Below are 40,595 nucleotides of genomic sequence, written 5' to 3' on the forward strand. Positions count from 1 at the left end.
GCCCTGAAAACTGCTGACGGGCATAGGACGGCGCAGTATCAGCACTATGGCGACCAGCGCGAGCAACACACTGAATCCAAGTAGAATAGGCCAGTTAAAGCTGTAAGCTAACCCAAGGAGCAGCAGAGCCCCGCCCGGCAGTAAAAACAAGGGGGACTTTTGCCCCTGCAGGCGGCGCCAGGCACTCAAACTGGCAACTAAGGCTGCACCCAAGGCGAGGAAGATAATGAACCCATGGCCTGCGAGCAAAAGATCAAACAGAGACACCAATAACACACTCACAATAGTGATCAGTGCAAATCGTACATTGCTGTCTACGCCCTGACGGCAAAAAAAGGTGTTTAACTGCATAACGCCATATCCCATAAAATCATTCGATAACCTTGGCTCAAGCGGCCACTTTCAATACAAACAGCATAGTCATTGAGCGGCTAAAGCGACAAATCTTAAATCGGCCAAGCATAATGCCCTTAACTGAGCCTGAGCTTAACGCCTGTGTGATCCGCCCCACATCTTCAGCAGAGGCTCGGCCGCATTATGAAAGCACTAGCCTAACTTTACCGCAAGGTTGTATAATGCGCGGCTACCTTAAACGAATCAGCCTTTGGATAGCAAACAAATGACCGCCCGCGGAAACCTCTTTATCATTTCAGCGCCTAGTGGTGCCGGTAAGTCCTCTCTGCTCTCTGCTATATTGCAGGATAATCCCGCCGATATGAAGGTGTCAGTCTCCCACACCACACGCCAACCTAGGGTTGGAGAGGTAAACGGCGAGCATTATCATTTTGTTTCTGTTAATGAATTTAAAACGCTGATCGACAAGAATGCCTTTTTCGAATGGGCCGAAGTCTTTGGCAACTATTATGGCACCTCCCGCGAAGCCATTCAGGTGATGCTGGATAAAGGCATAGATGTGTTTCTCGATATCGACTGGCAGGGCGCTCAGCAAGTCAAAGAGATGATGCCAGAAGCGATTGGCATCTTTATTCTGCCCCCCTCGAAAGCCGAACTCGAACGCCGCCTCACTGGCCGTGGTCAGGACAGCGCAGAGGTGATCGCCGGACGCATGGCACAGGCCACTTCGGAGATCTCCCACTACGATGAATATGACTTCATCATAGTCAATGACGACTTTAAACAGGCGCAAACCGACATAAAAGCAATTATTCGCAGCCAACGCCTCTCTCGTACTGGTCAAATTCATGCTCTAAATGATATGCTTAATGATCTGTTGGCAGATTAACTGTCATCATGTACAATTTTGCGTCATTTTTTCACCCATAATCACTGGAGTTTCAATACATGGCTCGCGTTACTGTAGAAGACGCCGTAAACCAAATCGGCAACCGTTTTGATATGATCCTGGTTGCAGCGCGTCGTGCTCGCCAAATCGCTGTGCAGGGCAAAGACCCTATGGTTGAAGAAGAGAACGACAAACCAACGGTTATCGCGCTACGCGAAATCGAACAAGGTTTAGTCACAGCCGACACGCTTGATGCCGATGAGCGTCAGACTGTCCGCGAACGTGAAGCAGCCGAAATCGCTGCCGTTGCCGCCATCGCAGAAGGCCGCAACGTTTTATAGGAGTGTCGCCACTTGTATCTGTTTGAAGGTCTCAATGAGTCTGTGTCGAACTATTTAGAACCGACACAAATTGCATTACTCAAGAGGGCTTATCAGGTCGCGCGTGATGCCCATGAAGGCCAGATGCGCACCAGTGGCGAACCTTATATTACCCATCCGGTTGCGGTTGCCCGCATCCTCGCCGATATGCGTCTCGACCATGAGACGCTGATGGCAGCCCTGCTCCACGACACCATCGAAGATACCCCTGTCACCAAAGAGGAACTAACCGAGCTATTTGGTAAGTCGGTGGCCGAGTTGGTGGAAGGCGTCTCTAAGCTGGACAAACTTAAATTCCGCGACAAGAAAGAAGCCCAGGCAGAAAACTTCCGCAAGATGATGATGGCCATGACCCAGGACATTCGGGTTATCCTTATCAAACTCGCCGACCGCACCCATAACATGCGCACCCTAGGCGCACTGCGACCGGACAAGCGCCGTCGTATCGCCGGTGAAACCTTAGAGATTTACGCACCAATAGCCAACCGTCTGGGTATCCACAACATCAAGACGGAGCTGGAAGACTTAGGTTTTCAGGCCTACTACCCCATGCGTTATCGCGTGCTCAAAGAGGTAGTGAAAGCCGCTCGTGGTAATCGTAAAGAGCTGATTCAAAGCATAGAGGCGGCAATTAAGACCCGCCTTGAAGACACCAGCATCAAAGGCGCAGTCAAAGGCCGCGAGAAGAACCTCTATTCCATCTACAACAAGATGCGCAACAAGGAGCTGCAGTTCCAAGAGGTGATGGATATCTACGCCTTTAGGATAATCGTGGACTCCATCGACACCTGTTACCGTGTGATGGGCGCCATGCACGGCCTCTATAAGCCTCGACCCGGGCGCTTTAAAGATTATATTGCCATCCCCAAGGCCAACGGTTATCAGTCTCTGCATACCTCCTTGTTTGGCCCTCACGGCGTGCCGGTAGAGATACAGATCCGTACCGAAGATATGGATCAGATGGCCGATAAAGGGGTCGCGGCTCACTGGCTCTACAAGAACGGCGATCAGCAGCAGGGCACCACCACTCAGGTTCGCGCCCGCAAATGGATGCAGAGCCTGCTGGAACTACAACAGAGTGCCAGCACCTCCTTTGAATTTGTGGAAAACGTCAAAACAGAACTCTTCCCCGAAGAGATCTACGTCTTTACGCCGGAAGGACGCATTCTGGAACTTCCTGTGGGCGCCACCGCGGTGGATTTTGCCTACGAAGTGCATACCGATGTGGGTAACACCTGTGTCGGCGCCAGGGTCAACCGTCAGGCTTATCCCTTAAGTCAGCCGCTTATCTCAGGGCAGACTATCGAAATTATTACCGCCAAAGGTGCACGTCCCAATGCCGCCTGGCTTAACTTTGTAGTCACAGGTAAGGCCCGCGCAAAAATTCGTCAAGTGCTCAAGAGCCTCAAGGCGGACGATGCGGTGATCTTAGGCCAGCGCCTGCTCAATCATGCCCTTGGCAATGTCAAGCTGAGCGATATCGCCCCCGAGCAGATCGCCAAGATAGTCAAAGAGACCAAACATAAGACCCTCGACAGCCTGCTGGCCGATATCGGTCTAGGCAACGCCATGAGCATAGTGATCGCCCAGCGCCTCAAGGGTGACAGGGTCGAGCCCCATGAGCACAAAGACGCCAATATGATGCCGATCCGCGGCGCCGAAGGCATGTTGGTCTCCTTCGCCAACTGTTGCCGCCCCATTCCCGGCGATGCGGTGATCGCCCACGTCAGCCCAGGTAAAGGTTTAGTAGTCCATATGGAAAGCTGCGCCAATATTCGCGGCTATCAGGGCGAACCTGATAAATATATTCCGGTGCACTGGGACAATGCCGAAGGTGTGGAGTTCCAGGCCAATCTGCGCATCGAACTGGTCAACCATCAGGGTGCCTTAGCGAAAATTACCTCGATTGTTGCCGGTGAAGGATCTAATATCCACAACCTGAGTACAGAGGAGCGCGATGGTCGCGTCTTCCTGATCAACTTACGGATCTCGGTCAAAGACAGGATCCATTTAGCCAATGTGATGCGCCGTATCCGGGTACTGCCCGAGGTGCTGCGCACATCGCGTAATCGTTAACCCTAAAAGCAAAACAATAATCACAACAAAAAAAGAGAGATGGTTATGGCAGAAAAAATTATTATCGCAACCGACAAGGCACCACAAGCGATTGGAACTTATTCCCAGGCGGTAAAAGTGAATGGCACTGTGTACCTTTCAGGGCAGATCCCGCTCAATCCTGAAACCATGCAGCTGGTCAGCGATGAGTTTGAGGCCCAGGTAGTGCAAGTGTTTGATAACTTAACAGCCGTATGTGAAGCCGCTGGCGGTTCGCTCAAAGATATCGTTAAACTCAATATCTTTTTGACTGACCTAAGTCACTTCGCCACGGTCAACGAGATCATGGGCCGGTATTTTACTCAGCCTTACCCTGCTCGTGCCGCCATCGGCGTTAAGCAGTTGCCAAAAGACTCGCAGGTTGAGATGGACGGCGTGATGGAGCTGTAAATCAGCCAATCAATTTAGGGCGCTCAGGCGCCCTTTGTTTTTTTAACTTTCTGATTTTTAGAGCCGAATAACTGATATCCCATGAGCCCAGAACGTTTCGAACGCATCAATGAGATGCTGGATAACCGCCAAACTGACCTAACAGTTTGTCTGGATCAGGTGCACAAGACCAATAATATTGCTGCCGTGATCCGTACCGCCGATGCAGTCGGTATTCATCAAATTCATGCCGTCTGGCCCGATATCGAGATGCGGGTCTCAGGCAATACCGCCTCTGGTAGCCAGCAGTGGGTTAAAACCATCAAGCACTACCATATGGATGAGGCCAAGGCGCAGTTTAAGGCGCAGAAGATGCAAATCCTGGCGACGAACTTCTCTGAAACTGCAGTGGATTTTCGCGAGATAGACTACACCAAACCCACTGTGGTTATCATGGGCAATGAGCGTGATGGCGTCAGCGAAGAGGGGCTGGCGATTGCCGATCAGCAGATCATCATCCCTATGATAGGCATGGTGCAGTCGCTCAATGTGTCGGTTGCGACAGCACTCATCATGTATGAAGCCCAGCGTCAGCGCGCCCAGGCAGGCATGTATGGCAAACGCACCCTGGATGAGGCCTACTGTCAGACCATGCTGTTTGAGCAGGGCCATCCCATCTACGCCAAAGCCTGCCGCCGTAAGAAGATCCCCTATCCGCGCATAGATCAGCAAGGGCAAATCGTGGCCGATGCCGACTGGTGGCAGCGAATGCGCGCTCCGGACCCCGAGGCGGAGATCTAATACCAAGGTGAGTGCAAAAGCGAATAGAAAAACGAATGTAAAACTCAGTACCAAACCTGTACTGGACTGACCTCTAGACCGCACCCTGTCTGGGTGTACGCCAATTTCAAATTCTTTGATATCCCACTGATTCTCAGTGCAAAGAAATTGTCATCCGCTAATATATTAGCCATACTCAATGACGCGCATAATGATCGTTTGCGGTTCATTAATTGGGGGATTTCTGAGCCTGAACGCAGCATAAAACCTTAAGCTGCGATTAAGAAATTTCGATTAACTTAACAAGACGATGCGGCTCAATAAACATTAAAATAAAGTGGAATAACCATGGACTCATCATTCAAATCTCCCGTCGACATGCTCAAACAGTGGGTCGAACAATATGGGGACAACATCTACCTGAGACAGCCGATTAACGGCCAATATGTTGACTTTAGCTGGCGTGAAGTACAGCAAAAGATGCAACAGATTGCCGGTGCGCTGCGCCACCTGGGGCTGGAGCCTGGCGACAAGGTCGCGATATTGTCGAAGAACTGCGCCGAGTGGTTCATTACCGATCTGGCATTAATGCATGGCGGTTATATCAGCGTCCCCATCTATCCTACGGCTAATGCCGATACCATTCGCTATGTGCTGGAGCACAGCGAAGCCAAGGCGATATTTATCGGTAAGCTGGATTACTGGGCCGATCAGGAAGCCGGTGTTGGCGGCGATCTGCTGCGTATGGCCATGCCTTACGACACTATGCCGGCGCAATATCAGTGGCAGACGCTGCTGAAAATGGGTCAGCCCTTAGTGGATACGCCTGCCATTACCGAAGATCAGATAATGACACTGATCTACACCTCAGGCTCCACAGGTAAACCCAAGGGCGCAATTCAGACCTTCGCCAGCTATGCCTGGACCTGTAAGGCCGTGGTACGCGACCTGAAGACGGGTATAGATGATCGCCTGCTCTCCTATCTGCCGCTAGCCCATATTACAGAGCGCGTTGCTATCGAAGGCTCCTCTTTCTATTCCGGCAGCTGCGTTGCCTTTGTCGAGAGCCTCGACAGCTTCGTGGCCGATGTGCAAAGAGCACGGCCGACTGTGTTCTTCTCGGTTCCCCGTCTGTGGAGCCTGTTCCAGAAAAACATTATCGACAAGATAGGTTATGCCAAGCTTAACCTGCTGCTTAAGCTGCCTATCATCAGCAGCATAGTGAAGAAGAAGATCCATCAGGGATTAGGTTTAAATCACTGTAATCTGCTTGGCTCAGGCTCTGCGCCGATCCCGCCATCGCTTATCGCCTGGTATCACAAGATTGGCCTGAATATCTGTGAAGCCTGGGGCATGACGGAAAACAGCGCCTACTCCATCATTAACCACCCCTTCGACGCCCGTAAAATCGGCACGGTAGGGCGACCAATAGAAGGCTGCAGCATTAAACAGGCAGAGAGCGGCGAGCTACTGGTGAAGAGTCCGGGTCTGATGACAGGCTATTACAAACAGCCAGAAGCCACGGCCAGCAGTTTCGATGAAGAGGGCTATTTCCGCACCGGCGATCTCTGTTCAATCGACATAGACGGCTGCGTTACCATTACAGGCCGCGTGAAAGACAACTTCAAGACGGCCAAAGGCAAGTATGTGGCGCCAGTGCCGATTGAACGTAAACTAGCACAAGACCCCCATGTGGAGCTGATCTGTATCATAGGCTCAGGCCTGCCCCATCCAGTGGCACTGGTACAGCTTTCAGAAGGCGCTAAAATGCAGCCCAGAGAAGAGGTGCGCAGCTCACTCAAGGCGACACTGGACAGTGTCAATCCCCATCTGGAATCCCACGAAACTGTGGATGCCATAGTGGTGATGACTGATCCCTGGGATGTGGATAACGACGTGCTCACCCCGACGCTCAAGATCAAGCGTCACGTGCTCGAGAGCTGCTTCAGCGATAAGGTCGATGGCCTGCGCGGCGGTAAAATTTGCTGGGAAGATGAGATTTAATCTCTCCCGCTACTGAGACAAAAGCACGCTTAGCGTGCTTTTTTATTTTGAACTCTGATAGTATATGTATATATTTACAGTAATCACTCTGATTCTGGCCCAATAACCCAACGAATCCAATAAGTAACCCAACAAAAGGTACAGCGTGGATAGACTCGATCTGATGGCGGTAACCGACCTGAAAGGCGTGGCGGCGAAGATGGCGCAGCGACTGGATAAGCTCGGCATCAAAACCGTACAGGATCTATTATTTCACCTACCGCTGCGCTACGAAGACCGCACCCAGATCTACCCCATAGATGCCCTCTATCCCGGCAGCTACGGCACCATAGAGGCGACCATTCAGTCATCGCAAATCATCCCCGGGCGCAAGCGCATGCTCACCTGCACAGTCACAGATGAGACTGGCATAATGACACTGCGATTCTTTAACTTCTCCATGGCACAGCGCAACGGTTTTGTTCAGGGCGCGAAAGTGCGCGCCTATGGTGAGATACGCCGCGGCAAACACCATAAAGAGATCATTCATCCCGACTATAAGGTAATGCAAGGGGACAGCCAGATAAGTCTGAGCAACACCTTGACCCCCATCTATCCCACCACCGAGGGATTAAAACAGGCCAGCTGGATTAAACTGACGGATCAAGCCTTAGCCCTGCTCAGTGATAATGAGCTGCCCGAGCTGCTGCCCGGCAATCTGCAGCCCAATCGCATCTCTCTGGTCGATGCCTTAAGACTGCTGCACCGCCCACCCGCCGATGTGGCACTGTTTGAACTGGAACAGGGCACCCATCCGGCTCAGCAGAGGTTAATTCAGGAAGAACTGCTGGCCCATAACCTGAGCATGTTAAAGCTCAGACAGCGCAGCAATCAGGACGCTGCCGTCGCCATGGCCGGCACGGGACAACTGGTAACTCCTTTCTTGGCATCACTGCCCTTTCAGCCGACTAGTGCCCAACAACGTGTGGTGGCAGAGATAGGCAGCGATCTGCAGCAGTCTCATCCCATGATGCGCCTGGTACAGGGCGATGTGGGCTCAGGCAAGACCCTGGTCGCCGCGCTGGCGGCACTGCAGGCGATAGAAAACGGTTATCAGGTGGCCCTGATGGCGCCCACCGAGCTGCTGGCCGAACAGCACGCGGCCAACTTCGGCGCCTGGTTTGAACCCCTTGGACTCACGGTCGGCTGGCTGGCGGGCAAACTAAAGGGCAAAGCCCGCAGCTTGTCCCTTGAACAGATAAAAAGCGGTGAGGCCCATATCATTATCGGCACCCACGCTATCTTCCAGCAACAGGTCGAGTTTCACAAACTGGCACTGATCATCATAGATGAGCAGCACAGATTCGGTGTGCACCAAAGGCTAGGACTGAGAGAAAAAGGGATCAGCCAAGGCTTTCACCCCCATCAACTGATCATGACGGCCACACCTATCCCCAGAACCCTGGCCATGACAGCCTATGCGGATCTCGATACTTCCATCATAGATGAGCTACCGCCGGGCAGAACGCCTGTCACCACTGTCGCCCTGCCGGATCTACGCCGCAGCGACGTGATAGACAGAGTGCGACAGGCCGCACTCAACGACGGTCGTCAGGCCTACTGGGTCTGCACCCTGATCGAAGAATCCGAGGTATTGGAGTGTCAGGCCGCCGAAGATACCGCTGAAGAACTCAAACAACAGCTACCGGAACTGGCCATAGGCCTAGTCCATGGCCGGATGAAACCGGCCGAGAAACAGCAGGTGATGGCCGATTTTAAGGCGGGCAAACTGCACCTGCTGGTGGCGACCACTGTGATAGAAGTCGGCGTCGATGTGCCCAATGCCAGCTTGATGATCATCGAAAACCCCGAGCGTTTGGGTCTGGCTCAACTGCACCAGCTCAGAGGACGAGTCGGTCGTGGCGCCGTGGCCAGTCATTGCGTGCTCATGTATAAGGCGCCTCTGTCCCACACGGCCACCAAGCGCCTCGGGGTGCTGCGCGACAGCAACGATGGCTTCGTGATCGCCCAGAAAGATCTGGAGATCCGCGGGCCAGGAGAAGTGTTAGGCACTAAACAGACAGGATTGGTGGAGATGAAAATTGCCGATCTCATCCGCGATCAGGCGCTTATCCCCCATACCCAAAATCTGGCGCAGCACGTAATGCAGCAGGTGCCAAACAATGTGGATAACATCATACTGCGCTGGCTCGGCGAGCGGCAGCAATACGTCCAGGCCTGATCGAGCACAAATTGCTTATACTGAAAGCGTTATTGTGCCAGCTCTTGTGTTAGCTCTTGTATAAGCTACTAGGTTAATTATTTTTTATTTAGCCTCAGAGACCTAGACAAAATCCGGCAATTTTGCACAATGGAGCAAGCACAATACACAATGCGGCCTAAGCAAGACTAGCGACCTCAAGGAACTCTCATGCAAGTCAATCAAGAAGATAGAATTGCCCCCCAGGAAAAACGCGGTGGCGCAAGCGGACTTACCATTGCCATTGTGGTCATCCTACTCATGGTGGCGGGCGGCATCTATTATTTCCTCAATAGCAAGGATGAGGCACCGCAGACTGAACTGCAAACACCTGTCACCCTGCCGACAGAGATCCCCGAAGAACCCCTAGTCACAGATGCCCAGGTGCCTGAGCCAGAAGTGGCGCTGGTAGCCGAGCCTGAGCTCATCACGCCGACTGTTGAGCCGCAAGTGGAAGCCACTCCCCTGCCCGCCTTGGCAGAGAGTGATAGTTATGTCACCGAGCAAGCGCTCGAGGTTGCCGACGGCATGAAGATCGACCCGATCCTGGTGGAGAAAGATATAGTACGCCATTTCGTGGTATTCGTGGACAATCTGGCACAAGGCGAGTTAGCCCGAAAAGTGAGCCCGCTAAAAGCCCCCAATGGCAGCTTTAGTGTGTCGGATGTGACAGACAAAACCTATCTTAATCCAGACAGTTACCACAGATATGATCTCTACGCTGACTTTGCTGCCGGCCTCAATGACCAGGAGTTAATGGCGACATACAAAAAACTCTCTCCCCTGTTGAACGAGGCCTTCGAGGAACTGGGGTATAACAATCAGAACTTCGATGATCGCATGCTTAAAGCGATCGATGTCATGCTGGCCGCGCCCATTATCGAACATCCCATCGAGGTCACCAGCGTGAGCGTGAATTACCAGTTTGTCGATCCTGAGCTGGAAGCCCTGCCAAACGCTCAGAAACTCATGATCCGTATGGGGCCACAAAACAGTAAGAAAGTGAAAGCTGCGCTACGCAAGCTAAAACTGCAACTGCAGAAGTAATTTGATTACCTGAAGGAAAGCCCACCTTAAACCGTGGGCTTTTTAGTTTTCTTTGCTGCTTTTTACAACAAGGGTGCAACATAAAACCATTCGTTAATTCTCCTTTTCAGTGTAGAATAAATGAATCACATGCCATTGATGTGGTTACTGATCATGATACGGAAAATCACGGCTTCGCGCTGTACATAGAGGCAAAGTATGCAGTTAACCTTCAGCATCCACTCAGCGGGTGCCTGGTCTCCAAACTATCAAGAGTTAACAGATTGGCAAGCTTGGCCAGATAAGACAGAGACAGAGGATCTCAAGCTCGCCGTGCCTAAGTTACCACAGGTTCCGACCATGCAGCGCAGGCGCTACAGCAAACTCACTAAGATGCTATTGGATGTTGCCTTTCAGTGCGAGGCACCAGCTAACTGTCGTACTATTTTTGCCTCCCGCCATGGCGAGCTCAACCGCACAGTGGATCTCTTGCAGGAGATTATTCAGAATCAGCCTATCTCGCCTATCGGTTTTAGTCAGTCGGTGCATAATACCGCCAGCGGGATTTTCAGTATTCTCACGGATAACCGCGCACCTTCCACCTCAATAGCCGCGGCGCAAATCACTTTGGAGCAGGCATTAATCGAAGCCTATGGTCAATTGTGTGAAGACAACTCATCCCTGCTGCTAGTCTATGGCGATGAGCCTGTAGCCGACATCTATAAAGCGTATACCCATGAGCCAGAGCTGCCCATCGCACTGGCTTTGCAGCTCAGTCTCGATAACCCAGAAGCCGCTGGAGCTATGGGTCTTACAATCGACACCCAGCCAGAGGCGAGCGAGCAAGAAAATACGCCGCAGATAGGTTATGGCGAACTCTTACATGCTATCGCCAGCAAACAGCTCCTGCATGGCCGATTAAATCAATTTATCTGGCAAATAACCCCATGACCAGGACGGCTCAATATTCATCTGAGGGCGCAGCCCATCTGACGGGGGTCGCCTATATTCCTCGCTGGCTGGGTGGGGTGAGCTGTTATATCACCTTCGGCCTAGGTGGCCTGCTCAGCTCATTGACGATTCTTCCCCTGCTGAGGATCTGGCCCGGCAGTGAGCAGGCTCGTATTGCCAGGGTGCAAAGAGCTGTGCATATTATGTTTAAAGGCTTTGTCGCCATGTTGACTTGGGCCGGCGTTCTTAAGGTAACAACCGAGCATATTGAACGACTGGAACAGGCCAAGGGTAAGGTGATTATCGCTAACCATCCAACCCTGGTGGATGTGGTGGTGTTGATCAGCCTGATGCCCAACGTCAGTTGCATAGTCAAGCAGGGATTATGGCGTAATCCCTTCCTGCGGGGCGTGGTCTCCTGCGCTGGCTATATCCCCAATCGCGGCGCAGATCTGCTGCTCAAGGATTGCCAGGAGGTGTTAGCCCAGGGAACCAATATGATTATTTTTCCCGAAGGCACACGCACCCATATCGACGCTGTGATTAATGATTTCGCCAGGGGCGCAGCCAATATTGCCCTGCGCACCCATACCGACCTTATCCCTGTGGTGCTGCGCACCAATGCGGTGGGGCTCACCAAGCAACAACCTTGGTATGAGATCCCCCGCAAGACAATCGGCATGAATGTGGAAGTAGGCGAAACCATACCGCATATCCGCTATTATGAAGAGATAGGCACAGAAGCCAAGATGGCGCGTCAACTGACACGAGATCTTGAACATTTTTATAAACAACAACTTGATAGCCACTATGACTCTAGAAAATGAAATTAAACAACTCATCATTGATTGCTTAGATCTTGAAGATGTCAGCATCGAAGATATTGAAACCGATGCACCTCTGTTTGGTGATGGCCTGGGATTAGACTCTATCGACGCCCTCGAACTAGGCTTAGCCATCAAGAAGCAATTTGATGTAAAAATTGAAGCCAACTCTGAAGCAACCAAGGCACACTTCTACAGTGTTGCCAGTTTGGCTCGCTTTATCGAATCTCAGCGTGTGTAGGAGGCCAGATGCAAAATCGTGAACAGATCCTAGCCATGCTCACTAAGATCTTAGTGGATGAATTCGAAATCGATGCTGACGATATCACGATGGAGGCCTCCCTCTATCAAGATTTAGATCTCGACAGCATAGATGCGGTGGACTTAGTGATTAAACTGCAGCAACTGACAGGTAAGAAGATCCAGCCCGAAGAGTTTAAGGCGGTCAGAACGGTCGAAGATGTGGTGCTGGCTATCGAAGGACTAGTTAAGCAGTAATGCACAAACTGCTGCAACTGGTCACAGGCTTACTGCTACTGGGGTATCCGGTGGCCGTTTATTTTGGCCTCCACTATTTGCCACCCGGGATGATTGCGCTGCTGTTGTGTGCTGTGTTACTGCTGCGACTGGTGCTGCTTAAGCGGCAGCTAAAACCCATGCTGATCCCTGTGATTGTCGGCATAGGTTTGACCGCAGGCAGCTTTATTGCCAAGCGTAACGACTGGTTGCTCTACTATCCAGTGGTGATCAATCTGACCCTGCTCGCTCTGTTTGGCTATTCCCTCAAACACCAGCCCAGCATGATAGAACGCCTGGCGAGATTGAAAGAGCCAGATCTGCCCGATGAAGCTATTCCCTATTTAAACAGGGTAACCTTGATCTGGTGTGGGCTGTTTATCGTCAACGGGCTAGCGGCCTTTTACACGGCCCGCTTTGCCAATTTGGAGATCTGGACCCTCTATAACGGTTTTATCGCCTATCTGCTGATCGGTGCCCTGCTCGGCGGAGAATGGCTATATCGAACATTGTGGTTAAAAAAATCATGACTAAGTTACTTAAAACCTGGTTGTCTCGCGGCCCATCGAGCCAGCAACTGATCAGTTTCAATCACCATGATATTGTCAACGGCAGCGCCTTTACGGCGCAGGTCGCCGCCCTGTATAACGCCCTGCATGCCCTGCCAGCGAAACGCTGGCTACTGGCCTGTAACAGCAGCGATCTGTTCGCCGTTGGCCTGTGCGCCGGCCTGTTAGCGGGCAAAGAGCTTATTCTCCCCAGTAATACCCAATCGGGTACCTTAAGCGAATTAACCCATGAGTTTGATGGCATCTTATCGGACACCTGCCTGTGTGAAGGCAAAGCCTTTCTGCCACTGAAAAAAGAGCTGCAACAAGCCGAAGTAAGCTGGCCTCAGAGTGACAATCTGGGACAGTTGATCCTGTTTACCTCTGGCAGCAGCGGTCAGCCCAAGGCGATAACCAAGACGCTGGATCAGCTCGATGCCGAGGTCAGTGTGCTGGAGCAGACCTTTGCCGCCCACCTGCCCCATTGCAGCGTCATCGCCACGGTTTCCCATCAGCATATCTATGGTCTGCTGTTCAAGGTGCTCTGGCCCTTGGCCGCCAGTCGCCCGTTTCTGAGCGATCTGGTGGAATACCCGGAAACCTTGACCTATTACACTAGCCTGTTTCCTAATCTGTGCCTGATCAGCAGCCCGGCGCAATTATCGCGCCTGCCGGAAGCCCTGGAGTATCAGCCACAGCTGAGATCGCCCAGCCTGGTATTCAGCTCGGGCGGGCCATTAAGCCATAAGGCGGCGACCGATATCGCCCGCTGCTATGGCATGCCGCCCATTGAGGTGTTCGGCAGCACAGAAACCGGCGGCATCGCCTATCGGCGCCAGTACAGTGAAAACGAGCCCTGGCGCGCCTTTGCTTCCCATCAGATAAAGCAAGATGAAACCGATGGCGCCCTGCTGCTCAAATCCCCTTATCTGGCGGACGATAACTGGCTGAAGTGCGATGACAAGATAGCCCAGCTCAATGGACAGGAGTTTCGTCTGCTGGGCAGGCTAGATCGCATAGTCAAAATTGAAGAGAAACGCATCTGTCTGGTGCAGATGGAAAACCTGCTGCAGAGTCACCCTCTGGTCTCTAAAGCTGCTCTGCTCGTGCTTGAGCAGCCAAGAGTGATGCTGGGCGCCGCTATCCTTCTGTCCGTACTGGGTAGGAAGATGCTCGCCGATGAGGGCAAACTGGCAGTAAATAACCAGCTAAAAAGTCATCTGTTGACTCAGTTCGAGCGGGTGACCCTGCCCCGCCGCTGGCGATATCCGGATCAGTTACCCACCAATAGTCAGGGAAAACTGGTCGCCCAGGATCTGCTGGAGTTATTTCATGATTAAGTCGAACCTACCGCTCATTATCAATAAGACACAACTGGAAGATGGCGTCGAGTGGCAACTAGCCATCGCCGTCGATCTGCCTTACTTTGAGGGCCATTTCCCCGAGCAGGCTGTGCTGCCAGGTGTGACACAACTGGACTGGGCAACCCAACTCGGCGCACAAGAGTTCGGTTATCTGCCGGAAGTGGAGACCCTGGAAGTGCTCAAGTTCCAGCAGCTGATGCTGCCCGGCACTCAGGTCTGTCTGAAAATAAGCCACAATGCCAGTAAACATAAGCTGACCTTCGCCTATTATGATAAGGAAAAGCGCTTCGGCTCGGGGCGAATTCAGCTCAAGGGCGACAAACGAGACGCTACAGGTCAGCGCGAGAGCACAGCACAGAGTGAAAGTAAGCAGCAAGATGGAGCGGTAAGCTAATGCGTCTGGCGTTAGTCATCCCCAATTACAACCATAGACAGGCGATCAAGCAGACCCTGGAGAGCCTGGCGCACCTGAATCTGCCCTGTTACCTGATCAACGATGGCAGCGACGAGCCGACTCGCAACCTGTTGCAGCAGCTCGCCCACGCGTACCCTTGGGTTACCCTGCTGCATCACCCCTACAATCGCGGTAAAGGCGCCGCGGTCACCACTGGGCTGCGCGCCGCTTACGCCGATGGCTTTACCCATGCGCTGCAAATAGACGCCGATGGCCAGCACGATATCCATGATATTCCGTCCATGATCACCGCCGCCCAGCATCATCCCAAGGCGCTGATCTCCGGCCTGCCCCAGTATGATGAGTCTATCCCCAAGGGACGACTCTATGGCCGCTACCTTACCCATTTCTGGGTATGGGTGGAGACCTTAAGCTTAGATATTCAGGACTCGATGTGCGGCTTTCGCATCTATCCTTTGGCCGCGACCGAAACCCTGTTTCTCCAGCACACCTTAGGCGAGCGCATGGATTTCGATATCGAAATCATGGTCAAGCTCTACTGGCAAGGGGTCGATGTCCTGCACCTGCCCACTAAGGTGATCTACCCAGAAGATGGCAGCAGCCATTTTCAGGGCGTGAAAGACAATGTCCGTATCTCCCTCATGCATACCAAGCTGTTTTTTGGCATGCTGACGCGCCTGCCAACTCTGTTGCAGCGCCGCGCCAAATCATCGGACAATCAGCACTGGTCAAACATAGGCGAGCGCGGCAGCTATTGGGGCATCAAATTACTGGCAAGCAGCTACAAGCTGGGCGGACACTGGCTTTGCCGCGCAATCATGTATCCGGTGATCGCTTACTTCTTCTTAAGCGGCAAGGCCGCCCGTCAGGCCTCGCTAAACTTTTTAACTCAAGTAAAGCATGTGGCGCCCAATCATCCGCAGCTGCCGGGCGAAGTCAGCTGGCACCACAGCCTGAAACACTTTCTCGCCTTCGGTAATGCGGCGCTGGATCGTATCGATGCCTGGTGCGACCGAATCAAGCTCAGCGAGGTAGATTTTCCCGACCGCGAGCTGCTGGCCTCACGCCTGGCGCGCGGTGAAGGTGCGGTATTGCTGGTTTCTCACCTGGGCAACCTGGAGCTGTGCCGCGCGATTTCAATCCACCAGCGCAAGGTGAAAGTCAATGTGATGGTGTTGACTCAGAATGCGGAGAATTTCAACCGGGTGCTGAAACAGCTCAATCCCGACAGCGATCTCAACCTTATCCAGGTGACTGAACTTGGGCCCAGCACCTCCATGCTGCTGCATGAGAAAATTGCCCAGGGCGAGTTAGTGGTGATTGCCGGCGATCGCACCTCCTCCAACAGCGAAGGACGGGTGATCTACGCGCCCTTTATGGGTAAACCTGCGCCCTTCCCCCAGGGACCCTTTATTCTCGCGGGCCTGCTGGATTGCCCCGTCTACCTGATGTTTTGTCTCAGGGAGCAGGGACATTACCGGGTGCATCTGGAACACTTTGCCGAAACGCTCAAAGGCCCGCGCACCGGACGCACAGAGCGATTAACAGCAGCCGTGGCCCGTTACAGTGGCAGACTCGAACATTACGCCAAGCGGGAACCACTGCAATGGTTTAACTTTTTTGATTTTTGGCGCAAGGATGATGAACTGCAGCGTGAACATGCAGATCGTACTCGCGCCCATTCGACACAGGACAAGTAAGCAGATGAATCAAGCAAGCTCAAAGGCGAGCGTTATTCAGTTTGGTCAGGGCGCACTCACCATAGAAGAAGTGGTCGCCGTTGCCAAAGGGGCTCAGGTACAGCTAAATAGGCAGCCAGAGTATCAGGAATATATCCAGAAAGGTGCCCGCTTTATCGACAGCCTGCTCGCTGAAGAGGGAGTCGTGTATGGCGTGACCACAGGTTATGGCGACTCCTGCACTGTGACAGTGGGATTAGATCTGGTGCATGAACTGCCACTGCACTTGTCACGTTTTCACGGCTGCGGCCTGGGACAGATCTTGTCTGTCGAGCAATCCCGCGCCGTGATGGCCTGCCGCCTGAACTCACTGGCCGTGGGTAAATCCGGCGTGAGCTACCAGCTGTTAGAGCGCATCGAAACACTATTAAACCTCAATATTGTCCCTGTGATCCCCGAAGAGGGCTCTGTGGGCGCCAGCGGCGATTTAACGCCCCTCTCCTACCTTGCCGCTGTCTTAGTGGGTGAACGCGAGGTGATCTATCAGGGCGAGCGCCAGGAGACAGCCAAGGTGTTTAACAAGCTGAATATCACGCCGTTGAAACTCAGACCCAAAGAGGGACTAGCGCTGATGAACGGCACCGCCGTAATGACAGCTATCGCCTGTATGGCTTTTGCTCGCGGTGAATATCTTGCGCGTCTGGCCAGCCGCATCACGGCCATGGCCTCCTTGACGCTTAAGGGTAACTCCAACCATTTCGACGATATCCTGTTTGACGCCAAGCCCCATCCTGGACAGAACCAAATCGCCGCCTGGATCCGCGACGACCTCAATCACCACCATCATCCGCGCAATTCAGATCGCCTGCAGGACAGATACTCCATCCGCTGCGCGCCCCATATTATCGGCGTGCTGCAAGATGCCCTGCCCTTTATGCGCCAGTTTATCGAGACTGAACTTAACAGCGCCAACGACAATCCCATAGTCGATGGCGAGGGGGAACATATACTCCACGGCGGTCACTTCTATGGTGGCCATATCGCCTTCGTGATGGATTCGATGAAAAACACCATAGCCAATATTGCCGATCTCATCGACCGTCAGATGGCACTAGTGATGGACCCTAAGTTTAACAATGGCCTGCCGGCCAACCTGTCGGCCTCCACCGGTGCCCGCAGTGCGATCAACCACGGTTTTAAGGCGGTGCAGATAGGTGTCTCGGCCTGGACCGCAGAGGCGCTCAAACAGACAATGCCCGCCAGCGTCTTCTCCCGCTCGACCGAGTGTCATAATCAAGATAAGGTCAGCATGGGCACCATAGCCGCCCGCGACTGTATGCGGGTACTGCAGCTAACTGAGCAGGTTGCCGCCGCCGCGCTGCTGGCCATGACCCAAGGGATCAAGCTTCGCATCGACCGAGATGAACTGAAAGCCGCCTCTCTGACCCCCTCTGTGGCCAAGACGTTGGAGCAGGTCAGCCAAGATTTTGAGCCGCTGATCGAGGACAGACCTCTTGAGGGCGTGCTGCGTCAGACGATCGAGAAGATCCAGCAGGGCTACTGGGAAGTGTGTCACTAGGAAAGCCGATGAAGTCACTATTAACCACAGAAGTGGAGATGACCATCCCCTTCTTCGATACCGACATGATGGGGATCACCTGGCATGGCAACTATCTGCGCTACTTCGAGGTGGCCCGCTGTCAACTGCTGGACGAGATAGACTATGGCTACCGCCAGATGCAGGACTCAGGCTACGCCTGGCCCATAGTGGATGTGCAGGTCAAATATGCCCAGTCCAGCACCTTCGAGCAGAAAATTAAGGTGATTGCCTCTCTGGTCGAGTGGGAAAATCGCATCAAGATTGCCTATGAGGTGCGCGACCTTGAAAGTAATCGCCGACTGACAAAAGGTTACACCATACAGGCGGCCGTCAGTATGGCGGATAAGGAGCTGTGTCTTATCACCCCGGATTGTTTTCGCGACAAGATCGCCCACCTAATAGATATTCATGGGGAAGCGTAAGATGGTTAGTCTGGAGCTGCGTCGGTTGATGCAACCAGGTTTGGGCGAGAAAATCGCCACTCTCGTCTGGTCATCGATATTCATGGAGAAGCATAAGATGCTCAGATGCCTGTCTATCGTGCTTTTCAGCCTGTTACTTGGAATAGGTCAGGCACAGGCTAACGCGGCAGATGACCTCTCTGCGACTGACGAGATTGCCGCCCTACTGGCCGCCCCTGCCGATGATGCCAAACTCAGTGAACTGAGCCAGTCGCTCGATATGGGTGAGCAAGCCCAGGGCAAGTTTACCCAGACCCGCCATCTGCAAGTGCTGAAAAAACCATTGCTGAGCCAGGGGGCATTTTTCTTTCACCAGCAACTGGGCCTGGCATGGATACAGACGGCGCCATTTTCCAGCAGCCTGATTTTAACCCAAGACACCTTGATTCAGATCGACAGCGAGGGGCAGAAGCAGATCACTCACGCCGATGAGAACCAGCAGGCTCAGGGATTAGCTCAGATGATCCCAACTCTGATGCAAGCGCTGCTGCAGGGAGAGATCGTCCCGCTGAAACAACAATTTAGCCTGCACCTATTGCAGGATAAGACCCGCTGGCAGCTGGGACTCGTCCCCTTAGATCCCCTGATCGCCAAGGCGATGAAAGCCATCGTATTGAATGTCGAGCCAGAAGCTAAACAAGAAGCTAACTCAGAAGCTAAGTCAGAAGCTAAGTCAGAAGCTAAGTCAGAAGCTAAGTCAGAAGCGCATCCTGCAACGCCAGGCTACAGGCTCGACTCACTCACCCTACTTAATCATAACGGCGATTTTAGTCAGATCCGCTTCAGCGAACTCAGTAACGCTCGGCTTTCCGAGACGCAGCTCAGTTATTTCGAGACGCCAGCCAGCACAGAAGCGACGGAGCAAACGCCTAAGCCATGATCGCCGCTCTCAGCCAAGGATTGGATCGCATCAGCAGCAGGGTCAAGTTTACCTTGTGGATACTGCTGCTGTTTTTCATGGCTACGCTCGGTGGTATTCAGCTCTATCAGGGCGCTAAAATCCAGAGCGACATCCTGGCCATGCTGCCCAAAATCGATGAGACGCCCCTGACTCAGAAGGCGCTTAACCGAGTCGAACAAGAACTAGCCGATCGCCTCTATATCGCATTGGTTACGCCAAGTAAAACCGAGTCGATCCGCGCCGCTAAAAGGCTGATGGCCGAACTTGCGCCTCATAAGAATACCTTTAGCCAGATTAGCAGCGCGGGCAGCGAGGATGCTCAGGCGCTAAATCAGTTCTACTTTGGCCACAGGTTTAAACTCCTGACTGAGACCCAGGCTAAGCTTCTGGCGGAGGGGAAACTTCAGGCACTCACCAACAAGGCGCTCGCGCAGATCTATAACCCCTTCGGTTACGCTAATAGCGGCCTGCTCAGTCAAGACCCCTTGCTGCTCTATCCCGATAATCTCGCCGCACTCGCGCCAGGTAAACAGCTGAGCAGCGAGCAGGGGATACTGCTCTCTAAGATGCCAGGTTCTGATCAAGCCGAGCCCCATGTTGCCGCGATTGTTATGCTAAAAGGGGTCGGCAGCGTCTTTAGCCCCAGCGTTCAGGCGTGGCAAAACCAGGTTCTAGACAGGGCGCTAGAGACAACCCGGACGGTACTCGAACAAGCAGATCCAAGTGCCGAGCTTAAGGTGCTTAAGGCGGGCGCGCTTTTTCATGCCAGCGCCGCGACGATTCAGGCCAAGCGGGAAGTCTCCACTTTAGGAGCCGCCTCTCTGATTGGCGTCATACTGCTGGTCTGGCTGGCATTTCGCTCCGTTCTGCCCTTAGGGATAGCCAGCTTGACCATAGCCACCAGCCTGCTGTTTGCCCTAAGTGCGACTTTCACTCTGTTTGGCGAGCTGCACCTGTTGACCCTAGTCTTTGGCACCAGCCTTATCGGCATCGCCATCGATTACAGCTTTCACTTCTATTGTGAGCGTCTCTGCCATAGTGATAGTGATAACCAAGAGAATGCCAGCCAAACCATAGTGCGTATCTTCCCCGCCGCATCACTGGCGCTACTCACCACAGTGCTGGCCTACATAGGCATAGGCTTAACGCCCTTTCCCGGCATGCAGCAGGTGGCCATCTTCTGCGCCGCGGGGCTCATAGGTGCCTATCTCACCCTGCTGCTGGCCTACCCCAAGCTTGCCAATGGCGCGTTAAAACCCAGACCTCAGCCTCTGGCCTTAGCTAAGAATTATCTGAGCCGCCTAGCCTCACTAAAAGGGGCGAGCCGCCACACCCTGCTGATAGCCGTTGGCATAGCCCTGCTTATCGGTATAACGGGGCTAAGCCAGCTCAGGGTCAACGATGATATTCGCGCACTGCAAAAAAGTCCTGAGGCTGTGATGCAGCAGGAGCAACAAGTCAGACAGCTACTGAGCGGCGGCACAGATAATCAGTTTCTGCTGGTAAGCGCCGATGACCCACAGCAGTTGCTGCAACGTTTAGAAGCCCTGAGCGAACCGCTGGAGAAACTACAGCAACAAGGGGCGATCCAAAACAGCATCAATCTGGCGAGTTATCTTCCAAGCCTCAGTAAGCAGCAGACAAACTACCGGCTACAGGGGGAGATCTACCATAATCTCCCGCACGTTCTGGCAAACCTTGGACTGGACTCAGCACTGGCATCGCCACTGGCGCAGGCATACCAGGCGAATGCTGCCAGCTATATCGAGCCTAGCGCTTTTTTCGCTTCCAAGGCGGGAGAGCAATTCGCGCCGCTCTGGCTCGCGCCCGATGCCCAAAGCGCCAACTATGGTTCCATAGTGCTACTGGGCGGCATTCAGGATCTGACCAATCTGCAAGAAACTATTGCCCCCTTTACCCAAGTACAGTTGGTGGACAAGGTGGCCGATATCTCCAGTGTGATGGCAAAATACCGCCAGCTAACCTTAGGTCTGCTGGCACTGGCACTGCTTCTCGCCGCTATCATCTTCTCGCTACGCTTTGGCCTTAAACTGGCGTTGCTGGTCACTGGCGTGCCCGCTGTGGCCGCGCTCTTCACACTGGCTCTGCTGGGATTATTCGATTCCCCCCTGACCCTGTTTCATGCCCTGGCGCTGATCCTGGTGTTCGGCATAGGGGTGGATTACAGCCTGTTCTTCGCCGAGAGTCACCAGGGGCAAGGGGTGATGATGGCGGTATTTATGTCAGCCTGCTCGACCCTGATGGCCTTTGGTTTACTGGCATTCAGCCAGACACCGGCCATCCACTATTTCGGTTTAACCCTGCTGCTTGGCATCGCATTGACCTTCCTGCTTTCGCCACTGATAAACACCTATACAAGGAATACTAAGTGACTCATTCAAACCTAGCTGGCTCCTGCCGTTATGATGTTGTGATTATCGGCGCAGGCCCCTCTGGCAGTATCGCCGCCAGTTTGCTGCACCAACAGGGCAAACGGGTACTGGTGCTGGAGAAACAGCATTTCCCGCGCTTCTCCATAGGCGAGAGCCTGCTGCCCTGCTGTATGCAGGTGATCCAAGAAGCCAATATGCTTGAGGCAGTCAATGCAGCCGGATTTCAGTTTAAAAATGGCGCCGCCTTCAATGCCAATGGCCGCGCCACCCTGTTTGACTTTACCGATAAATTTACCCCAGGCCCAGGCACCACGTTTCAGGTGCAGCGGGGCGAGTTCGATAAGCTACTGGCCGATACCGCAGCTGAGCAAGGGGTCGAGATCCGCTATGGCCAAACGGTCACAGCTGTGGATTTGAGCGGCGCCCCCAGACTAACAGTGGTCGATGACACTCAGACGGAGTTTGAGGTAGAGTGCGAATTTATCCTGGATGCCAGCGGCTTTGGCCGGGTATTGCCCCGCCTACTCGATCTGGAAAAACCCTCTAACCTCCCCAGTCGTAGCGCCATTTTTACCCATATTCGGGACAATATCGATCAGGTGGAGATGGAAGATTACCTGTTCGATCGTGATAAGATCCTCATCAGTGTCCATCCAGTCAACCGGGATATCTGGTACTGGCTCATCCCCTTCAGTGATGGTCGCTGCTCCCTGGGCGTGGTGGGTGAACCGCACCTGCTGGGTGATGAGGGGGAGCCCCTTGAAGAGACACTGATGCGGCTGGTGAACGAGGAGCCGAGGCTGAATCGCCTCCTGTCGAAATCGACAATTATCCGCGATTGCGGCCGACTCAATGGTTATTCGGCCAATGTCTCCACCTTAGGCTGCGATAAATTTGCCCTGCTGGGTAATGCCGGGGAGTTTCTCGATCCTGTATTCTCATCCGGGGTCACCATAGCCATGCAATCGGCCTCCATGGCTGTTAAGACCTTAGTGCGCCAGTTCGATGGTGAGACAGTCGACTGGCAGCAGGATTATGCTACCCCCCTGATGCGCGGCGTCGACACCTTCAGAACCTATGTCCAGGCCTGGTATGATGGCCATTTTCAGGATGTAATTTTTTATCAAAATCCCAATCCTAAGATTAAACAGATGATCTGCTCGATTCTGGCCGGTTACGCCTGGGATGAAAACAACCCCTTCGTTACCGAGTCTGAGCGGCGCCTGAATATGGTTGTCGAATTATGCCGATGAAATGGAGCTCCCTGTTACCGCTCGGCCTGACGCTCTGTTTGATGTTAGGCCTGATACTCACAATAGGCGGCTGCGCCCAGCGTCTGGACCGGGATACCTGCATGAATCTCACCAGCGATGTGAGCTACTGTCTGGCGCCACTGCAAAATGATCTCAGTCTGAGTCAGACCCAGAAGGTGAACCTTGAGGTCGATGGCAGCAAGCATCAGCTACTCAGCCAGCTTGAACTGACACCAGAGCAGCTGACTCTGGTGGGACTCGCCCCCTTAGGCCAAGCGCTGTTTACCCTGACTTTCGATGGAAAGCGGTTAGAGAGCCAGCAGAGTGCCCTGCTGGGTGAGGCTTTTAAGGGAGAATACTTGCTCGCGCTGCTGCAATTAATATACTGGCCTATAGAAGAGGCCAATCTTCAGCTGCGTGGCGCCGTGCTACGCACCATAGCCTGTGAGGCGACCCATTGCAGGGGCTTATATAGCGATAATACTCAGACTCAGGTGCTTGAGATCCGCTATAGTCAAACTTCCCCCTGGCAAGCCCAGGTGATATTGACGTTCGAGCAGGCAAAATTAACCCTTAAGATAACGCCACTGGCATAAAACCAATAACGATAAGCCAAAAAGAAACAGCCTATGAGCCCTATGAGCAAAATAAGCACAATAGCCATCACACAATTAGGTTTGTGTACCCCCCTTGGCCAAGACAAGCAGCAGGTGTTGACCCGTCTGCTAAATGGCGACACAAGCGGGATGCAATGGCGCGGCGATCTGATCCCCGACACTCAGGTGCTGGTCGGTATGGTCGATGGCCCTCTGCCCGAGATCCCCGCTCACCTGACCCGTTTTGTGTGCCGCAATAATCAGCTGATCCTCAGTGCGGCCATGCAGATTGAAGAACAAGTGCTTGAGGCCAAACAGACCTATGGCAGGGATCGCATCGGTGTTGTCCTTGGCACCAGCACCTCAGGCATAGCCAAAGGCGAGCAGGCGCTGGCCTATCGCGCCCAGCATGGCTCACTCCCTCAGGATTACCTCTATTCCAAACAGGAACCGGGCAACAGCAGCGAGTTTTTGCAGCACTATTTCGACCTCAATGGCCCCTGCTATACCGTCTCTACCGCCTGCTCCTCCAGCGCCAAAGTGTTCGCCAGCGCCAAACGCCTGCTCAATGCAGGGCTTTGCGATCTGGTGATAGTCGGCGGCGCCGACAGCCTGTGTAAGCTGACCCTCAACGGTTTTCATTCTTTGGAGTCTGTCTCTAAGGGCCATTGTCAGCCCTTCAGCAGTAACCGTGACGGCATCAATATTGGCGAAGGTGCGGCCCTGTTTACTCTGGTGCGAGGCGAAGGGGACATTCAACTCGCCGGTGTGGGCGAGTCCAGTGACGCCCATCATATCTCTGCGCCCCATCCGGAAGGTAAAGGTGCCATCGCCGCCATAGAGATGGCGCTCAGAGATGCCGACATAGCGCCGGAGCAGATCGATTACATCAACCTCCATGGTACGGCGACGGTAAAAAACGATGCCATGGAGAGCCGCGCCTTAGTGCAGGTCTTCGGCCAAAAGCTGCCCAAGGTCAGCTCCACTAAACCCATGACAGGCCACGCCCTAGGCGCCGCCGGTGCCATCGAAGCCGCCTTCTGTTATCTCCTGCTGTCTGAGCATAATCTCGCCCAGCGCCTGCCACCCCAGGTGAACGATGGACAGTGGGACGAGTCCAACCCTATGCTACCCTTTGTTGCCGACGCACCCGGCATTAACGTATCGGCCACGGATGAACCGCTCACCAACGAGAGTGGGCGCAGCTTAAAGTATGTGATGAGTAACTCCTTCGCCTTTGGCGGCAGTAACGCCAGCCTGATCTTTTATCGAAATGAGAGCCAAGCATGAGTCAGACAAGCCCCCATTACCCTTTAATGGATCTCGATGTGGCCGACTATATTCCCCATCGTAAACCCATGATACTGATAGATCTGTTGCTTGAGCATCAGGAAGATACCCTGCTGACCCAAACCTGTATCAGCGAAAACAGCGCCTATTTCGACACTAAACTCGCTGGCGTGCCTAACTATGTGGGCATAGAGTATATGGCGCAGAGTATTGCGGCGCTTGCCGGGATCGAGGCCAAGGCTGCCCTGCAACCTATCCGCATCGGTTTCCTGCTGGGCACACGTAAGCTCAAGTTCGATATCGATACCTTTATTCAGGGCGAAACCTACCAGACCAGGGTCAGCCGTCTGTATCAGGAAGATAATGGTCTGGCGGTGTTCGATTGCCAGATACTTCATCAAGGCAAAATCGTCGCCCAGGCCAACATCAATGTATTCCAACCTCAGGATACCCAGGCTTATATCTCTGAGAGCATTCAAGGACGTGAGGAAGCCCAACTATGAACAACAAACGCGTACTCGTTACCGGCTCCAGCCGCGGCATAGGCAAGGCCATCGCGCTGAAACTGGCTCAGAGCGGTTATGATATTGCCCTGCATTTTCACAGCAATGCCGCTGCGGCGCAGGCGACTCAGGCCGAGCTTAGCGATTTAGGCGTCAAGGTCACTTGTCTTCAGTTTGATGTGGCCGACCGCCAAGGGGTCAGAGCCGCAATCGAAACCGATATCGCCGAGCATGGCGCCTACTACGGGGTTATCTTAAACGCCGGTATCAACCGCGACACCGCCTTCCCCGCCATGACGGATGAGGAGTGGGACAGCGTGGTGCACACCAATCTGGATGGTTTCTATAACGTAGTACAGCCTTGTGTCATGCCTATGATCCAAGCTCGTCAAGGCGGCAGGATCATCACAATGGCGTCTGTGTCTGGCATAGCGGGTAACCGGGGGCAGGTGAACTACAGTGCCTCCAAGGCCGGTCTTATCGGCGCCACTAAGGCACTGAGTCTGGAGCTGGCCAAGCGCAAGATCACGGTTAACTGTATCGCCCCCGGCCTGATTGAAACCGATATGGTGGCGGATATTCCCAAGGAGATGGTGAATGACCTAGTGCCTATGCGCCGCATGGGCAAACCCAATGAAATCGCGGGGCTGGCCAACTTCCTCCTGTCCGAAGATGGCGCCTATATCACCCGGCAAGTTATCTCAGTAAATGGTGGAATGATCTAATGGCAAATTCAATCAGGCGCGTCGTGGTCACAGGCATAGGCGGTGTCACCGCGCTGGGTCATGACTGGCCCAGTATCGCCGCCAGCATCAAGGCACAGAAAAACTGCGTCACCACTATGCCTGAGTGGGACAAATATGAGGGACTCAATACCCGCCTGGCGGCCCCTGTTACCGACTTTGAAAAACCCCCTCACTATTCGCGTAAGCGAATTCGCTCCATGGGACGCGTTTCCCTGATGGCGGCCTGGGCCAGCGAAAAGGCGCTTATCGACGCGGCGCTCTTTGACTCACCTGTGGTCACCTCGGGCGCCATGGGGATCGCCTATGGCTCCTCCACCGGTAGTACTGATCCGCTTATCGCCTTTGGTGACATGCTCAAAAATGGGGATATGTCCGGGGTTACCGCCACCAGCTATATCCGCATGATGGGCCATACTACAGCGGTTAATGTGGGGGTATTCTTCGGCCTCAAGGGCCGGATCCACACCACCAGCAGCGCCTGCACTTCTGGCAGCCAAGGAATTGGATACGCCTATGAAGCGATCAAATATGGTCAGCAAGATCTCATGCTGGCGGGCGGCGGCGAGGAGCTCTGCCCCACAGAAGCCGTGGTCTTCGATACCCTGTTTGCCACCAGCACCAAAAACACCATACCATCACAGACCCCACGCCCATTCGATCGCGATCGTGATGGTCTGGTCATAGGCGAAGGTGCCTGTACCTTAGTACTAGAGGAGCTGGAACACGCCAAGGCCCGTGGCGCCAAAATTTATGCCGAACTGGTGGGCTATGGCACCAATTCAGATGGTCTACATGTCACTCAGCCCAACGCCGACACCATGGAAGTGGCTATTCGTCTTGCACTCAAGGATGCTAAGCTTGAGCCCACTGCCATAGGCTATGTTAACGCCCACGGCACAGCCACCGACAGAGGCGATATCGCCGAGACCCAGGCCACCGAGGCGGTATTTGGGCAAGATATGCCAATCTCATCGCTAAAAAGCTACACAGGGCATACCCTAGGTGCCTGCGGTGCCTTAGAGGCTTGGCTAACCATAGAGATGATGAATGAAGGCTGGTTCGCGCCGACCCTTAACCTTAACAATATCGATCCCGCCTGCGGCAAGCTCGATTACATCAAAGGTGAGATCCGCGAGCTACACACAGATTATGTGATGAGTAACAACTTCGCCTTTGGCGGCATCAATACCTCGCTCATTTTCAAACGCTGGCAGGAATAACCGCCAGACGATTAGGCCACAAGTTCTAGTTCAACCACTAATAACGGCTCGGCTTTCACTGAGCCGTTATTAGCCGGTAAAAAAGCCGGTACGCTGGCATATACCTTGCAAAATCCTTTATGCCTATCCCCTGCAAAAGATGGAGTTGCTATGCAGTTTGTTCTCGGTCTTATCACCCATGCCAATGTCGTGCAGTTACTGCAGCAACACTGTGATGACATGTACGCACACTCACCCGCCGATAGCGTTCACACCCTTGATTTACAATCACTTTCACAGCCAGAAATTCGCTTTTGGACCCTATGGGATGGCGATCATCTGGCGGCTTGTGGCGCCATTAAACGCCTGGATAAATATCACGGTGAACTCAAGTCTATGCGCACCACTCATGCCTATCGACAACGAGGTCTGGGCAGCCTGATGTTGCACCATTTGATTGCAGATGCCGCACAACTTGGGATCACCAGACTTAGCCTGGAAACAGGGTCGGTGACATTTTTTACTCCGGCCAGAGCCCTATACCGAAAATTTGGCTTCGAGCACTGTCAGCCTTTTAGCCACTACCGGGACGCCCCCTACAGCGTCTATATGAGCCGCGCCATTTAACAGCTCAATGGTTTCAATAAAAAAGCGTCTGGGGCAATGCCGCAGACGCCTTCTAGTGGAGAATGATGAAGGGATGATGAGAAAATGATGGCTGCAGTTAAGCAGCTCTTTTTTAAGCGACTCTTTACTTAAGCAACTCTTTTATGCTGCTTATGCCACTATTTGTTCAAGCGACCAGTGCATCTATGCTCTGTATCGCCTGATTGATCCCTTGCTCGTTGGCTTCTGGGCCCATGTTCAAGGCTTCACCGTAGATGGTATCTACCTGATCGATACCGATAAAGCCCAGTACCGTCTTCAGGTATGGCACCACATGGTCGGTTGTGCCATCTTTATGCACGCCGCCACGGGTGGTCACCAGAATCGCACGTTTACCTTTGATCAAACCCTCTGGGCCTGTTTCTGTGTAATTGAAGGTCACACCAGCGCGGGCGATAAGATCGATCCAGTTCTTCAATTGAGTCGGGATACTGAAGTTATACATAGGCGCCGCGATCACTAGAGTGTCGTGGGACTTTAACTCCTCCACTAACTCGTTAGAAAGCACCAAGGCTTGCTGCTGCTTAGGTGACAACTCATCACCACCACGCAGTGCCAGCGCAATCTCACCATCGAGTACTGGCAAGGGATTAGCCACTAGGTCACGCTCGGTAACCTGTGCGCCTTGCGCCTGCCAGGCCTGTTCTAAATGGGCGATCAATTTAGCCGATTGTGAATAATCACCTAAAATGCTCGATTTCAACACTAATACTTTAGCCATAATTCACTCCAAAAGATGTATCGACTTAATCAACAATGGGGCAATTATATATATCTAATAAATGCAGTTAAATCGCATTAAATGCGACAAACTATTCTAAAAAATAGAAACAAAATCGAGAGAAATGGCTGCAAATCGCCACGAATAGCCCCAGCAGCCCAGCCTGCCCGTTCGCTAAAGCCTGTGACACAAATTAGGGATTGCTACTTATTTTCTGGTATTCTATAGGACTATTAACAATGACTCTTATGCATACAAAAAATAATGTCCAAACCAGACTCTTTTTGGCTTAAATCCTTACGTTGGATTCAAAATAAGTTGGTCCACACTATTGTGGTGCCACAGCATCCCTTTGAGGATCTTAACTTAGACCCAAGCCGTCCCTTGATCTATGTGATGAAAACCAAATCCATCAGCGACATCGCGGCGCTGAGCGAGATCACCGACAGACTCAACTTACCCAGCCCCTATGAACCGCTCAAAGTCGGAAGCATAGACTGCCCGCGTATCGTCTGTCTGCAAGGCTCAAAACCCCTGTTTGGCCAGCGTAACGACAGCGAATATTATCTCAACGACTTTACTCATCTGCTTAAGTTGCACCAGCAACAGCAAGATCTGGATATGCAACTGGTGCCTGTCAGCCTTTACTGGGGGCGCACACCGGGCAAAGAAGATGACACAATGAAAGCGGCGGTATTGGAGCGAGAAAGCCCAAGCTGGCTGCGTAAATGTTTGATGATCTTATTCCTGGGTCGTCATAATTTCGTGCAGTTTTCCAATGCCATGTCGCTGCGCTACATGTCAGATAACCACGGCAGTGACAAACGCATCGCGCAGAAATTAGCGCGCGTGGCCAGAGTCCACTTCCGCCGTCAGCGTAAGGTGATGACGGGTCCCGTCTTGCCTAACAGGCAAAATCTTTTCCATGCCCTGCTCAAATCTGAGTCGATGCAAAAAGCGATTCAGGAGGAAGCACAAAGCAAGAAGATTTCAGAGGCCAAGGCCCGCGAAACCGCCATGGAATATCTCGATGAGATCGCCGCCGATTACTCAGATAGTCTGGTTCGCATCGCCGAACGTTTTCTCACTTGGCTTTGGAACAAGCTCTACAAAGGGATCAATATCAAAGGTGCTGAGCAGATACGTCAGCTGCACCACGACGGCCATGAAATCGTCTATGTGCCTTGTCATCGCAGTCACATGGATTACCTCTTGCTCTCCTATATTCTCTACTATCAAGGCATGGTGCCGCCCCATATTGCAGCAGGCATCAACCTCAACTTCTGGCCGGCGGGGCCCATGTTCCGTCGTGGCGGCGCCTTCTTTATTCGCCGCAGTTTCCGCGGCAATAAGCTCTACACGGCCGTGTTTCGTGAATACTTGGATCAGCTGTTTACCAAAGGTTATTCGGTGGAATACTTCACCGAAGGTGGTCGTTCCCGTACCGGGCGTCTTTTGGCTCCGAAAACCGGCATGATAGCCATGACACTTAACAGCGTGCTGCGCGGTGTCGAGCGCCCGGTCACCTTAGTCCCTGTGTATCTGGGCTATGACCATGTGATGGAAGTGGCCACCTACCATAAAGAGCTGAGCGGTAAGAAAAAACAGAAAGAGTCTGTCTGGCAAGTGTTTGGTGCCATACGCAAGCTGGGGAACTTCGGCCAGGGCTATGTTAACTTTGGTGAGCCTATTACCCTGCATAATTACCTGAGCGAACAAGTGCCCGACTGGCGCGAAGAGATAGCTCAAGATCCCGAGCAGAAACCCAGCTGGCTTACGCCTGTGGTCAACACCCTGGCCAATCGGGTGATGACACGTATCAACGATGCCGCAGCGGTCAGCTCGGTCACTCTGACCAGCTTAGTGCTGCTGGCCTCGGAGCAGAATGCGCTGGAACGCTCTCAGCTGGAGAAACAACTGGATTTCTATCTCTCGCTACTCAAAGAGCTGCCCTATACCCAATTTGCCTCTGTGGTCGAGGGCGATGGTGCCAAGCTGGTGAGTCAGGGTCTAGAACTGAAGAAACTCAGGCTCGATAGCGATCCCCTAGGCGATATTATCTCCATCGATGAGAGCATCGCGGTGGCGATGACCTATTATCGCAATAATATCATTCATTTAATGGTGATCCCTTCTCTGGTGGCCAGCTGCCTGACTCAGCTTGAGCATTGCAACCGCAAAGAGATCATCAGCACGGTGGAAGACTTTTATCCTCTGCTCAAAGCCGAACTCTTTATGAGCATTCAAGATCTGCCCGGCTATGTCTCTAACTTGCTCGATCTCTTTATTAAGCAGTCGCTTATCACTGAGTCGAACGGTCTGAGCGTCAAGCCAGACAGCCTCAATCAACTACTGTTGCTGGCCGGGACGATAAGCGAAACCATGCATCGTTATGCCATTATTTTCAATATTATGGCCAGCAGACCCAATATTGAGCGCGCCAGCCTAGAGAGCGACAGTCATCAGTTGGCACAACGTCTGGGCGCACTGCATGGCATTACCGCGCCTGAGTTCTACGATAAGAAACTCTATGGCACCTTAAGCGTTAAGCTCAAGGAATTAGGTTATCTGTCTGACAACGTCAAGCTTGATGAAATTGAGCGTATTCGCGATCGCGCCAATCAACTGCTGCGTTCCTCGGTGAAGCAAACCATAGTCGATAGCGTAAATACGGAATCTCATACCTAATGGCCAATCATATGAATGCCGCCAAACAGTCGATTTCCGATAAATCCCTGTTTGGTGGCGCGATGATCATCGCCGGTACTGCCGTGGGTGCGGGGATGTTTTCCCTGCCCGTGGTCGGTGCCGGTATGTGGTTCAGCTATTCGCTGCTGATGATGCTTGGGGTCTGGTTCTGTATGTTGGTCTCAGGCTTACTTCTGCTGGAAACCAACCTGCACTTCGAACCTGGTGCCAGCTTCGATACCTTAACTCGGGCGACACTGGGCAACTTCTGGCGCATAGTCAATGGCCTCTCCATCGCGTTCGTGCTCTATATTCTGGCCTACGCCTATATCAGTGGCGGCGGCTCGATAGTCAATCACAGTCTGCAGGGATTAGGGATCAGCCTGCCCCAAAGTGTCGCGGGACTGGTGTTCGCATTAGGCCTTGCCACCATAGTCTTTATCAGCACCAAGGCGGTCGATCGCATCACCAGTATCATGCTTGGCGGTATGATCATCACCTTCTTTCTGGCGATCGGCAACCTACTGATCGAAGTGGAGCCGGTCAAGCTCTTCAGCCCGGACGGTGAAGCCAGCTATCTGCCCTATCTGCTGGCGGCTATTCCTTTCGGGCTGGTGAGTTTTGGCTATCACGGCAATGTGCCCAGCCTAGTAAAATATTATGGTAAAGATGCCAGCACGATCGCTAAGGCCATCACCTTAGGCACACTGATCGCCTTTATCATCTATCTCTGTTGGTTGGTGGCCACCATGGGCAATATCGCCCGCAGCGAGTTTGTGGATATTATCGCCAAGGGCGGTAACATGGGGGTGCTGGTTGCGGCACTGTCGGATGTGATGGCCAGCGACTGGCTGACCACTATGTTGACCCTGTTTGCCAATCTGGCCGTGGCCTCCTCCTTTTTGGGCGTGACCTTAGGCTTATTCGACTATCTGGCCGATCTATTCGATTTTGATGAGTCTACCTCAGGACGATTGAAGACCGCCGCAGTGACCTTCTTCCCCCCGACTCTGCTGGGATTACTCTTCCCAAATGGCTTTTTAATTGCCATCGGCTTTGCTGCCTTGGCGGCTACCATCTGGGCGGCCATAGTACCGGCCTTGATGGCCTATAAGGCGAGACAACTCTTCCCGGACAGCCAGGGCTTTAAAGTGCCCGGCGGCACGCTGGTCATCGCGATAGTCATCATCTATGGCATCATCACAGCCGCCTGTCATCTGCTGACCATGGCAGATCTGCTACCTACCTACGGTGCTTGAGGCTGACACTGCCGCTATTAAGTCATCAAAGGTGCCCTGCGGCACCTTTTTTACACCGCTTTTCTCAGACAAAATCACGCCTAGATAGACAGAAACTACAAAAGCCGCTTAACTAATTAAATCGAATCGGATAACACCAAGGATCGAATCATGAAAGTTTCGCATTATCAGGAAGGTATGCCCTGCTGGATAGAACTGGCCAGTCGCGAAGCGGCCTCAGGAAAACATTTTTACAGCGCCCTGTTTGACTGGCAACTCAAAGAGATGCCCACTCCCGACGGCACCTATACCATGTTCGCCATAGGCGATGATGATGTCGCCGCCGTCTATCAACTGCCTCAATCCATGATAGATGCTCAGGTGCCGACCCATTGGGGCGTCTACTTTGCAGTTAACGATCTCGAGGCCACCCTGGCCTTAGTGAAACAACATGGCGGCAAAGTGATGCTCGGCCCCCACGATGTCGGCGAGGCAGGTCGCATGGCGCAGTGCCAGGATCCCGAAGGCAGTGTGTTCTCCCTTTGGCAGGCCAAGCAGCATATTGGTGCCATGCGCCAAAACGAGCCCAATACCTTCTGCTGGGTCGAACTGGCCTGTCGTAAACCAGACCTAGCCAAAGCCTTTTACGCCAAAGTATTGGGGTGGTTTACCCATATCTCTGTCATGGAAAATTTCGATTACTGTGAATGGCTAGTCGGGGACACCGCCATCGGCGGCATGATGGAGATGACGCCCGAGTGGGGCGATATGCCATCCCACTGGATGCCCTATGTGATGGTAGAACATTGCGACGCCATAGTCGCCAAGGCCACTGAGATAGGCGGTAAAGTGTGCGTGCCTCCAACGGATATTCCCAATGTGGGTCGCTTCGCTGTGCTCAACGATCCTCAGGAGGGCTTCTTCTCTGTGATCACCTTACTGCCACAGCCATCGTCAGATTAGGCCAAGGGCTTTCCCTTAAAGTAAAAATTACCCAATAAAAAACGCGTTAAGATAAGCCTTAACGCGTTTTAAACTGGGGCTCTGCCTTACTTCTCGGCCGAATGCTTATCTAACTTGCGACGATAAATCAGCAAATAGAGCGCAGGCAACACAAACAGCGACAGTAGAGGCGCTGTGATCATGCCGCCCACCATAGGTGCGGCGATTTTTTGCATCACATCGTTACCCGAACCTGCGCCCCACATGATGGGCAGCAGGCCGAAGAAGATGGTCGCCACTGTCATCGCCTTGGGGCGAATGCGCATGACGGCACCTTCGATCAGCGCGGCCTTGAGATCTTCTGTCGTATGGTATTCCCCCTGCTCACGCCTGTGCTTAATGGCGTTATTGAGATACACCAGCATCACCACCCCAAATTCGGCGGCAACACCGGCCAGCGCAATCATACCCACGGCCACGGCAACCGACATATTGTAGTCAAGCAGATACAAAAGCCAGGTACTGCCCACCAGGGCGAAAGGCAGACTCAGCATGATAATACTCGCCTGCAGGGTGGAACCAAAAGTCATCATTAAGAGGATGAAGATCACCCCCAGGGCCATAGGGATCACCTTCTTGAGCTTGGCGTCCACACGCTGCATATACTCATACTGACCGGCAAAGGTGTAGCTATAGCGGGGGGGCACGGTCAACTGTTCGTCCAGCGCCGCTTTAGCCTGCTCGATATACTCGCCGATCGAGATGGCATCGATATCCACAAACACCCAGGAGATCAAACGGCCGTTCTCACTCTTGAGCATAGGCGCGCCATCGGTGATCTCGATATCGGCCAGATTACGCAGCGGTAGATAATGCCCAGATTTAGTGATCACAGGCAACTCACGCAGCTTCTCGATATTGTCACGCAGCGCCCTGGGGTAACGCAGGTTAATGGGGTAACGCTCGGCGCCCTGCACCGACTCACCTATCTGCATCCCCCCAATGGCAAAGCGCACCACATCCTGAATATCGGTCAGCGACATACCATAGCGGGACGCCACATCCAGCTTAGGCGTGATATCTATATATCGACCGCCGCCCACACGCTCGGCATAGGCCGATTTGGTGTGAGCCAGCTGGCTGAGGATAGCCTCGATATCGGCGCCGACTTTTTGTAACTCATTGACATCCGCCCCGGTGATCTTAATGCCCACTGGCGTCTTGATCCCGGTTGAGAGCATATCGATACGCGTCTTAATGGGCTGCACCCAGGCATTGGTCAGGCCCGGTACTTTCACCGTCTGCTGCAGTTGCTTGATGATACCCTGCAAGGTCACCCCTTCACGCCACTCCTCACGGGGCTTGAGCATGATAGTGGTTTCCAGCATGGTCAGCGGCGCAGGATCCGTGGCGGTTTCGGCGCGGCCCACCTTACCAAACACCCGCTTCACTTCGGGCACTGTCTTGATCAACCTGTCGGTCTGCTGCAACACCTCGGCCGCCTTACTGGCACTGATCCCGGGTAAGGCTGTGGGCATATAGAGCAGATCCCCCTCCTCCAATTCAGGCATAAATTCGCTGCCTAAATGAGACACCGGATACCAGGCGCTGATCAAGGCTGCCAAAGCCAGTACCAGAGTGATACGCGGGAAACGCAGCACGACATTGAGTGCCGGCTTGTAGAGGGCGATTAACACGCGGCTGATAGGATTACTGGTCTCTTTAGGGATCTTACCGCGAATAAAGAAGCCCATCAGAATAGGCACTAAGGTGATCGACAACACGGCGGCGGCCGCCATGGCGAAAGTCTTAGTGTAAGCCAGGGGACTAAACAGACGTCCCTCCTGCGCCTCAAGAGAGAACACAGGCACAAAGCTCAGGGTGATGATCAGCAGTGAGAAGAAGAGCGCGGGGCCAACCTCAACCGAGGCCTGCGCCACTATCTTCCAGTGCTCTATATTGTCAGGCCCACGTTGATGCTGATCCTTAAAATGCTCAAGATGCTTGTGCATATTCTCAATCATCACTATGGCACCATCCACGACAGCACCGATGGCAATCGCAATCCCACCTAAGCTCATGATGTTGGCATTGACGCCCATCTTATTCATCACGATAAAGGCGATGAGAATCGATAGAGGCAAGGTGATCACCGCCACTAACGTTGAGCGGGCATGCAGCAAGAACAGCAGACAGACGATAGTCACCACCACCATCTCTTCGATCACCTTATGGAACAGGTTATCTACCGAGTTCTCGATCAGATGCGAGCGATCATAGGTGGGGACTATCTCAACGCCTTGGGGCAGACCCGCCTTTAACTGGGAGAGTTTTGCCTTAACCGCTTCAATGGTCGCCAAGGCATTTTCACCGTAACGCATCACGATAATGCCGCCGACCACTTCGCCTTCGCCATCCAGTTCGGCTATACCACGACGTGAAGCCGGCCCCTTACGTACAGTTGCCACATCCTTGAGTAACAGCGGCGTTCCCGCCGGGCTGGTGATCCCCAATGGAATCTCACGAAAATCGTCTAAGGTTTGTCGATAGCCTTTGGCGCGCACCATATATTCGGCTTCGGCCATCTCGATCACTGAGCCGCCCGCCTCGCTATTGGAGCGGGTAATAGCATTCCTAATGCTGGCCAGGTCCAGCTTATAGAGCGCGAGCTTATCGGGCTCGACCACCACCTGATAGGTCTGCTCCATGCCGCCCACGGTCGCCACTTCCGACACCCCGGCCACACTTTGCAGCTCGAGTTTCAGATACCAGTCCTGCAGACTCTTCAGCTGCGACAGATCCAGACTGCCAGAGCGATCCACCAGGGCATATTCAAAGATCCACCCAACCCCAGAAGCATCTGGCCCCAGAGAAGGCTGGATCCCTTGAGGTAGGCGGCTACTGACCTGACTTAAATATTCCAGTACCCGCGAGCGGGCCCAATAGATATCGGTACCATCTTCGAAGATGACATACACATAGGAGTCACCAAAGAAGGAGTAACCGCGCACGGTTTTGGCTCCGGGCACAGCCAGCATGGCGGTGGAGAGCGGATAGGTTACCTGCTCCTCCACCAGCTTGGGCGCCTGCCCGGCGTAAGGTGTCTTGATGATCACCTGCACATCGGACAGATCCGGCAGGGCATCGAGGGGGGTATTTCTCAGTTCCTGCACACCCCATACGGTGATCATCAGACTGACAATCAGCACCATAAATCGCTGTCGAATGGCGCCTTCAATTATATTCTTTAACATGCTGGCTCCTAGTGCTGATGGCCACTGCTAAGACGCATCAGACTGCCTTTCAGACTCGCCTCTGAATCCAATAGGAACTGACCTGAAATCACCACTCGCTCGCCTTCCTCGATACCGCTGAGGATCTCCGCCTTACCCTGGGACAGCATGCCCACAGTCACCTCGCGGGCGACAAAGCTGTTGTCATCCTGCTTGACTATCACCCGGTTCGCCTGACCGGTCTGGATCAAGGCCTCCTGCGGCACCACTAAGGCATCCTTATTAGGACCGCCTAAGATCTCCACCTTAGCTAAGGTATTAGGGCGCAGAGTGATATTGGGATTTTGCAGCACAATACGTACTCTTAGGCTGCGGGTCACAGGATCCAGCTCGGGATAGATGTAATCGACTTTGCCCTCAATCCCCTCCAATCCCATGGCGGGCACAGAAACCTTGGTCTGCTGACCTATCTCCATCCAGCTCTGTTCATTTTCAAACACATCGGCGATCACCCAGACCTTTGAGAGATCCACCATAGACATCACTTCTGTCGAGGGCTGAATATACATACCATCTCTAACCGAGAGCTGTTTCACTATGCCGTCAGATTGCGCATAGAAAGGCACCCGATACTGGGTCTTCCCCCCTTTTGCCAGTTGCTCTATTTGGCTGCGGTTCATGCCTAACAACTCGAGACGCAGACCCGCTCGGCGCACTAAATCTTGATAATCTTTGCTGCCAGAGCTGCGCATGCTGCTAATGGCCAGCAGGTAATCGTCCTGGGCATTGATCAGATCGGGGGAATAGATCTCATACAGGAGCTGTCCCTTAGTGATCTTGTCACCCACGGATTTCACTTTCAGCTTTTCGAGCCAGCCGTTAACCCTAGCGTGAACATGAGTGATCTGACTCTCGTCATAACCCACCTGGCCCACAGAACTAACGAATCTTTGCAAAGTCTCTTTCTCGACCTTAGCGACTTTCAGTGCCAGCGCCTGCTGCATGCTGCCTGAAACATCGATCTGTACCTCATGCTGACTGCCGCCCACTTCCACCTTCTCTAGATTCATGCCGCAGATAGGGCAAGTGCCGGGCACATCACTGATAATATGTGCATGCATAGGACAGACATATTTGATCGAAGGCTCTGAATTTAATGGCGCAGGCTTGGCCTGACTGAGGATATCCTCCTTGGCAGTCATACCGCGGTGATCCGCACTGCTATGCTCCATAGCTGAATGATCCATGGCTGAATGATCCATTGGTCCATTCTTATCCGCGCCACCCAGTTCCTCTTCCTCCTCCACTTCCACTAGAAACATGTTGCACTTAGGGCAGCGACTACCCGCTTCGTGGCTAGTCTCTTCAGGATGCATGGGGCAGGCATAGGTTTTCTGGGCGCTCATCTCATGCTGATGCGCGTCTGTCTCTTGCTGCTCCACTTCCACTAGAAACATGTTGCACTTAGGGCAGCGACTGCCAGCTTCGTGGCTGGTCTCTTCTGGGTGCATGGGGCAGGCATAGGTTTTCTGCTGAGCATGCTGATGCTGCTCGTGATTGACTTCGTTCGCCATGGCATTGAGTTGACCATGGGCGAGATGGGGCGCGCTAACCAGGAAAAAACTTAATAAATAAGCCAAGTTACCACGACCATTTTTCATATTAAAACGATTCATAATGCCTCACTTCCACTCATCAATTAGTGTTGATGATGCTGAGCCTTGTGCTCGGCACTCTTAGCACTTTTCACTGGTTCTAGGTTCATACCGCACTTAGGGCAAGTATCCCCTTTCTTACCTGTCACCTCAGGATGCATTGGACAGTGGTATTCACCTTTGGCCTGCATCTCATGTTTGTGGGGACAGTTGTCACAATTTTTGGCGCCATGATGCTCAGCTGAAGCTTTAACCATCTCTAAGTTCATACCACACTTAGGGCAAGTATCCCCTTTCTCACCAGTCACTTCTGGGTGCATGGGACAGTGATAGGTTTGCGCGCTGTGGTCACCATGAGCGTGCGCTTCTGCATACACCATAGGTGCCGTTGTCATAACTAGGAACGCTGTTAACACTAGGCTGATAAGGGTTTTCATTGATTAACTCCATCAAAATGATGCTATTGAGCATTGGCCTAGAATAAGCACAAACTAAACAATAGACACCGGATTCATCTAGGTTATATCGCACTGAGGATACCGCGGGTTTAGCTCGCCTTATTCTGCAGAATACTTGACCGCCAACATGGCAGAAAAGTTACCTGAACAGAGATCCTGTAACGAATAACCTAATAATTTAAAATAATAAATTAAATTTAAACGATTAATAAAAAACAGAAAATAGATCTGTATTAGGCAATCGGCGGGCGCAGGACTGAGCCCAAAATGATGGAGTGAAAATGAGGCATTTGAATGGTCTGAATTGACTCTGAACCGCGAAAGCCTGACCAAGACTTCACGGTAAATAGCGTGCCTGTCACCGAAATCATTAAGCAGTGACTACAATCTCCCTTGCAGTATCCATTGCCATCGCAGCAATGTTGATCCGCGGGAAGCATCTTCTGATCATCATCGCAGCAGTGAGATTGTGTCTCTACCATGACTTGATGACAGTCGGCGCTATCGGCCATCTGCATTACCGGCATTTCATTCGCTTGCGCATAAGACACCATGGCAAAACCATTAGTCAGCACTAACTGGCTCAGCATAGCGAGCAAGCTAAATATGACTAATGTACGGTGACGCAGCGTATTACGCATGATATTTCCTGATAATGAGATGGCTACAAGTCTATCATCAAAAAGTGAAATAACACTGATAAAGTTCACATTTCATCGAACAATTTCAGCTAGATCGAGTTGGGAAGCGACTCGTATTCCACTTTCATTCAGAATCTTACTCTCTTCAGTTATCTACTGAGCCTGCCAAAGCTGAGTCATCAGCTGTTGGTGATCGAGCAAAGCAACCTGCTTCACTTGCCCCTGCTGGGAGACCAGTTGCAACTTGGGCTGCTTGATAAAGGCTTGCGCCTCTTTGCTGGCTATCTTAGGCAGTTGCAGGCGATATTGCCCCTCTTGAGCCACATTGAGGGTTAAGAAGAGGGACGCAGATCTTATCCAGGCACCCGAATCATCGGCGTTGTCGGCAAACATATCCCGATACACCAGCTCAAGCAGTTGTTTACCCTGCTCAAGATTCACCACCTGTGCCTGAGCACTCATGCTTGTCGCGCCGGATTGCACCTCTAACTGAGATGGCACCACTAAAGTAGTCGCATTAGCTGTACCGGCAACAAGGCTAGCACCTAAGACAATAAGGGCAGCAAAAGTCGTAAATGATTTCATAATAATTCTCCAAATAGCTGATATGTGTCCTCTGCTCTGCCGTGTGAATACGGCTCAAAAAATGGAGCAGGCGGAATTACGCGTTAATAAAATAAGCGATGGATCTGCAAAGAAACCCAGTTCAGCTAATCGGAGGGGGAGATAAAGAGTTGGGCTCGGCGGTCTTAATCGACCAGGGGATAAAAGTTAAGGCTTCAGAAGATTGCAGTCTAACAGTCCCCAGGTGAGCAAGCACCATTGGGGCTAAAACTGTAGTGGCATAGTGAATTTGGCCACCTGAATAGACGAAGTGATAGACTCACTTCCGGAAAAAAGGTGGTAGAAATGAAGAACACAAGACCGACATTCAGTGCAGAGTTCAAATTAGAAGCTG

37 protein-coding genes and 1 pseudogene (1 of these 38 only partly in view) are annotated in these 40,595 nt (G+C 52.7%); 30 read left to right on the plus strand and 8 right to left on the minus strand.

The genetic code is table 11. The annotated features are described in order from the left end of the window. On the minus strand, positions 1–351 hold the beginning of the coding sequence (locus LZP69_RS14345) for a hypothetical protein (RefSeq protein WP_234201402.1). 915 nt of this gene lie to the left of the window's left edge; 351 of the gene's 1,266 nt are visible here — the first part of the coding sequence; it begins with the start codon at positions 349–351; the stop codon falls past the left edge of the window. 268 nt (positions 352–619) lie between these two features. On the opposite strand from LZP69_RS14345, the gene gmk reads away from it, so the two are divergent. The 27 genes from gmk (at position 620) to LZP69_RS14480 (ending at position 28,022) form a co-directional block, all read left to right on the plus strand. Next, the gene (gene gmk / locus LZP69_RS14350) at positions 620–1,243 is read left to right on the plus strand and encodes a guanylate kinase (protein ID WP_234201441.1); all 624 of its coding nucleotides are present in this window, start codon (positions 620–622) and stop codon (positions 1,241–1,243) included. Between the two features lie 59 nt (positions 1,244–1,302). Then, a complete protein-coding gene (gene rpoZ / locus LZP69_RS14355) occupies positions 1,303–1,584 on the plus strand; it encodes a DNA-directed RNA polymerase subunit omega (RefSeq protein WP_234201403.1) in 282 nt (93 codons plus the stop codon). Between the two features lie 12 nt (positions 1,585–1,596). Next, entirely contained in the window at positions 1,597–3,699 is a 2,103-nt protein-coding gene (gene spoT / locus LZP69_RS14360; protein ID WP_234201404.1) for a bifunctional GTP diphosphokinase/guanosine-3',5'-bis pyrophosphate 3'-pyrophosphohydrolase, read from the plus strand. 45 nt (positions 3,700–3,744) lie between these two features. After that, on the plus strand, positions 3,745–4,128 hold the full coding sequence (locus tag LZP69_RS14365) for a RidA family protein (RefSeq protein WP_234201405.1): 384 nt from the start codon (positions 3,745–3,747) through the stop codon (positions 4,126–4,128). Positions 4,129–4,209: 81 nt separating this feature from the next. Beyond that, a complete protein-coding gene (trmH, locus tag LZP69_RS14370) occupies positions 4,210–4,908 on the plus strand; it encodes a tRNA (guanosine(18)-2'-O)-methyltransferase TrmH (RefSeq protein WP_234201406.1) in 699 nt (232 codons plus the stop codon). A gap of 327 nt (positions 4,909–5,235) precedes the next feature. Continuing rightward, positions 5,236–6,891 carry an AMP-binding protein gene (locus tag LZP69_RS14375; RefSeq protein ID WP_234201407.1) on the plus strand — a complete coding sequence of 552 codons (1,656 nt, stop codon included), beginning with the start codon at positions 5,236–5,238 and terminating at the stop codon, positions 6,889–6,891. Between the two features lie 145 nt (positions 6,892–7,036). Next, positions 7,037–9,112: an ATP-dependent DNA helicase RecG gene (gene recG, locus LZP69_RS14380; RefSeq protein WP_234201408.1), complete on the plus strand. Its 2,076-nt coding sequence runs from the start codon at positions 7,037–7,039 to the stop codon at positions 9,110–9,112. Positions 9,113–9,301: 189 nt separating this feature from the next. Then, the gene (locus LZP69_RS14385) at positions 9,302–10,177 is read left to right on the plus strand and encodes a DUF3014 domain-containing protein (protein ID WP_234201409.1); all 876 of its coding nucleotides are present in this window, start codon (positions 9,302–9,304) and stop codon (positions 10,175–10,177) included. A gap of 198 nt (positions 10,178–10,375) precedes the next feature. Continuing rightward, positions 10,376–11,107 (plus strand): beta-ketoacyl synthase chain length factor, encoded by a 732-nt coding sequence (locus tag LZP69_RS14390; RefSeq protein ID WP_234201410.1) that lies wholly within the window; start codon positions 10,376–10,378, stop codon positions 11,105–11,107. Beyond that, positions 11,104–11,934, plus strand: coding sequence for a lysophospholipid acyltransferase family protein (locus tag LZP69_RS14395; protein ID WP_234201411.1), 831 nt, complete (start codon positions 11,104–11,106; stop codon positions 11,932–11,934). Before LZP69_RS14390 ends, LZP69_RS14395 begins: the two co-directional genes overlap by 4 nt. Further along, positions 11,918–12,172: a phosphopantetheine-binding protein gene (locus LZP69_RS14400; protein WP_234201412.1), complete on the plus strand. Its 255-nt coding sequence runs from the start codon at positions 11,918–11,920 to the stop codon at positions 12,170–12,172. The genes LZP69_RS14395 and LZP69_RS14400 overlap by 17 nt, the downstream gene beginning before the upstream one ends. 8 nt (positions 12,173–12,180) lie before the next feature. Continuing rightward, positions 12,181–12,429 (plus strand): acyl carrier protein, encoded by a 249-nt coding sequence (locus LZP69_RS14405; protein ID WP_234201413.1) that lies wholly within the window; start codon positions 12,181–12,183, stop codon positions 12,427–12,429. Continuing rightward, positions 12,429–12,977 (plus strand): hypothetical protein, encoded by a 549-nt coding sequence (locus LZP69_RS14410; RefSeq protein ID WP_234201414.1) that lies wholly within the window; start codon positions 12,429–12,431, stop codon positions 12,975–12,977. The genes LZP69_RS14405 and LZP69_RS14410 overlap by 1 nt, the downstream gene beginning before the upstream one ends. After that, positions 12,974–14,335 (plus strand): AMP-binding protein, encoded by a 1,362-nt coding sequence (locus LZP69_RS14415; RefSeq protein WP_234201415.1) that lies wholly within the window; start codon positions 12,974–12,976, stop codon positions 14,333–14,335. The genes LZP69_RS14410 and LZP69_RS14415 overlap by 4 nt, the downstream gene beginning before the upstream one ends. Next, the gene (locus LZP69_RS14420; protein ID WP_234201416.1) at positions 14,328–14,753 is read left to right on the plus strand and encodes an ApeI family dehydratase; all 426 of its coding nucleotides are present in this window, start codon (positions 14,328–14,330) and stop codon (positions 14,751–14,753) included. The genes LZP69_RS14415 and LZP69_RS14420 overlap by 8 nt, the downstream gene beginning before the upstream one ends. Next, the gene (locus tag LZP69_RS14425) at positions 14,753–16,474 is read left to right on the plus strand and encodes a glycosyltransferase family 2 protein (protein WP_234201417.1); all 1,722 of its coding nucleotides are present in this window, start codon (positions 14,753–14,755) and stop codon (positions 16,472–16,474) included. The genes LZP69_RS14420 and LZP69_RS14425 overlap by 1 nt, the downstream gene beginning before the upstream one ends. A 4-nt stretch (positions 16,475–16,478) precedes the next feature. Beyond that, positions 16,479–18,032: an HAL/PAL/TAL family ammonia-lyase gene (locus LZP69_RS14430; RefSeq protein ID WP_234201418.1), complete on the plus strand. Its 1,554-nt coding sequence runs from the start codon at positions 16,479–16,481 to the stop codon at positions 18,030–18,032. An 8-nt stretch (positions 18,033–18,040) separates the two neighbouring features. After that, positions 18,041–18,475, plus strand: a complete 435-nt coding sequence (locus LZP69_RS14435) for an acyl-CoA thioesterase (protein WP_234201419.1) — start codon at positions 18,041–18,043, stop codon at positions 18,473–18,475. Between the two features lies 1 nt (position 18,476). Further along, positions 18,477–19,394 (plus strand): outer membrane lipoprotein carrier protein LolA, encoded by a 918-nt coding sequence (locus LZP69_RS14440; RefSeq protein ID WP_234201420.1) that lies wholly within the window; start codon positions 18,477–18,479, stop codon positions 19,392–19,394. Next, positions 19,391–21,808, plus strand: coding sequence for an MMPL family transporter (locus LZP69_RS14445; protein ID WP_234201421.1), 2,418 nt, complete (start codon positions 19,391–19,393; stop codon positions 21,806–21,808). Before LZP69_RS14440 ends, LZP69_RS14445 begins: the two co-directional genes overlap by 4 nt. Then, positions 21,805–23,061, plus strand: coding sequence for an NAD(P)/FAD-dependent oxidoreductase (locus LZP69_RS14450; RefSeq protein ID WP_234201422.1), 1,257 nt, complete (start codon positions 21,805–21,807; stop codon positions 23,059–23,061). The genes LZP69_RS14445 and LZP69_RS14450 overlap by 4 nt, the downstream gene beginning before the upstream one ends. Further along, positions 23,052–23,657, plus strand: coding sequence for a DUF3261 domain-containing protein (locus tag LZP69_RS14455; RefSeq protein WP_234201423.1), 606 nt, complete (start codon positions 23,052–23,054; stop codon positions 23,655–23,657). The genes LZP69_RS14450 and LZP69_RS14455 overlap by 10 nt, the downstream gene beginning before the upstream one ends. Positions 23,658–23,699: 42 nt before the next feature. Beyond that, positions 23,700–24,947: a beta-ketoacyl-[acyl-carrier-protein] synthase family protein gene (locus tag LZP69_RS14460; protein ID WP_234201424.1), complete on the plus strand. Its 1,248-nt coding sequence runs from the start codon at positions 23,700–23,702 to the stop codon at positions 24,945–24,947. Beyond that, positions 24,944–25,450, plus strand: a complete 507-nt coding sequence (locus LZP69_RS14465) for a hotdog family protein (protein ID WP_234201425.1) — start codon at positions 24,944–24,946, stop codon at positions 25,448–25,450. The genes LZP69_RS14460 and LZP69_RS14465 overlap by 4 nt, the downstream gene beginning before the upstream one ends. Then, entirely contained in the window at positions 25,447–26,175 is a 729-nt protein-coding gene (locus tag LZP69_RS14470) for a 3-ketoacyl-ACP reductase FabG2 (RefSeq protein ID WP_234201426.1), read from the plus strand. The genes LZP69_RS14465 and LZP69_RS14470 overlap by 4 nt, the downstream gene beginning before the upstream one ends. Then, on the plus strand, positions 26,175–27,416 hold the full coding sequence (locus tag LZP69_RS14475) for a beta-ketoacyl-ACP synthase (protein WP_234201427.1): 1,242 nt from the start codon (positions 26,175–26,177) through the stop codon (positions 27,414–27,416). The genes LZP69_RS14470 and LZP69_RS14475 overlap by 1 nt, the downstream gene beginning before the upstream one ends. A gap of 150 nt (positions 27,417–27,566) precedes the next feature. Next, positions 27,567–28,022 (plus strand): GNAT family N-acetyltransferase, encoded by a 456-nt coding sequence (locus LZP69_RS14480; RefSeq protein WP_234201428.1) that lies wholly within the window; start codon positions 27,567–27,569, stop codon positions 28,020–28,022. Between the two features lie 166 nt (positions 28,023–28,188). On the opposite strand, the gene LZP69_RS14485 is transcribed toward LZP69_RS14480, so the two are convergent. Next, complete coding sequence (locus tag LZP69_RS14485) at positions 28,189–28,782, minus strand: FMN-dependent NADH-azoreductase (RefSeq protein WP_234201429.1); 594 nt, start codon at positions 28,780–28,782, stop codon at positions 28,189–28,191. Positions 28,783–29,046: 264 nt separating this feature from the next. On the opposite strand from LZP69_RS14485, the gene plsB reads away from it, so the two are divergent. From plsB to LZP69_RS14500, 3 genes are all read left to right on the plus strand, one after another. After that, positions 29,047–31,470, plus strand: coding sequence for a glycerol-3-phosphate 1-O-acyltransferase PlsB (gene plsB, locus LZP69_RS14490; protein ID WP_234201430.1), 2,424 nt, complete (start codon positions 29,047–29,049; stop codon positions 31,468–31,470). After that, positions 31,470–32,729, plus strand: a complete 1,260-nt coding sequence (mtr, locus tag LZP69_RS14495) for a tryptophan permease (RefSeq protein ID WP_234201431.1) — start codon at positions 31,470–31,472, stop codon at positions 32,727–32,729. The genes plsB and mtr overlap by 1 nt, the downstream gene beginning before the upstream one ends. Positions 32,730–32,879: 150 nt before the next feature. Further along, positions 32,880–33,671, plus strand: coding sequence for a VOC family protein (locus LZP69_RS14500; RefSeq protein ID WP_234201432.1), 792 nt, complete (start codon positions 32,880–32,882; stop codon positions 33,669–33,671). Between the two features lie 86 nt (positions 33,672–33,757). Here LZP69_RS14500 and LZP69_RS14505 read toward each other — a convergent pair whose 3' ends face one another. From LZP69_RS14505 to LZP69_RS14525, 6 genes and pseudogenes are all read right to left on the minus strand, one after another. Further along, positions 33,758–36,904 (minus strand): efflux RND transporter permease subunit, encoded by a 3,147-nt coding sequence (locus tag LZP69_RS14505; protein WP_234201433.1) that lies wholly within the window; start codon positions 36,902–36,904, stop codon positions 33,758–33,760. A gap of 8 nt (positions 36,905–36,912) precedes the next feature. Next, positions 36,913–38,559, minus strand: a complete 1,647-nt coding sequence (locus LZP69_RS14510) for an efflux RND transporter periplasmic adaptor subunit (RefSeq protein ID WP_234201434.1) — start codon at positions 38,557–38,559, stop codon at positions 36,913–36,915. Between the two features lie 23 nt (positions 38,560–38,582). After that, entirely contained in the window at positions 38,583–38,807 is a 225-nt protein-coding gene (locus LZP69_RS16745) for a heavy metal-binding domain-containing protein (protein WP_442800688.1), read from the minus strand. Next, positions 38,796–38,933: pseudogene (locus LZP69_RS16750) on the minus strand (heavy metal-binding domain-containing protein); the annotation flags it as partial. The gene LZP69_RS16745 and the pseudogene LZP69_RS16750, both read right to left, overlap by 12 nt. Positions 38,934–39,229: 296 nt before the next feature. Next, complete coding sequence (locus LZP69_RS14520; RefSeq protein WP_234201436.1) at positions 39,230–39,637, minus strand: hypothetical protein; 408 nt, start codon at positions 39,635–39,637, stop codon at positions 39,230–39,232. Positions 39,638–39,790: 153 nt separating this feature from the next. Next, positions 39,791–40,222 carry a DUF2057 family protein gene (locus LZP69_RS14525; RefSeq protein WP_234201437.1) on the minus strand — a complete coding sequence of 144 codons (432 nt, stop codon included), beginning with the start codon at positions 40,220–40,222 and terminating at the stop codon, positions 39,791–39,793. Positions 40,223–40,595: the final 373 nt, after the last annotated feature.

It is taken from the genome of Shewanella sp. AS1, from assembly GCF_021412565.1.
GTDB lineage: Bacteria > Pseudomonadota > Gammaproteobacteria > Enterobacterales > Shewanellaceae > Shewanella.

Excerpts from the sequence above, each read along its gene's own strand:
- gmk (WP_234201441.1), top strand. The coding sequence starts at position 620 with ATGACCGCCCGCGGAAACCTCTTTATCATTTCAGCGCCTAGTGGTGCC.
- rpoZ (WP_234201403.1), top strand. The coding sequence starts at position 1,303 with ATGGCTCGCGTTACTGTAGAAGACGCCGTAAACCAAATCGGCAACCGT.
- LZP69_RS14365 (WP_234201405.1), top strand. The coding sequence starts at position 3,745 with ATGGCAGAAAAAATTATTATCGCAACCGACAAGGCACCACAAGCGATT.
- trmH (WP_234201406.1), top strand. The coding sequence starts at position 4,210 with ATGAGCCCAGAACGTTTCGAACGCATCAATGAGATGCTGGATAACCGC.
- LZP69_RS14375 (WP_234201407.1), top strand. The coding sequence starts at position 5,236 with ATGGACTCATCATTCAAATCTCCCGTCGACATGCTCAAACAGTGGGTC.
- LZP69_RS14385 (WP_234201409.1), top strand. The coding sequence starts at position 9,302 with ATGCAAGTCAATCAAGAAGATAGAATTGCCCCCCAGGAAAAACGCGGT.
- LZP69_RS14390 (WP_234201410.1), top strand. The coding sequence starts at position 10,376 with ATGCAGTTAACCTTCAGCATCCACTCAGCGGGTGCCTGGTCTCCAAAC.
- LZP69_RS14395 (WP_234201411.1), top strand. The coding sequence starts at position 11,104 with ATGACCAGGACGGCTCAATATTCATCTGAGGGCGCAGCCCATCTGACG.
- LZP69_RS14400 (WP_234201412.1), top strand. The coding sequence starts at position 11,918 with ATGACTCTAGAAAATGAAATTAAACAACTCATCATTGATTGCTTAGAT.
- LZP69_RS14405 (WP_234201413.1), top strand. The coding sequence starts at position 12,181 with ATGCAAAATCGTGAACAGATCCTAGCCATGCTCACTAAGATCTTAGTG.
- LZP69_RS14410 (WP_234201414.1), top strand. The coding sequence starts at position 12,429 with ATGCACAAACTGCTGCAACTGGTCACAGGCTTACTGCTACTGGGGTAT.
- LZP69_RS14415 (WP_234201415.1), top strand. The coding sequence starts at position 12,974 with ATGACTAAGTTACTTAAAACCTGGTTGTCTCGCGGCCCATCGAGCCAG.
- LZP69_RS14420 (WP_234201416.1), top strand. The coding sequence starts at position 14,328 with ATGATTAAGTCGAACCTACCGCTCATTATCAATAAGACACAACTGGAA.
- LZP69_RS14425 (WP_234201417.1), top strand. The coding sequence starts at position 14,753 with ATGCGTCTGGCGTTAGTCATCCCCAATTACAACCATAGACAGGCGATC.
- LZP69_RS14430 (WP_234201418.1), top strand. The coding sequence starts at position 16,479 with ATGAATCAAGCAAGCTCAAAGGCGAGCGTTATTCAGTTTGGTCAGGGC.
- LZP69_RS14435 (WP_234201419.1), top strand. The coding sequence starts at position 18,041 with ATGAAGTCACTATTAACCACAGAAGTGGAGATGACCATCCCCTTCTTC.
- LZP69_RS14440 (WP_234201420.1), top strand. The coding sequence starts at position 18,477 with ATGGTTAGTCTGGAGCTGCGTCGGTTGATGCAACCAGGTTTGGGCGAG.
- LZP69_RS14445 (WP_234201421.1), top strand. The coding sequence starts at position 19,391 with ATGATCGCCGCTCTCAGCCAAGGATTGGATCGCATCAGCAGCAGGGTC.
- LZP69_RS14455 (WP_234201423.1), top strand. The coding sequence starts at position 23,052 with ATGCCGATGAAATGGAGCTCCCTGTTACCGCTCGGCCTGACGCTCTGT.
- LZP69_RS14460 (WP_234201424.1), top strand. The coding sequence starts at position 23,700 with ATGAGCAAAATAAGCACAATAGCCATCACACAATTAGGTTTGTGTACC.
- LZP69_RS14465 (WP_234201425.1), top strand. The coding sequence starts at position 24,944 with ATGAGTCAGACAAGCCCCCATTACCCTTTAATGGATCTCGATGTGGCC.
- LZP69_RS14470 (WP_234201426.1), top strand. The coding sequence starts at position 25,447 with ATGAACAACAAACGCGTACTCGTTACCGGCTCCAGCCGCGGCATAGGC.
- LZP69_RS14475 (WP_234201427.1), top strand. The coding sequence starts at position 26,175 with ATGGCAAATTCAATCAGGCGCGTCGTGGTCACAGGCATAGGCGGTGTC.
- LZP69_RS14480 (WP_234201428.1), top strand. The coding sequence starts at position 27,567 with ATGCAGTTTGTTCTCGGTCTTATCACCCATGCCAATGTCGTGCAGTTA.
- LZP69_RS14485 (WP_234201429.1), bottom strand. The coding sequence starts at position 28,782 with ATGGCTAAAGTATTAGTGTTGAAATCGAGCATTTTAGGTGATTATTCA.
- plsB (WP_234201430.1), top strand. The coding sequence starts at position 29,047 with ATGTCCAAACCAGACTCTTTTTGGCTTAAATCCTTACGTTGGATTCAA.
- mtr (WP_234201431.1), top strand. The coding sequence starts at position 31,470 with ATGGCCAATCATATGAATGCCGCCAAACAGTCGATTTCCGATAAATCC.
- LZP69_RS14500 (WP_234201432.1), top strand. The coding sequence starts at position 32,880 with ATGAAAGTTTCGCATTATCAGGAAGGTATGCCCTGCTGGATAGAACTG.
- LZP69_RS14505 (WP_234201433.1), bottom strand. The coding sequence starts at position 36,904 with ATGTTAAAGAATATAATTGAAGGCGCCATTCGACAGCGATTTATGGTG.
- LZP69_RS14510 (WP_234201434.1), bottom strand. The coding sequence starts at position 38,559 with ATGAATCGTTTTAATATGAAAAATGGTCGTGGTAACTTGGCTTATTTA.
- LZP69_RS16745 (WP_442800688.1), bottom strand. The coding sequence starts at position 38,807 with ATGAACTTAGAGATGGTTAAAGCTTCAGCTGAGCATCATGGCGCCAAA.
- LZP69_RS14520 (WP_234201436.1), bottom strand. The coding sequence starts at position 39,637 with ATGCGTAATACGCTGCGTCACCGTACATTAGTCATATTTAGCTTGCTC.
- LZP69_RS14525 (WP_234201437.1), bottom strand. The coding sequence starts at position 40,222 with ATGAAATCATTTACGACTTTTGCTGCCCTTATTGTCTTAGGTGCTAGC.